The sequence below is a fragment of the Vibrio olivae genome, assembly GCF_042428525.1.
Taxonomy (GTDB): Bacteria; Pseudomonadota; Gammaproteobacteria; order Enterobacterales; family Vibrionaceae; genus Vibrio; species Vibrio olivae.
This window is the reverse complement of record NZ_JBHMEP010000015.1, coordinates 1-45,565: the sequence shown is the minus strand read 5'-3', so window position 1 is coordinate 45,565 and position 45,565 is coordinate 1. Positions and strand designations below refer to the sequence as shown.

The window sequence follows — 45,565 nt, the reverse complement described above, 5'->3', positions numbered from 1 at the left end:
GCCACATCAATATAATGGTGGGCTGACACCTAATGAGTCTGAACGACTGTATTGGGAAAACTCTAAAACCGTGGCCAATTTTAGTTGACCACTACATAAGAAGCTCTCCTGACAGTGACAGTACTTTCAGCTTTTTTTTATTAGTGACAGGCCTAGGCTTTAGCTCATTTACAATCTTATTATCTTTAGTTACCAAAAACGTGGAATTTACGATAAAGCCGTCAGTAGTTATTTCATAGCTTCCGTGCATCTGGGCTGTTTTGGTATGTTTATAAAGATGGAGATCACCTCGTATCCACATATAATGCCAGCCATCGTCATAACTATCTTTAGTAATTTCTGTAACGGCTAAATCATCCCCTCCACTAAATCGATTAAGCATTTTAACTGAGCCATCTGGGTATAGCTTTACATAGTCGTACTTAAAATCTCCTAGTTCGCCGATTTTAAACACACCATTAACCCTAGTTTCATGTATAGGTAGCAATGCACACGACGAAAGTATCAGAGTAAATAAAAGAAATAATGATTTTTTTATCATTTATACAACCTGCTATAAGTAATTATTAAAAAGACAATAACTAACCGCGTAATGCAAAACTTCTTAAAAAAAATGTACCTTGACAACTGTCAAAATCACTTATGAACCTTTATTCATACGATAGAATAATACTCATACTTTCCCTTTTGCCTAACACCCTTGTTAAGTGACTGCCAAACCAGTGAACTCGCCAAGACCACCTTAGACGCTATACCCAATCAAAACAAAATCGACGCTGGCTATTGGCAATAGCATCACAATTGACCTCCACTCTGAAAAAGCCACGCGAGCACGTTGAAAAAACTGAGCTAGCTTGCATACGTCTATTTTGCTCATTTTATTGCTAATCACGCAATAACCCGTATTTAATATCAGTATGTACTTGTTAGAGTAAATTCCAGGATTTCACAATAACAACAACACGGGAAAACGAAACCGTGATGTGAGTGAAATAGCGCCTCATTGCGAGGTTCTGAAGCGGATAAATATTTCTACACAGCGCCCTACTACCGTATGTTATTCATCAATTGAAACTGTGGTAGGGTTTAACTATGTTCTCACTCCATTATTAAAATTATGAATATTGGTGAATTAGCTAAAAAAACCGGCTTAGCTCCTTCTAAGATCCGGTTTTATGAAAAGATAGGTCTGTTAAAAACAGTCAAGCGTAAAGCGAACGGCTATCGTACCTATCCACCGGAAGCAGTAGCAGTATTAGAAATGATTACTACAGGGCAGCAAGCAGGGTTCAGCCTCGATGAATTAGGCTCATTGCTTCCTGCTGACTTTTCTCAATGGAATCACGATCACTTGCGAAAAACGCTAAAACAAAAGGTTGAAGATTTGGAACAGATAGAACGCAGAATTGCGAGCAATAAAGCTCGATTGCTAGAGGTTCTGAAAGAGATTGAAGCAAAACCAGAAAATATGGACTGTGCTACCAATGCGAAACGAGTCATGTCTCAATTTGGCTGGGACATTTTGCCTCATCAATCCTCTCCGAAAGAAGACCAGTAAGGATAAGCCACCGTCATACGAACGTGTATTGTTTAAAAGCCGCGCAATTTCTCATTGACCTTAAACCAAGCTTTAACCTTAGGATGTTCCATAGAGAAAAAGAGAAATGTTAGGAGAAGTAATCTATGCAAACAATACTGGGAGCCAACGGACAGATTGGTCGAGAGCTAGCTGTCAGCCTTAAACAAAACTATACCAGCGATATTCGCTTGGTCAGCCGTCGTCCGCAAAAAGTCAACGACACCGATGTGCTATTCCAGGCAGATCTTCTCGACCCACAGCAAACTTTAGATGCCGTACAAGGATCCGAAATAGTTTACCTAACGGCAGGGTTACCGATGGATACCAAGTTATGGGTTGAACAGTGGCCAACATTAATGCGAAATGTAATCGCGGCATGTGAAACACACGGTGCTAAGCTGGTCTATTTCGACAATACCTATATGTATCCACAAACCGATACGCCTCAATTAGAGAACGCGCCTTTTGCACCTAATGGAATTAAAGGACAAGTGCGTGCTCAGATCACTAGCATGTTACTTGATGCGATGAAGCAAGGTTCAGTCGAAGCTGTTATTTGTCGTGCGCCTGAATTTTATGGTCCGGGTAAGACGCAAAGCATTACGAACTCGACCATTATCGACGCTCTTATTACAGGTAAAAGTGCCAAAGTCTTTTTGCGTGATGATGTAAAACGTAGCCTCATTTACACGCCTGATGCTAGCCGAGCAATGGCTCTTATCGGTAACACTCCAGATACGCACGGACAGACCTGGCACTTGCCATGTGACGACAACAGGCTTAATTATCGTCAGTTTATCGAACTAGCCGCAGAGGTATTTCAAGTTCAACCCAAATATCGCGTGCTTAAACGCTGGCAATTATGGCTTGCCGGTAAAGTGAGTAAGACCGTTCGTGATGCGGCAGAACTACTTCCTCGCTATGAGACTGAAAATGTTTTTGTCTCTGACAAATTTAAGGCTCGTTTCCCAGAGTTTAAAGTCACAACCTTCAAAGAGGGACTGCAAGTCATTTGGAATGATAGGCAGCAACAGCAACCTATTAATTTTAAGTAAAACAATGATCACTCATTCAGTTTCCGGTTTGAAAAAACCAAGGTTAAATAAAGATTATTGTTGCTTAGAAATAAAATGTTTTTACTCTATTCAGGAAAATAGGAATCACTGTGATGGCACAAACAGAACAACTAGAAAAGCTAACTGATTGGATGATTAGGACCTGACGAAACGCAACGTGAAGAGACAAAAACGTATGTCTGGGGAGAAGCCACAAATGCAGACGGTATCGTTTTGTGACAACTAATAGCTACGACCTGACCGTTACAGGCTCGCTCGCCATTGCTGAACACCTATTAAATCTCATTCATCAGCGAGAGTATACATGCCATCAACATCGATGGGTGCGAGCTCTTTTGAATCCCCCATTAGAATTAGTGAGTCAAACCTTTTCCTAGAGGGCTAACCGCACAATTGGGCGAAAGTCATTTAGGGGGCAGAATTTTTCAGCCCGACTAGGCTGAAACGAAGATGGACAAAAGCGTGCCATTGGATATTCTAAATTAGCATTTAATGAATAAGTAAATGTATGAAAAAGTCGCTTAGCTTGATTGTTCGTATTAATGGTACAGACTAGGCAGTTTAGCGTTACATAACCATTCGTTTCTCTTCAACCATAATCTTTAATTATAAAACTGCCTTAACTTCCTTAGCTGGTACCAAAAGAAACAACAGCGATGAACTGATGAGTAAAAAACCACAGGCTATCCAATTAACTACTATTCCGTATTGTTCAGATACATAACCTAAGAGTAATGACGCTACGACTGAGCCGATTGTTACCATAGATGAACTGATAGATAACATAGTCGAGCGTCGCTCCTCATCCGTATTATCATTTAGTAACACCATTTCGGAATTATTCCCTGCAGTAAAAAGAAAGAAGAAAATCAAATAACAAATTATAAATGAATAAACAGTGTCAGATAGTGCAAGAAAAATGAAAAACACACCAGATAGAGAACGAGTAACAAACAGCAACTCTCGGTGCGAGTTTTTAAATAAACGAATTAGTGGTACTGATAAAAGAGATGAAGTCCCAGCCATTAAAAAGTATAAAGCTGAAATAAAACCAAAAATTATAACACCGTATGCCTTATTGTTTATTACTTCAGAAAGGTATGGTTGCCAGTAAGCTTCTACGCTACTTAGTACAAAGCCGAACACTAGTGTTGTCTGCATTATTCTTTTCAAAATAATATGAGAAAATGACACACGGATCGCATTAAGACTATGGTGAATTAATTGTTTAAATTGTAATTTTGATGGGTTATATCGTTCAACTTTTTCCTCAGAAATTAATACAAAGGAAATGAAGAATAAAGAAAAATTTGCTATACACATAAGAATGAGATTTAGATCATAAATACTGTTAAGGTTTATCGAGAGACTTACGACATAATCTGGTAGCCACCCTCCAATAAGAGAACCAATAGCCAAACCTATTGTGACCATCACATTAACTATTGAAATTGCTTTGTGGTAAGTCAACTCCCCCCTGATTGTATGAAAAGTGTCATAGAACCACGCATCCAAGGTTCCTGAATAAATTGCCCGTGAAGTTCCTAGAAAAAATGCAGCGGTTATAATCAATAAAAAAGAGTCTGAAGCAAAGTATAGGGTCAAACAACCAATTACATTCACAACTAATGATAATAAGTATATGTTTCTTCTGCCATATTTGTCAGCTATTCCACCTAAAGGAATTTCTAGTGCAGCGGTACTCCCAACCCATACAGCCATTACAACTCCGATGTCTTGAAAGTTTAACCCACGCGATTGAAATATTAGGACTAATACAGGAATAGCAATTCCAATAATTGACCAATGAAGACCTTGATGTACACAGTATCTTTTCAGTAATGCTTTCTTATTCAAAAAACAGTCCTTCCCTTCCAATTAAACCCCGCTCACAATTAGTGGTGACTTGTGAGCGATTTCATTTTCCTTTCGCACTACTATGTAGCATTGTGATACCAAATATCAATTATTTATATTTTAGTATCGCTTTATGATACTTTGATGTTCATATTTTGTTAGAAAGGAATGAGAATGGAAGATCGTTTGACTACAGAAGTGTGTAAGTTATTAAAGAATGAACTTAAGCGTTGTGGAGTGTCATACAAAGAATTGGCAAAAGCGCTTGGTATATCAGAGGTAAGTGTAAAGCGTCTTCTCAACCAAACTCAATCAATGTCTTTTCAACGATTAGCCTTAATTACATCACTTATAGAATGTCCACTATCAAAACTGATCTCAAAGGCAGAAGAAATCATTCATACTCTTCCTCTATTTAGCAAAGCTCAAGATTTAGCCTTTGTTGATAACCCTGCGTTGTTCACTTTTTGGAGTGAACTCGCGGTCAAACGTCTTAGTGTCACTGATATAGTTACACAGTACAATCTGAATCAAGCTTCCACATATCGTTATCTAAGGTTGTTGGAGTCAGCTAATCTCATTGAGTTAGGAGTAAACAATCAAATTAAGCTGTTGCTCCCTGGTCACACTGCTTTTGATAAAGGAGCTCGTTTTCCATCTTACTTTACTCAGAAAAGGCTTGAGTCTCTGCAGGATCGAGTATTACGTGTAACTTCAGAAGATAGTGAAGCTTTTCTAATATCACTCAAAGCAGAATTAACGGTCAAAGAATTTCAAGAACTTAATGCGAAACTTGTAGATTGGATGTTTACAATGTTAAAGCAAACGATGTCCGTATCAGAAAGAATAGAAAAAGATCGAAACGAATATACGTTTGGCTTTATGGCTGCCAAAGGTTCATTTGGTAGTGAACTCCCTCCGCTGAACAACTTCCTAGACTAGAAAGTTAACAGGTTTAATAACTCACAAAATGCACAGTACAAAGGCTCGCCGATTCATTGATTGATAGACAAAGCTCGCTGGTTAATCGATATACGGAGTGGATTATCAAACTTGGACACCTCGTTGGATCAAATCTGTATTGACTATGACCAGTGCAGCCACGCCTCAGGACAAAATTGCTATGGACCATTGGCGTTAATGCCATTCATTAGGATAAGAGCATGTATCGTGAAATCTTAAACATGTGTTAGCACATAGACTATCGCTGCTTCATAAATGCGACGGCTAGCCCTGAAGAAACGAATGTCATACCTGCCCCAATATTTAACCCTGACGCTAGCTTGGGCTTGTTTCTGAACCAGCCAGATAATTGAGACGAGAACAACCCCATTAAACTAAATCCAACGGCTGTTAATACTGCGAACCAAACGCCATAACCGATCATTTGAGTTGTGACCGAGCCTAAGCTTGGATTTACAAATTGAGGGATAAAAGCAAGAACAAACATACCAGGCTTCGGGTTCAGCGCAGCGGATAGAAAACCCGTTGAGAAGATAACTTTCAGAGACTGTTTTTTCGTGGGTTCTAATGAGAACAGATTTCTCGAACGAAGCACCTTTACACCTAACCAAATTAAGTAAGCCGCTCCTGCCAGTTTTACAGCGTAAAACGCGACTTCCGAAGTTTGAATTAAGAGAGTCAGACCAAAGGTCGCTGCAACAACATGAAATAAGATGCCTGCCCCAGAAGACATGCCAGACACCACAGCAGCCAACCGTCCTTGACTTAAACCGCGGCCTATCGCGAGCAAGTTATCAGGCCCCGGCGAGAGAACCAGTAATACACATGCCAATGTATAAGTAACGAATACTTCTAATGGAAACATAAAACCGCCTTGTTATATTGTGAGTGCCACAACCCGCTCAAGTACTAAAAAACGCGACCACTCGACATAAACCCTAAAATGAGTTCAAACCAAAATTGCCAAGCCTTGCGAAAACGGTCATAGACGTTTCGCATCCACTCTATTTACTACTAGACATTGACCTTATATGTCAGATCGTTAACGTCATCTCCAGTCATGCCACGAAAACCCCAACAGTGCGGCGCTTGCTCTTTGATGGTGATTTCGATGTCTACCGGGGAGATGCCTAAGCGAGATTCGATATTGGCGAAAAGTGCCTTTATAAGCGCTTTTTTCGTTTCAGCTTTTCGCCCTTCCATCATATTGATTTCAATAACGGTATAAGCATCCGTACGACCCTCAGGATAATAGAAGTCAGATTTATCAAGAGGCACAATTCTATGAGCGCGCTTACTCTCGGGCAAACTCAACACTTGTGTCATAGACGCCTGAATGACATCTGACAATTGAGCTTTTATTGGGTTCAAATACTCTTTAATTCCATATATTACGACCACTATTCCTCCTTAGAACACATACCTAGTTAAGGTGTAAGGCGAGCAATGAGACTAGGCCGCCGCCTCTCACGTTATTCGATAGTAACGTTAAGTTCCACCATCCACTGTTTCTTTATTGTAAAACCTTACGATTGATAAAATTCAATGGCATTACTCTTTTGAATTAGGCATTAAGGCTTAAATTTGAATACCGTTGTTGAGCAAAAGTCGACAACGGAAATGGTACAACGGGAAACAGTTTACAGGTAGGTACGTTCACCTTGACGAGCAATATGACGTGAGCGTTGAATATCATCTTAAATAGAGGGAAATAAAGCGGAACAGCGATTCTGACTATCTCAAGATTTCTGATAATCGTACGTTTGTGTTCTTTGGTTAAAAAAGAGATGCGCTTTTCAGTTGGATAGCCCTTTTTGAAGCGAAGAAGGGAAGTTGACGCGAGTATAGTAGACACTAGAAGGATGTTTAAACAGGTACATAGGTATCACCTTTATGTATCAGTGACTTTAGTACCGTAGAAAAGAAAAAAACTGTTGAAAAATCAACAGCTTAGTTCATGAAAATGGCGGAGAGATAGGGATTTGAACCCTAGATACGCTATTAACGTATGCCGGTTTTCAAGACCGGTGCTTTCAACCACTCAGCCATCTCTCCTTTGCGGACATAATGATAGAGAGAGCCCTCTACCTTGTAAAGCACAAAATGGGCTTTGGGCGTTTAAGTGGTGATTAACTAAACAGTGGGTTTCAAACACAAATTTCGATAAATTGCCTAAATTTTTTGCGTAATACCTCTAATTTTGAAAACTCTAATAAAATAATGTTTTATTAGCAACCGCATGAAAAATATAAGAATTATAGGTTTCAGATAACGCATGTACGCCCGAAAAACATTGCACATAACTGTGAACTGCTTCAAAATTAATGCATTACCTATCTGGGTTAAAACTATTTTCTGAGGTTTGTATGAAAGTTGCGGATCTTTTTAAACATCGTAATGAGTCTAACTCTCGTCATCAATCCGAGCTTATGCAGTGGATGTCTCCTGCTATGCGCCAATATTGGGACGAGTTCCTAAATAAGGCGAATCGACGCGAATTGTTTGACAAATTGCGTGGATTCCAGCTTCCGGCAGTTAATGAAGATACCGTGACGCCGGCAGCAGAGAAGCCAATTGAGCTAAAGCCCGAAGCTCAAGCTGTATATGATGAACTTCAAACCCAATTGGGTGAAGTCATTCATACTGGTGACTGGATGATGGTTGATCAACAACGTATCAACCAATTTGGTGAAGTCACTGAAGATATGCAATGGATCCACACTGATCCTGAGCGCGCAGAGCAAAATTCTCCGTTTAAAACCACCATTGCACATGGTTTTCTCACTTTAGCTTTGCTTCCTAAGTTGACTGACAGCGTCAATCCAGACAACTCTTTGTTCCCAACCGCGAAAATGGTCGTGAATATTGGTTTGAATAAAGTGCGATTTCCTTACCCAGTCAAGTCTGGTAGCCGAGTTCGCGCTGTAAGTACATTATCTAAAGTGACACCGATTAAAAAAGGTTTAGAAGTTGAACGTGAAATTCGTGTCGAAATCGAAGGTGTGCGTCGTCCGGGTGCTGTCGTCGTTTCTGTGATTCAATTGCACTTTTAAGTTTCTTTGTTCTTCAAATATAAAAAAGAGAGCCTCATGTGCTCTCTTTTTTGTTATTGGCTATTTTTTCTTGGTGACGTAACCGTACTCTTCAATACGTTGCCTTGCTTGTTCCGAGTGCAAAAAGCTCAAAAAGCCTTGGCTTGATGTCGTCACTTTATTCTGTAAGTAGAGGATCAAGAAAGGACGAGCTAATTGATACTCTCCATTTCGAATGTTGTCGCTACTTGGCTCAACCCCTTCAAATCGCATCGCTTTTACTGAGCGGTCAACCGACCCCATAGAAATGAAGCCTATCGCTTGTTTATTATGATTGACGATGGTTTTCACCATGCTATTACTGTTCACTACTAAGTTGCTCGGATTAATGTCCGAGACTTCACGATCATTCACCACTTTGATAAGGCCTAACAGGCTTTCAAAGCTATAGCGAGATCCCGATGATGCCTCACGAGTGACCACAGCGATTTTTTGGTCAGGCCCACCTAGCTGTTTCCAGTTAGTAATTTTGCCTTTATAGATATTATAAAGTTGTTCTCGGGTGATATTTTCAATGGGATTCGCTTGGTTGACAACCACGGCCAAACCGTCATAGGCGAGATTGAAACTTTTCAGCTCCTGACTCTGCTCTGCTTCGGTCAGATAACGCGAACTCATACCAATGTCTGCGACCCCTTTTTTCACCAGAGTAATACCTGCGGTCGATCCTACCCCTTGCACCGCAATATAGTCTTCTGAATGCAAAGCGTTATAGTCTTCAGCGAGTATATCCATAACCCGCGCGACAGATGTTGAACCAGATACATTGATCTCTTGAGCGCTCGCATAGTGTGTCGACAGCGCCAACAAAACCACAGCGAGCCACGCCGTTTTTAACATACCAATCTCCAATATTGTTGATATCTATTACTGATTTTTATCGGTTGATGATATGTCGACGACGTTACAGTTTTGTGAAAACTGTCTAGTATTGGTGGGCTTAAAATGTATTGATAAAAAAAAGCCAGCCCATAGGCTGGCTTTTTATTCATATATTATCAATTACTTAGCAGTTTCTTGCTCTGTATTTTCTGTCGGTTCGCTTTGTGCAGGCGCATCAGCAAACACTTGAGTAGGTTTGGCAAGTAAGCTTCGATTTTCTAAGCTCACGTCAGCAAGAACCACTTCAAGGGTATCGCCTAAGCGATAGACCACTTGTTTGTCGATCAGTATCTGACCATTGTCCCCATCACACTCAATACGTTGCTTGTTATCCAGGATCATTGATCCCGGGATGAACGCCGCAGCACCGTTCTCAAGTAGACGAATTCGCATACCCGCACGATTGATATCGAAAATTTCGCCAGTAAAGCGTGTCTCTTTTGCCGGCTCTTGCTCTAGCGTTCGTGCATATAACCAATCCGCTACGTTGCGCTCAGCAATCTTATGGTGTTTACGATGCAAAGCAAGCTCTTCACCCACCGTTTCGTCTGCGGTTTGTACTGGCTCTTTACCCAATACGTGCGCTTTAAGTAGGCGATGGTTAATCATATCGCCGTATTTACGAATGGGTGATGTCCACGTTGCGTAAATGTCCAAGCCCATGGCGTAATGTGGCAAAGGTTGATTACCAATCTCGCTGTATGCTTGGTACTTACGAATGCGGTTATCAAGGTAAGTCGTATCTTGCTCACCCAACCAACGACGCAAATCAGCAAAGCCTTCTAACGTCGCGATGGATTCCGCATTAAAACGTTCTTCACCCTGTGGATTCACCAGCTCAACCACATCGTTGATCTTCTCTGGTTTGAAACCTGCGTGAGTGTTAAATACACCATGACCGAATGTGTTACGTAGGGTACGCCCCGCACAGATATTCGCGGTGATCATCGCCTCTTCAACTAAACGGTTCGCACTACGGCGCATATCTGCGTGAATCGCGACAACATCATTATCTTCACTCAGTTCGAAGCGGTAGTCTGGTCGATCAGGGAAGACGACTGCATGCTTTTGACGCCAATCAGCGCGTGCAAGTGAGAAATCATAAAGATCACGAACAACCGTTTCAATTTGAGGAGAAGGTTGCCATTGCTCACTGCTACCGTTTTCTAAGAAATCAGAAACGTGGTCATAAACGAGGCGTGCATGAGATTGAATGTTCGCGGCAAAAAAGCGGATATCATCGTTAATAACGCCATCTTTTCCAACGGTTACAGTGCAACAAAGCGCAGGACGAACTTCTCCCTCATGCAAGGAGCACAGTTCATCGGCCAAATCGCGCGGTAGCATAGGAATGTTACGCCCCGGCATGTAAATCGTAAACCCACGTTCACGAGCAACTTTATCCATCGCGTCATCAGGCGTGATGTAGGCGGTAGGATCCGCAATGGCGATAGTGAGCTCAAAGTCGCCATTGTCATTCTTCTTGGCGTAAAGCGCATCGTCCATATCTTTGGTCGATTCACCATCAATCGTCACAAATGGCACATGAGTCATGTCGACACGCTCTAGAGATTCGTCGTCTTTAAGCGCCCAGTTATCAATGCCTTCTGGCTCTTTATTTGGCAGGTCGTTTTGTGCCAACGTCACCCACCATGGCGCGATCTTGTCGTCAGCGTCAGTGATTTTTTTGCTGATCTCAACAAAAAAGCCGTTATCGCCTTTCAACGGATGACGAATCAAATGCGCAACAACCCAGTCACCCTCAGCAAAATCGTCGGTTTTCAACCCTTTTTTTACTTTGGCTTTTAGCGATTGCTTCTTCAGTTGCGGATGATCAGGTGCAACATTCAATTTGCCTTTAAACATCTTCACTCGACCAATGAAACGCTCAAGTGAAGGTTCAAGTAGCTCTTGCGGCTCAGCCACTTCACGCTCTTTCTCAGTACGAATGATCGCCATGACTTTATCGCCGTGGAGGCACTTTTTCATGTATGGCGGCGGAATAAAGAAACTGGTCTTACTATCCACTTCCAGAAAACCAAAACCTTTGTCTGTGGCTTTGATGGTGCCTTCTTTCTTGGGTAGGTTCTCTTGAATTTGCTGCTTTAACTGAGCAAGTAACGGGTTATCTTGAAACATCTTAACTTTTCTAATCAACACAATTGGGCACACTATAACATTGCAGTATTGGATTACTACCCAAAAGCAACGATTAATCAGCCTTTGTGGTCAATGTCTAAAACAAGTTATTGATGCAAAAAGCACCATAAGTGGCGTCAATATGTACAGTTTTATAAAAATAAAGAAAAAATTGTGATGAAATTCAATTTTTCCTAGCTTTTTTTATGCTTTTAAGGAATAATCCGCCTCCCTTAGACGTCCCAAATAGCTTACAGCGATTTAACACTTATCCGCGACTGAACTGAACAGAAGCATACTCTGGATTGGTATTGGAATTGGTAGAGCTCATGGGACCTGTAATTTGAACTATGTAAGTAGGATCCCAATGCAAGATTCTGTAATCCAGTTTAGTGAACTATCACTAAACGACTCTGTTTTATCTGCTCTAAACTCAATGGGCTTTGTATCTCCAACACCAATTCAAGCGGCTGCGATTCCTTTCCTATTGGAAGGTCGTGATGCTCTGGGTAAAGCGCAAACAGGTACAGGTAAAACAGCTGCGTTCTCTCTGCCTCTTTTAAATAAAATCGAGCTTTCTCAACGCAAACCTCAAGCCATTATCATGGCACCAACTCGCGAACTCGCTATCCAAGTTGCTGCTGAAATCAAAAACTTAGGCCAAAACATCAATGGTCTTAAAGTTCTTGAAATCTACGGCGGTGCTTCTATCGTTGACCAAATGCGTGCACTGAAAAATGGTGCGCACATTGTTGTTGGTACGCCTGGACGTGTAAAAGATTTGATTTCTCGTGAACGTCTACACTTGGATGAAACCCACACATTCGTACTGGATGAAGCCGACGAAATGTTAAAAATGGGCTTCGTTGATGACGTAACATGGATCATGGAGCAAGCCCCTGAAACGGCGCAACGTGTTCTATTCTCAGCAACCATGCCGCCAATGGTTAAAACCATTGTTGACCGCTTCCTACGTGACCCTGCTCGTGTGGACGTGGCTGGTCAAAACCACACCGTGGAAAAAGTCGAGCAACAGTTCTGGGTTGTGAAAGGCGTTGAAAAAGATGAAGCGATGGCTCGTCTTCTTGAAACCGAAGAAACGGATGCATCTATCGTATTCGTACGTACTCGCCAAGATACCGAGCGCCTTGCGGACTGGTTGTCTGCTCGCGGCTTTAAAGTTGCTGCACTGCACGGTGATATTCCACAGTCGCTACGTGAGCGTACAGTTGACCATATCAAACAAGGTGTGATCGATATTCTTGTTGCTACTGACGTGGTCGCTCGTGGTCTTGATGTGCCGCGTATCACTCACGTATTTAACTACGATATTCCGTTTGACGTTGAATCTTACATTCACCGTATTGGTCGTACTGGCCGTGCTGGACGTAAAGGTAAGGCGATCCTATTGGTTCGTACTAACCAAATTCGTATGCTTCGCACTATTGAGCGTGTGACCAAATCAAGCATGGAAGAAATTCAACTTCCACACCGTGATAAAGTGGCTGAGTCTCGTTTGGTTAAACTCGGTGCTGAACTAGAAGCAGAGAAAGAACACAAATCTCTAGAAAAATTTGAAGAGCTTGTCGCCAAGCTTCAAGACTCTCTTGAACTTGATGCACCAACTCTGGCGGCAATTCTGCTAAAACGCCAACAAGGTAAGCGCCCGCTGTTCTATGTTGGCGAAGACCCAATGGTTGCAGCGATTGAACGTGATAAGCAACGTCGTAAAGAGCGTCGTGAAAATGGCGGACGTCGTGAGTTTAACAACCAAGAGTGGGATACGTACCAACTGCAGGTAGGTCGTGAGCAAGGCGTACAAGTTAAAGATATCGTTGGCGCACTTGCTAATGAGCTTGGCTTAACTAAAGGCTCTATCGGTGCAATCAAACTTGAGCGCGGCGAAACCTACGTACAGCTACCAAAAGCCATGTCTTCTAGCGTAGCGAGCAAACTGAGCAAGCTGCGTATTCGTCAGAAAGAAGCTGGTGCTGTCGTTGTTGACTTTAATGACTTCCGTGAGCCTCGTGGTCGTCGTGATGGTGGTGGCGGTCGTCGTGACAACCGTGGTAATAACGGCGGTAACCGTGACGGTAACTTCCGTGGCAAACGCCAAGGCAGCGGTAACGGTAATGGTGGCGAGCGTCGCTTCGATCGTAACCGTGGCGGTGATTCTCGTGGTAACTACCGTGGCGAACGTGGCCACAACCGTCGTCACGAAGATTAATCGACATTATCTTATTAAGAAAAACCCCGCTAATGCGGGGTTTTTTATTGCTTATAAAACCTGCACATGCTCACTGTGAATGTACTTTATTCGCCATGCTCTCACGCGAATGCTGCGAACGCATAAAGAGTATTAATAATCCTATCGCCGCCACCATCGGAATTAGGCAAGCCATGAGTGCCGCTTTGTAGCCAAAGTATTGAGATACGATCCCCATCATACTGGTTCCCGCCATCGTCCCTACCAGCATTGAATTGGTATAAAATGCCGAGACTTTGCCGACAATATTCGGCGCGTTGTCTTGCATCAAACTAATACCCAGTCCAACAAAGATCCCAAAAAAGGTACCATTTAGAATTTGCAGTAAAAATAGCCCTAATTGGCTGTCCACCACTTGTAAACCAATATAAAAACACAGCGCTAGGCCAAACCCGGCCATCACCACTTTCTCTTTTCCAAACGATTCAGACCAACGCGCGGCAAGCAACATGACCGGAATTTCAACCGCCGCTGTCATCCCAAGCAAGATTCCAGGGAACGCTTTCGGCCACGCCAATTGCTGAGTCAAATACAGCGGCATTGCATTGATATAAGCACTATTCGCCATATTGGCGCAAAAGGTCATAACTCCCAACAACCAGACCGAGGCTGGCACATCTTTTAGGTTGAGACCTTTACGAGCAACATGCTGGCTGATAACTGGTTTCGGCTCATGAATCGCGTAAATAGTAATCGAAAACACCACCGCAGCGACAGCTGCAGAGAGATAAAAGGTGCCTTGGAAACCAAAGCGATCAATGGCAAAAAAAGCGATCGGAGGACCAAGGATCCACAGCAAAGAAACCGATGATCGCATTTGTGAATTTAAACGCGTGCTGTTTTTTCCTGTCGATTCTGCATAACGGCGAATCATGCCCAATATAATGGGAATACTCGATGAGCCAAGCGACATCAAGCACACTCCCACCAGCAGCGCATGCCAAAACTGATTCGCCAATGAAAAGCCCGTTGCGGCCAAACACAACGCGCCTAATGCTATAAGCAAAAGACGTTTTGCGGACGCGCCGCGGTCAGTAAGCCCACCGAGCATTTGACTGATCACGATCGTCGCCATCGCGGTTAACGTTGTATAAACCCCGATAAGCCCAGGTTTGGCACCTAATCCATCTACTAAAAATAGGCTCATGATTGGCAGAATAAATGAGAACGATAACGCCGCTAAGCCGTTAATCAGAAAGTAAGCACCTGTTTGTCCTCGAAAAAATTGCAAGGCGTTAATAACCAGCCTCCTTGGGCATTGACCGTAAACGTAAAAAAAGCGACTGAAAAGTCGCTGTAAAACTATACGCTCAAGGCTTTTAACGAGCAATAAGATGCCTGTGCTGCACTGGCTTAAACGTCAATTCGCTTGTAATATTCGATGCAATCGACACTTTCACCACTGACTTCGGCATATTCGTTAAGCATACCGCCTCGTTCAAACCCGACTTTCTCTAACACTCGCTGTGACCCCATGTTATCAACGGAAGCCAGTGCATAAAAATGGCGAATTCCCCACTCCTGCGCTGATTGCATGGCTGCCTTAGCCGCATAACTGGCCACGCCTTGACGGGTATGCCGCTCACCAATTCGGTAACCCAATGTTGCTTGCTTACGCCGCACACTGATTTCAGTAACGTTGACACGACCTATAATGTCTTCGCCCTGCATGATCAAAAACGGTAGCATTCGCTTGGCTTTATATTCTCGAAGAAAGAATGCTATTTGGCCTTCCACGCCTCTTATCGAATAAAAGCAAGGTTCACGGGGCGGGATGTGTTGCTCAAACCAAGTTCGGTTTGTTTTTTCAAATTCAAATAATGCGGGCGCATCTGAGAGGCTCAGTAATTTCAAATGGCGGCAGGTCATGTCGCTCCCAATCAATTCCTATTAATGACACTTTTGTCAGGGTTATTACCATCATAAAACACCATGACTAAACTGTCATTGTAAACATACCTTTAAAGCGCATGTCTTAAAAACGTCGAGAAACCCTTTGCTTAACTAACCATTTTCAATCCAGCGATAATCCATCTGTTTGGCTGTGCGTACCGCCAAAGGTTTATCCGCCAGTTGCGTGACGAGAAACAAGCTCATATCGATACCAGCTGAAATACCCGCCGAAGTTGTCCACTTACCTTGCGCGACCCAGCGGCGATCTTCAAGCACCGTCAGTGCCGGATATTGTCTAAGCGCATCAACATCCTCCCAGTGAGTGGTGACCTCTAATCCATCAAGGAGCCCAGCTTGAGCCAAAAGAAATGCCCCTGTGCAAACCGAAGCTACCCTTGGCGTATTAGGAGCAACCTGTTGAAGCCATGAAATAACCGGTTGAGACACCACTTGCTGGCGATGATCGCCCCCGACCACAATCAGTAAATCAAGTGCTGGATGGTTATTAATCGTATAATGCGGCTGGATTGGGAATCCGCCTCTCGCCTGAACAAGCTCGGCATGTTCGGCGATTAAAAACACCTGCCAATCATGACTAGCAAGTCGCTTAGCGGTGCTGAACACTTCAAAAGGCCCTGCAAAATCCAAAACTTCAGCCTCTGGATATACGTAAATTCCAATATTCAAGGTCGCTCCTTAACGGTCTGCTGGGTGATTCACGCCATCATTGACCACGACTTCGCCAAGTGCATAAGGGTTGACGCCTTCAAGGCAAGCCACATTGTAGCCATATTCACGGGGATTAGAACGACGTTGATGATGTGTGTAGATGCCACAGTGGCGGCAAAAATAGTGCTTGGCGGTATGAGTATTGAATTGGTAAAGGGTTAAATCCGCTTCACCTCTGATAATCTTGATATCATCAAGATTCACCGAAGCAACGATCGCGCCTTTGCGACGACATATTGAGCAGTCGCAGCGCCTAGGATTAACGATGCCATTTGGCAGGTATAACTGAAGCTCGACCGAACCGCAGTGGCAGCTTGCTGTGTGGCGTGTTTGTATTTGAGTATCGCCAACTTTTTTAATCATCGTTACGTCCTTGTCCTGTTGTCTCTATGATTGAAGCATCCAATGCCTAAACTCTCTATACGGCTAAGCGTTAAGATTGCTGGAGCGATTGAACGAATACATTCGCACTTCATCACGCACAAACCAACCCAATCGTTCGTAAAACGCTTGTGCCGACACATTTTCATTGAGTACAAACAAGTGGGTTTTCGGGACGCCTTGGCGCTCAAGGGCTGCAGTACTCAAATCAACCAAGCTTTTCCCAACCCCCTGCCCACGGCTCTCTGTATGCACCGCTAAATGCTGCAGATAACCGCGCCGGCCATCCGTTCCTACCAGAACAGCGCCGACCAGCACGTCACCATCAAACGCAACGAAACTGAGCCCGGGGTTATGCTGCAAGTAACGATTGATGCTTTCTACCGAGTCTGCATCTCTTAAGCGCATTGACTCGGTGTTGAGCCACAATTCGATGACGTGGGTGTAATCATCAATATGCATTTCCCTATAGGTGATCATCTGATTTGTCCTTATTGATACCTTGTTACTGATGGATGGATAACTTCGGCCACCGCGCTAACCATCGCTTCTGCTCCATGCGCTGTTTGAAGACATGAGGCTCTCTTGCTGGGTTCGCCGTAATGTGGCCATTTAGCAACGAGTTGAGCCCAAAACCGCTGATCACTTCGATCTCCCCATGCGGGTTCAGCCGCGCACCAACCGCCGTTTCCTGTTCTGGCCAAAAGCTCATTGCATCTTGGCAACTGGTATAAGGGCGATCACCATTTCGTAGATGCATTCGCGCTTGATTACGTACTTGCCAATCGATAGTTGGTTGCTGCGCTTTAAGCTGCTGCTCTAAAGCCATGTCATCCTCAGCCTTTGCGTTGGGATCAAAATAGATGACATCTACATCATTGAACGGTGTTGAACTTAGCCCATGAAGCTTGTCCCACACCATATTACGAATAACGCCAGCCGCTATCATGCCCTGAGGTAACTCTAGGCTTTTTACCGATGTGAGTAATGCCATTCGCTCAACGTCTTGGCTTAACCACAAAGCAACCAATTGCTGTTGCTGAAAATCGTTAAGCATTTACTTGCCAAACCAGTGTAAGGCAATACACATGATAAGAGGCGGGATTCCACTAATCAGAAAACGAATCACTAACGCGTGATTGGCATCTTCTCTCAAGAACGTGTCTCGCACTTTTTCATTGGACACATCGGCCAATTTTTCAGCGTCCCCCAGAGGCTCTCCTGAATGCCCCACACCGATACCGGGTGGATACATGTAAAGCAGGGTCGCAATGCCCCATAAAATAAACAACACAAAAAACGCATAATCTTGCCAGTAACGTAGGCCAAAGAAAGCGGTCGTTCGTTCGACAAGGTACAGAGACGCGAAGGCTATCAGATTCGCAATCACGCAAAAACGGACCAGTTTATACACCATGTTTTTATTCCACACTCATCACTCGTTAACGGCGCAGTGTATCCAATACCGCGCCAACATTTCAGCAAACACCTCACCGTAAATGACGCCATCAAATTGACCACCGTTCGCTTCAATCACACGACGAGAAGCGACATTGTCTTCACTGGCGGTCAATAACACGCGTTCAATGCCAAGATTGGATGCTTTTTCTAATGCTAAGCTCAACATTATCGTTCCATACCTGCGGTGACGCTGGCTTGGCGCAACATCATAACCGATATGGCCGCACTCATTGGCGAGAAAGGGATCATCAATGCGGTGACGAAGCCGAATGGCGCCGTAGATAACTTGGCCATCAAATAGCCAATAGTAACTGCAAGGTACATAGCCTTGCGGTAAGTTGCGCCCGAGGTGATGCTCACTTAGCTGCTGGGTATAACGCAAAAAATCTTTAGCGCCGGGTGAGTAAAACTCGGCATTTTGTGGATCATTGGTGAGCATATCTTGATAGAAATGCTCAAAGGCAGCTTGATGGGTTGCTCCAAGAAATACTAAATGAAGATTTGGGTCAGCTTGCGGTGGTGAGCACATCACAGTCATCTCTATAAGCTATTGAACTAGCAGATAGATTTCTCATGTCGTGCTCAGAGTGTCAAGAAATTCTATACCACGATCGATTTCGCTTGGGCACGCAGTTGATGGTAGATCGCTTGTGAGCTTTGGAGGTTCCACTGCCTCACGATACGTTGAGCACAAAAAAGATGAGGAAGTTCGTAAAGAGTAAGCGCACAGACTAATAATAATGCGGAGCGAAAACCCAAAGCTAGGAGTACGATCGCAACGACCAGAATGCACAGCTCGATCGCAAACAATAGGTATTTACGAAGATAAAAATGATGAACGCCACCGAGAAACAGCCAATTCAACGCAGCGTATGTATCTGGGTCTTTGAGCTGCTTTGATTGCAGTTTAAAAAAATCTTTACGTTGGCTTTCTGGAAGCGTTTGCGCTTTGGCCCTAAGCAACTCTTCTTCCATCTCTATCCGTTCAATTGATTCAAACCACGCCATCATGGCACCTCATCCACTATTTTTTCTACTAAATCAGGTTGGTTGCAGCGGCGAATACGCTTGATTCCCATTGCCCAACCTCTCAGAGCACCGTATTTAGCGATGCACTGTTTGGTATACTCAGAGCAACTCGGCTCAAAGTTACACTCTAGGTTTAGCAGCTTTTTCGACCCACCACGTGACTGATAGTGGCGGATCGCGACTATCGATAACTGCTTAAACACATTAACGGCCTAATGTGACAATTACAGCTTCACGTTGCCAAAACAGAAGATAACGCTTCTTTTCTACAACTTGAAACACCACTTGCCAACCGTCTTGCGCATAGCCATTAAGTTCGGCTTCCATACGCTGAAGTGGAAGACCACTTGCACCAAGCAACAATGTACCACACCCACCTTCAACAATATGGACGACTTTGTATTCTTTATATTGGGACATACTGAATAACCTTTGAACTATTTTGTTTATGATTAAGAGAATAGAAGCGTATGCATAACATTTCTCAATTATGGCTGACAACCGATCGCTGTCCACGACACAAAAACGCGCTGTGATAAAGCACTCTCTGCGTGATGTCTTATTTATTGTGTATGCGTGTTGGTCATCATCGTCGGTGTGACACGTTTTCCATACACAACCGAGCCATCATTAAGATCTTCAACCCAGTAAAAAATGCGCACAAAATTCCCCTCTGGCTTGGTAATGTAATCCACTAGGTATTTGTGATCATTCACGAGCTGAATTTTTGATAGGAACAAATTAAAGTCAGGGTTTCCATCACGCCAAAGATATAGCGTTTGCTCACCTTCAGGCAATCTTATTGCGTTGGGAAATCCACTTAACCCTAATCTTAAGTATTTGATGCCTGATAGCTTCTGTCTATTCACTTTAGTGAAGTAAACGCTATGTGCACCATACACTACTGGGGAGTTATCTTCGACTTGGCCAATAGTTTTGACTTCATACTCTTCTTCCATTTCGCCTTGGACAAAAGCGGGCCCACACGAACAACCGGTCAGAAGAGCGCTTAATACGCCTATAAGTATCCATGTTTTCACAACAACCACCTAAACAACCATTTGTTTTCTTTATGTAATATCAGCGATGCCCTCCAACGGCATTCGCTAAAGCTAAAAGGCGACAGCTTAGGTTATGTGATTAAGTGGTCTGTTCTGTTGTCAGGAGTATTGATTGATATTTCTGTGCGCAATCCAACGGTTGCCTTTCATGGTAAAGGCCACCAATGCCAACACGGCAATAACTGGCATGACGACGAACCATAATGAAATTTGGCTACCCACCAGTAGATTGAGCAACCCGACAAGTAACCCGGCAGTCACACCGATAAAGGCAATCGCAGACACCACCATCGATTTCAGGTTCTTCTTGTTGGGCTTTCGAATACTGAGCGACGTTAAGCAGTTAGCACAACGAATTGAGCCTCCTTGATCCAACTTCATCATGGTTTGACTGTCGATATGTTGCTCATGTTGACACTCTGTACAAACAACGGAATATTCGTGATTCATCATTGCCTCACCTCGTTAATTACCAATGCCAATATGGCGTCAATTACAACAAAAGATGAATCATCACTAATGGGAAATGTCGAAATGTCCCAAAAAAAATCCAAAGTTTTCACTCAAATGTGATATTGCTTCGAGGAAAATAAGCAATAAAAGCGGCGGTTAATCTCTAATCTGAGACGCAACGACAGTCGGTTGTTTCTCAAACTCTTGCTGAAGCTGTTGCTTTTGCCGCTGTTTCACAGCCTGCCAGCTTTCATCCCCTTCAATCGCGGAAACACGCTGCTCATATTTTCGATAAGCGCGAGCAAACACTGATTCGATGGTAATTTTATTTTGATGCTGCAATGCATTCATAGCATTGAGATAGTTCCAAAGTATGTCCGCCAACTCATCTTCCAAAAAGCACCAGCGCTCTCTGGGCAGCTCCTCTTCAACTTCGTCGACTTCCTTTTTTATATCGTCGAGATAACGATGGGCTCCTCCCCATTTGTGCTGTTGATCGAATTGATATTTTCGCTCAACAATTGCCAATAACTGAGCAATATCTTGCAGAGTGCTTTCAATGGCCATTGGTCACGTCCTTTGCAATAACTGGGTTTAATCGACAATCTCAGTGGTCACCTTGGTCAATACCGAGTTGGCAATAAAGCAGTGCTCGTGCGCTAGGTGATGCAATTTTTCCAGTTGCTCTGTACTCGGTTGCTCGCCAGAAAATACCACTTTAGGCTTTAACACCACTTCAGTGACGGCTGTTTTGCCGTCACTGGCACGCGTTTCAAGCACCCCTTCTGCCGTATCGACATAAGAGTCGACCACATAACGACGCTTCGCCGCGATTCCTAAAAACACCAGCATATGACAACTTGATAGGGCAGCAATAAAGGCTTCTTCAGGGTCAACATTTGCCTCGACGGACAGAGGTAACGGAACCACATGCGGCGATGACGACGCCGGGACAATCACCCCGCCATCAAATTCCCACTCATGACCTCGGCTGTATTGATTATCGGAAAAGATTTCCTGTTCTTGGCGCTGCCAGCGCACCGTCGCGAAATATTGTGACATCGAAGATCCTTTTCTCTTTCCTTAAGGGAGGTCGTTAAGTTGAAAGTGGTTCGAGCCACTGATTCGCGGTACTGAACCATTCTTCTTTTAAGATGCCATATTTTACGGAATCATAATACTTTTGATTGTAGAACCGCACTTTACGCAGCCGCGCTTCTTGGCGCATTCCTAGTTTTTCGGCGCACCCCATCATCCGGTGATTCCCAGACCAGGTGGTTAACCCGACTCTGGCAATATCAAGATGGTCAAAAAGATAGGTTATCCACTGAGTTAAAGCACGAGGCGCAATCCCTCGATGCCAGAACGTTGAATCATAAATAATGACCCCCATTTCCAGCCAATGCGTGGCTTCACATTCCCAGTAATAGCTGACGGTACCAACTGGTTGACCTTCATAGGTAATAAGCTGAGCGCTCTCGCCTTCCCTTAGCCTGGCAAACAAGTCAAATCCAAACTCTTCGATACTCGGCGTTTGGTAAGGAAAGTAGGGACCATTGAAATCGGTCCAGTGTGGATCAGCGGTGATCAACTGGTATAAGCTTTGTAACTCATTTTCGCGCGCTGGACGCAGTGCGACTTTACTGTTTACTTCCATAAGCGACAACTTCATTGATTAAACGGTGAAGGTAAAAGGTGGGAAGGTTGTCGAATCTGAAATTGGCTGTGAGTGTGAAATTTTACGCCTGATTAGCGTGTAATCCTAGCGATAACTGCCAGAAGCCAACCGAGATCCATTGGTCAAATTTGTAACCGATTCGCGCCATTTCACCCACTTTATGAAAACCAAAGGATTCATGTAAGCCAACACTTGCTGGGTTTGGGAGTGCGATAACACCCAGAACTTGTTCAATGCCAAGTTGCTGAAGCGTATCCAGTAAATGCTGATAAAGTCGTTTACCCATTCCCAGCCCCATGGCTTCTTTGGCGAGATACACTGAAGGCTCGACAGAGAAACGATAAGCGCTGCGCTCTTTCCACTGAGCGGCATACGCATAGCCTTGGACGATGCCCTCTTCTTCAATAACCAACCATGGTAAATCGACACTCAGCACTTTATCGATACGCTGCTGCATATCCAAACTCGTCACTGGGTTTTCTTCAAATGAAACTGTCGTGTGTGTGATGTAGTGATTGTAGATTTCTGCGATGCGCGCAGCATCTGACTTAAGAACAGGCCGAATATTCATGTTCCCTCCTTGGGTAACCGGCTACATAGCCAGCGAATGGCTTATAATAACCACATTGCACACCAAAGTTCGAGCACTGTATTTCGTACTCTATTCGCCAAACATAAAACCAAAAACCCGCAGCACCAAACCGGCCGATCACGACAAAAAATGAAATAAAGATTGATTTCAGATAATCAGAAGTGAAATAAATGGCTGCAGCGCCGCCGCTGTAACGTGTCAGACGGGGAAATGATGTCACGTCCCTTGGGGTTGGTTAATATTTAAACAAATATAAAAATCAATAACTTACCACTTAACAAGCCACTAATACCGGAATAAATGTGACGCTCGTCACTCAAAATAGCAAACTAACGTTGCAGTTTTAACAGATGCGCAACGTCAATCTAACCTTTATTGTTAATTCATCGTTTATCAACACAACAATCAGAGGTGACGATGAAAGTACTAATTCAACTCGATCAAGCAGGTACCTACCGAGATAATCTTTGGGACGCACCCGTTATTCGTTCAAAAGGCGACGTTTACGCCGTTACGCCCGCTTATGCGGCGCATCTTATCAAGCAGCAGATTGCTCATCTTTACACCGATGAAAATCAGCAAGTGGTATTTGACGCTTAGCCATGCACAGACTGCTTATCTCATAATTTGGCCAGTGACTAAATTATGAGATCAGTCTTTTTGACATCAACTTTTTGCCCCTAGAACCTAGCTGTTATTCCTCTCTCTCATTTGCGCGTTTTTCGCCCTTTCTGAACGCTGACTTTGCAGCACCGTATACATATACCAAACGACAATGACGTTGATAACAAAAATGACGGTCGTCAACCAATTGAAATTAGTGGCCATTTCATAAAGTTCAAACGGAATATAGATAGCCCCACTAAGAAAAGCGAACCACTCGGTCCACACCATCCCGTGCCATAAACCGAACGCTTCAATAAATCGAATAGCGGTATAGGCGAATGCGCCAAATTCGACGAGTTTTAATTGGCTCGCGGTTAAATGTTGCGACTCTTCAATCAGCAAATGCGCGACGTAACCCGTTGGATTGAGATGCAGCTGCGCAATAACACTTCGTAACATCCATTGTACGTCTTCACCAACCAAATTATGCAGTGCAATAGCAACCATTAACGACAGCACGCCTTTCGATGCTTCTAACATCGCGACGGCACGAACGCCCCTTTTGGCTTTTGACACCCTTACCTCACTTATTTTTGATGACTAGCGGCAATTTACACTGTTAGTTTAGAAGTCGCCAATACGATATGGTTCCTTTGACCGCCCATTCATTTGAGCTTTATTTTATTTCTCTGCGCAGAAACAACAATGCCGCGCGACGATTCCAAGAGGGATCATCGCGCGGCATCATAAAAAGGCTTAACGAAGTTGTGAAAAGGTGTCACATTGGCTCATATCACCACTTTCAAAACCGCGTTTAAACCAAGCGATTCTTTGCTCTGACGAACCGTGAGTAAAGGCATCAGGATGAACAGCTTGGCCTGCCATTTGCTGCAAGCGATCATCACCCACTGCGTTGGCTGCTTGAATGCCTTCATCAATATCACCCGGCTCAAGCATGTCCATCTGTTGGTTCACTTCATGCCCCCAAATGCCCGCGTAGCAATCGGCTTGTAGCTCTAACATCACGCTCAGCTTATTGGCATCCGCCTGTGAACTTTGCTGCTGTAACTGGTGAACTTGGTCACTGGTACCCTGAAGTTTTTGTACGTGGTGGCCGACTTCATGAGCAATCACGTAAGCAAATGCAAAATCCCCTGGCGCACCCAATTTCTTGAGTTCATTCATAAAGCTCAGATCTAAGTAAATCTTTTGATCGGCAGGACAATAGAACGGCCCTGTCTGCGCTTGACCAACGCCACATCCGGTTTGCGTCATGCGATTGTATAACACCAGCGTCGGTTCTTGGTAGCCATCAAGCTTTTGCTGCCAAACGGTTTCCGTTGTCCCTAAAATAGCCGCAACGAATTGTCGGCTCTCATCATTCTGCCCTTCAGCCCCCGCTTCGCCGACCGCTTGCGAAGAGGTATTGGGCATACCGTTTTGCAGCATATTGCCGCCAGTAAAATACTGAAAGGCATAAAACGCAGCGCCCGCAATTAAAATAATGCGTCCGATTTTGGTTCTGAGAAGAAAAGGCAGTATCCGCAGTAGCCCCATTCCTCCCATGCCTGCTTGCATCGGCTCTTGGCCGCGTCGATCTTCAACGTTGTAACTTTGCTTTGAATTACGCCAGCGCATTACAGAATCCTATATGGTTATCAATAATGCGCTAAACATAGTCGAAACTCACCGCGCAAACGAGCTGCGAAAGTGCGACAAAGCAGGATTAAATCAGAATTGACACAACTCAGACAGTGGTCGCGAGGCTTTTCTGACAAAGTGACGCTGAGGCGTGAGCAAACGATTAACGTCCGTCAATCCACCAACTCTATTCCTAAGCTATCCAGCAGGGCCAGCGCCTCGTAACGGGAAAATTTGGCTTGGGCAATGACGTTTTCCAACACATCAATTTGAAAGTGGGTGGCATCCGTAAAATCGGCACTGTGAAGATTGGTTCTCATAAACAACGCATGCTGAAAATCACACTCGGTTAAGGAAGCACGAGCGAGGTCCGCTTCGCGAAAGTCGGCATCGTGTAATTTGCACGCTTCAAGATGCAATTCATTGAGTGTCAGCCCGAACCAAGAGCTGTCATTGAGAATGCAGCGCTTAAACCGCAGTTCATGATCAAGGTTAAAACTCGGCCAGTGTGCGTGAGTCCAGTCAATCCCGACCATTTTGCAGTCAACAAACGTCACATCAAATAAGCGTGTCTGCGGCAATTTGATTAAACTCAAGTTGCAACGCTGAAATTGGCAATTAACGAACTTACAGTTTTTCAGTCGCGCATTGGAAAAGTCACAATCATTAAAGTCACACTCTTCAAACTCAACACCGTACAACTCAATATCTTGCCATGCTTGCTTATCAAAGCACTGATCGAAATACGCTTGGTCGTTAGTCAGTTTCACTGGTCTGTTACCTTATCTATGAACCAAGCAAGTTCTTGGTACTAAAGTTCTTGGGATTTAGTGGGCGAGATACTTTAGCAAACTCAAACACCTCTATCTCACACTCAACTCACGCTTGAGAGAAAACTAACGACTCGATGGCCGAAGAGACATCGGTAAATATGATTTTCGTCAGACATACTTGCTGGCGATGAAACTCATGTTCACGAATCAATTGTGTGACCTCATCAAGTGTATACATGTGCTCGGGGTTTCCAAGGCTGTTGTGTTCCAGCCTCTGTAACCGAAACCCTTGGCCTATAGCGTCAATAAGCCAATCGTCATCACCAATAATTAAGCCGTCCACAACAGACGCAGCCAGTACGTCATGTGAAGCAATATAGAGAAGTTCATGATCACCTTCGAGTTTGATCATGGCGGGAAAGTGAATCATCGATTCTCCTTGGTTATGGCTTCGGAATGGATTTATTGCTTGGCTGGCAGCCATTTATTGCGCTCGGTCACGCAGTCATCAGACCCCATTTCAAATTCACGGCAGATCCAAGGGCGCTGCTCGTAAATCGTGCATAAATAAGTTTGGCGATCCATGGCCGAGCACCAGCCATCACTGAGGCGGCGCATCGTTTCGCCGCCCCAAGCATCAATCGCAATATGCTCTTCAGGCACGCCCGTATCCGTGATTAACATCACTTCTAAACGGCAGCAACACGCTTGGCAATTCGAACAGCTGACTGAGGAGTCATCGACTTCCGTTACCTCTATCTTCATCTGCGCGACCTTAATGTTGTAAAATTTGCCAAGATGATACGTGAAAGTCAGCGTAATTTCGAAGCCGTTTTCACTAGAGCGATAACTCGCTCTTTGCTGCTTGCTCCTCTTGCAAGGGCGTGTCGAGCACTTCTTTAAGCGCAAACATCGCGTTAAGTGCGCAAGGGAAGCCTGCGTAAACCGCCATCTGCAAAATCACTTCTTTCAATTCCTCAACCTCACACTCAACGTTTAACGCTGCATGAAGGTGAACCTTGAGCTGAGGCTGACAGTGACCCAGCGCCGTTAAAGCAGCGACCGTAGCAAGCTCTCTGGATTTGAGATCAAGCCCCGGACGGCTATAGATATCACCGAATGGAAACTCTATGGTGTATTTACCCAGGTCGGGACAAATATCCGCGAGGCTTTCAATCACCTGCTGGCCCGCTTTTCCGTCAATTCGGTCGAGTTGAGCGAGACCCCGTTGGTATCTTGATTGTGTCATGTTCATTCTCCTTTAGTGTTGAGAATGACAGCCTACAAGTTAGAGTGAACTCTAAGTCAACTAACTTTTTGGCTTTGATACAAATAAATTTTCTCTTCGAGGGCCTGTAGATGCGCTTGCTGGGTTTTAATATGTTCAATTAATTGATCACGATGCGCTTCCAACAGTGCTTGCCTTTGAGAGCAAGTGCTTTCCCCTTCGGCGCGGAGATCAGCATATTGCAAGATACCTTCAAGCGGCATGCCCGTTTCCTTTAGGCGTAAGATAAACGTTATCCACACCAACTCTTTCTCGCCGAATACACGGTGTCCGCTAGGGGCTCTGGGCACCTGTCTCAATAGCCCTATTTTTTCGTAATAACGCAGCGTATGTGCCGATACGCCTGTGCGCTGCGAAAATTCGGTCATATTCATACTTGGTCCCCAACTGTGCACCGGCCTGGCATTAAGCAAGAAATTGATAACGCGGATTAAAGCAGCAAATCTCCATCAATCGGAATAAACCGTGTGGCTTCATTCATCAAAGAGCGAGCAGTTAACGATTCCACCCCGTATACTTCGACCTTGTTGCCTTGGAGGCATAACCTTTGAGCAAGAATATCGAAATCGCCATCACCGGAGACTAAAATCACCGTTTCAGCCTGACGAGCATAATCCATTGCATCAATCGCAATCCCGACATCCCAATCACCTTTGGCTGAGCCATCCGCACGTTGAATGAATGGCTTGAGTTTTACTTCAAAGCCAATGGCTCGAAGAATGTTTTGAAATTCATATTGTTTTTGGTCGCCACGATCAATGGCATACGCGAAAGCTTTAACCACTTCCCGACCACCAGTGGCCAACGCCCAAAATTGGTTGTAATCAAAATTGCGTTTAAACGCTTGTCTGGTGGTGTAATACACATTTTGCACATCCACCAGCACGACGATTTTTTCCATGAAGCGATTCCATTAAGACGCCGCGATAAGCCGCGACTTTACTATTGATGTTTCAACGATGATAAATGGGATTAACAGCGTAAGCATTCATCTTAGCCTGTGATGATTGCATCGCAATCCAGCGCCCGAATTTTTACCCCAAAGCTACCAATATTGGATAAGGTGGCATTATGGTGCTGACGAATCTGCCCACCACTGGCATGGGGTTTATCGTGCGTGGTGTGGGCGTTGGCGGCCAAATCCACCGTATAACCTAATGCAGCGGCGCGGCGCACCGTGGTGTCAACACAGAACTCACTGGCATAGCCGCTGATGATCAGATGTTTGACGTCACGCTCTGCTAAGATTTCACTAAGATTCGTGCCTAAAAAAGAGTCTGGCGTGGTTTTACGCACGTAATGATCACGGCTGTCTAATATGAGTTGATGTTGAAGCGCCCATGCTGAAGTCTGATAGCCCATCTGCGCATCCTCGTGTTGGATAAAAATAACACAGTGCCCTTGTTGATGTGCCCACTGGGTCAAACGGTTGATTCGCTCTACGACCTCCTGCCCCTCATAAGGTGCAGGTTCAACCTCAAAGAGTGCGCTTTGTACATCGATAACCAAAAGTGCTGTGCTCATTACATATCCTTATTCTGATAGGCAAACATTACGACTTACCTAAATAATTGCTTAAAAACGGCATCACTTCATGTGCCAAAATGCCGACCTCAACTTCAATACCCGCTTGTCGTAGAAGCTCAATCCCACGTCCATTATTTCGAGGATCAGGATCAAGCATGGCCACGACGACATGCCGAATACCGGAATGCGCCAGTGTCATTGCGCAGGCTGGCGTTCGTCCAACAAATGAGCAAGGCTCAAGCGTAACGTAAGCAGTCACCCCATGAAGGTCGCCTTGGTACGCCTTCAACGCCTGGACCTCAGCGTGATCATGGCCTATCGCCTGAGTATAACCTTGGGCAACGATCGTCTCCCCTTTGACTAACACACAGCCGACCGGAGGGTTAGGCTGACACTCGGGCAAAGCACGCTGGGAAATCGCCAAAGCTTGGCGCATAAAGTATTGATGGTTCATATTCAATCGTTTCTGACTTTAAACTTAGTCGCTCGGCTGATTAAGCCAATCACTAAACGCATGCTGCGCCTCAGCGCTGTAGTCGAGTGCCGCTTGCGAGACCTCAGATAAACTGGGGACTTGCATGCCACATACGCTATCTTGTTGCTGTGAGTCTGGGCTTTCACCTAGGAGTGTCAAAAGCTCATTGGTGTCTTTGATGGTTTGGCAGCCTGCGTAAACATCCGCCGCAGTAACGGACAGAATCACACCAATTCCAAGGTAAGGCAATGACTCGCCCGCAATGGAGGTGACGTTCATAGCCACATTACGCGCCACGCGCTTAGAGATTTTACGCGATAAACCATGTGCCTTTGCCAACTTCACTTTTCGCAGTTTCGCCTTATGCTCGTAATTCCCCACTCGCTTTTTTAAACGCTGGTTCTCGGCATGAATGGCGCGAAGCTGAGTCGATTTACTGTTTGCCAACACACGCTGAGCGGGAATCAATGACAGCAAATTATGCATAAAATCATACACTTTAGCATTGGCTACCGTCATAACATTCGTCACCAAAAGTACGCACAAACTGCCAATCATCATCAAACTTTTTATGCGCTTAAGTATCGCCATCATGATTCTCCTTTGTGGGGTGATTGATTTTGCTAAAGCGCTTAACGCTCAAGCAGCGTCGTCACACACAAGACCACTAAGCCAAGATTGGCGAGAAAACCCAGCATAAAAAAGTAGCTTCGAGGGCTCGGGTTACGCTCTGTGGCTATCGCGTAATACAGCGCCATGTGAACGACTCTGGCGGCGACATACAGCCAAATCAGCCCCCCCAACCACAACGGATTCGCCCCAATCAAAAAAGCAATAAAAGCGGCAAGGAGCATTGCGGGTAAGTTTTCTAGCGTATTCATATAGGTGCGATGCGCTCTAAACACGAAAGAGTCGTGGCTGAGGTTTTCATCAATTTTACCGGGAACAGCGCCAGGTTGAGAGGCTTTGACGACAGTCGCCACCAACCACTGAGCGATCACCAAAATCACCAGACACACCATGCCCCACATCGGCATGTTATACACTGCACTTAACGCCATGTTGTCACTCCTTTCGCTTGTTGTGTTTAGCTTGAAGGCTCAACGTTTATCGCTTTAGGCTTCAAGCTACCAAGAATATTGATCAGCGCCCCTGCTACAATTAACGAACCGCCTATCCAAGTCCAAATTGCGGGTAACTCTCCAAACAACACTAACCCAAATAGGATCGAAAACACCACTTGAATGTAAGAAAATGCAGCGACTTTATTTGCGACCTCACTACGCATCGCTTTCGTTAAACCAATTTGTCCAATCTGAGTAAAGACACCGATAAACATCAGCATCACAAAAGCATCAAAGCTCGGCATAACGAAATCATCACCCAGTAATATCAGCGATAGCGGCAAGGCCAATAGGGGAAAGTAGAAGATAATCACTGAGCTGTCTTCACTGCTACTCAGACGTTTAACAATCACATAAGCCACTGCGCTACAAAACGCGCCTGTCATCGCAGCGCCGACACTCAGCAGAGGCAACTGGCCATGTGTGGTATCGAAAAGCCCGGGGCTTACCATGATCACGAGTCCGAGCAAACACAAAGCAATACACACCACAGTGGAAGATTGAATTCGCTCTTTAAGGAAAATGAGCGCCAATAGTGCAGTAAATACCGGATGTAGGTACTGCAAAATAGTGGCTTCCGCGAGCGGTAGAGTGGAAACCGAGTAGTAAACACAGATGAGTGCAATCGACCCCATGGTGCCACGCGCTAGCAGTAAGGGCTTATGATGACCCCAAATGGAAATCCGTTTGCGTTTAACATCAAGAAAACTGATCACAAAAGAGACCAGCGAACGCGCAGCGACAATTTCCATCAGTGGCATGTTGTAAACACTAACTAACTTGACGAATGCGGTCATCAATGAGAACCCAAGTGCAGACATCACAATATATCGAATTCCAACCGGAATTGAGGAGAACCAAGCGAGAGACATAATTTTCAGCTATCTAAACAAAGAAGTCGGCGATACCGCAGCGGCGGCACAAAAAACCGCCCCAACGTAGCACGTCAGGGCGGCAGACATCATAACCAATTTTCACGCGTAAGTTGATGAGATTTTATTAATTTGTTTATCATGCCAGCGGCTAAGTACCATCACGCTCACAATCGCACCAACCAATGCATAGGCCATATCCGATTGCGTGTCCCACACATAACCTTGAGTCCCTAAAAACGCTTGTGCATTATCACCGGTTGCTACCGCCACCCACCATTCAACCAGTTCATAAAACGCGCTAAATGCCAAGCAAAACGCAACACTAAATACATGCTGCCAGCCTCGGCCTCGAATAATGTCTCGGCGAATGACGATTTCACGCACAATGATCGCAGGGACAAACCCTTGAGCAAAGTGGCCGAGTTTATCGTAGTTATTACGCGCTAAATCAAACCACTGCTTGATATCGTCAAACAACGGAACTTTGGCATAGGTGTAATGACCACCGACCATCAAAATAATGCAATGCAGCAAAATCAAACTGTACAGCAGTGGTGTCAACGGAAAACGTGAATAAGTTATCGCAAGGATGAACACGCCAATCAACGCTGGGACAACTTCAAGAAACCACGTAAAGCGATCATAAGGGTCTATCGCTGACCAAACCAATACCGCACAAAAAATGGCAAGCCAGAGTATCGTCTGTTTCATACTTCTCCTATCGATTAAAATGTTTAAGGCTTTGCTTTTCCACACCGCCTTATAACCTGCTCTTGGTTAGCAATTGCCTTTTTTCGCTTGCCCTGGCGGACAAAACTTCCCGTTGTGTCCATCATCACCATTGGTGGTTGCTTTGACTTCAACGTCATCAATGGTGCCCTCAACACGGGTTAATTGACATCCACTCAATAGCAATATGCTAGTAGAAAGAATTAACAGTAACTTCATGACATCACTCGCTAAGTTATGGTTGATATACACATAAAGTTTAGCTCAAAGCGCGTGGCGTACGTCATTCTCAAGTCAGTATTGGTTCACTACGGGGTGATAACGGGTTAAAAATATCGATTCAAATAGACCAACATGCCATGGTCACATCGCATGTTGGTGAAGGGGCTTAAGCGTTTACCAACTTTGGACTTTCGCCATAACAGTTAGCGTCTTCGCCACCGTCTTTGACGAAAAAGTAAAGCAGAATCAGGCTGCCAATGATCGGAAGGAGCGGAATCAAAATCCACCATCCACTGCGGCCAATATCATGCAGTCGGCGTATTTGCACCGCAAGGGTTGGAATAAATAACACCAACATATACAGCACGGTTAAAAAGAAACTACCCAGCATCAAGTCAAACACCTGAACAACAATGGAAAACAAGATGTTGAACAGCACAAACATCCACAGCTCTTTGCGCCTAGCGCGGCCATTAAATACCGCGTATTTCTTTAATACTTCGAGATACCAGCTCACTATTATTTTCTCCAGCGACAGACAACATTCCCTTCTTTAATCGTTTAAATTTGGCTTAAAGAAGTCACAAATAAGCGTAGCCTTACCCTACCCTTACATTGAATGTCATGCGGTCTGAACATCGTCTTCGTTAATAGTGAAGAGAAAAATCATGCTCTAAAACCTGAGCCAGTGTTTGCCTTTACCAAGGGAGACTCCCCTGCTCTAAACTAACAAAGTCACGATGCTGTAATTGGTCGTGTTCTATCAGTTCAAGTAAATGAGCAGCACTTTGCTGTGGCGTCATATGCGCATCTGACGCGGCCATGCTGGTCACCATCCGCCCAGGATGCAGCGCGACACATCGAATACCCAACTCTTCTAAATCATCGGCTAGACATAACGTCAGCATATTTTGCGCCGCTTTGCTGATTCGGTATGAATACGAGCAGCCACTGCCTTTCGCTGCTAATTGAGACTGCAACGTGAGTGAGCCGCGACGTGAACTGATGTTAATCAACAGCGGACGAGTGGCGCGCGTCATCGCTTTCAGCGCGCCCTTGACCGTCGCAAAAGGGCCAATGCAGTTGGTTTCAAATTCTTTGCGTAAATAGGCACTTTCGGTATCCGCTAGCGTCGGGGCTTTGGTGCCTGAGCCTGCGTTATTGATCACAACATCCAAAACCTCTTCACCAAGCCAAGCCTCTAACCGCTGAGGATAGCCATCGTCGGTAATATCGCAGATTACAACCCTTGCCTCAGGAAATTGCTGTCTAAGGATATCGCACGCACTGTCACTTCTCACCACTAAATAGAGTGAATGTCCTTGCTGATAAGCAAGCTGTGCCAGCGCCAAACCAAAACCTCGATTGGCACCCGTAATTAAAATTCGTTTCATAACGTCCTTTGAATCAATACCAATGAGCGCATTACGCTGAGATAATGTCTTTTTTCATCACTAGCGTGATTAATATGATCAAAGCAACAGGAGGGACCATCGCCGACGCACCTGCAATTAATGCCGTGGTCAACGGGTTTTCGGTTTTACGCTTACCTAAGTAATACCCAAGCAAAAACATCACCACCGCTAAAGCAATCATGAATTGACTGATTACCGTCAAACTGAAATTCATCGTTCATTCCCTTTTTAGCGTACTTAAATGACTTCAAGTACCTGATTTCCATCTAAGTCAGAGAATGACACGATCTTAGGCTAGGAGGCAAGCACCATCACACCACGCCAGAGCATTATGAGTGACAGTGTCACCGAAGGTGAATATCAAGCGCTCTTTGCTTCGCCTCGCGGAAACTCGATACTAAGCTCACAACCCGAGTTGCGGATGATTTGAGAGGCCACTCCGAGAAATTTGTGACCATCTTGAGTCGGTTCATGCTTACAGATAAGTCGAATCTCAATGGTTTTATGCAGCGCAGCCGGGCATTGTTTATCCAGTTCGCCAGACTCAATAAACCGCATATAGGCATTGAGTTTATCTTGAAGTTTCAGCAGCTTCTTATTTTGCTTATCCCACTCCATATCATCAGAGATCACCAAAAAAATTTTCTGCTGTTGCTCGTGAATCATATCCACTTTGTCAGTCTGCTCAATTGACATTCCATGTGTTCCTTAATTGAATTTTTATCGTGTGCCAGACGCTAAATGACGCCCATAACAACCATCCAACTAAGTTAACGAGGTTTACCAGAACATGAGAAGACTTGAACCACGACAATCTTACGGTTTATTAAAAGTGAGATCGGGTTAACCGTGGTCAATTAGCCAGCTAATTGCTTGATTATACTCTTTAAATGAACGAACTTGGCCGCCAATAAACCAATCACCGAGTTTCGCGGCGAAACTTTGCCAATCGTGAGAGCCATAGAGGGCAATTTTGTCAAAATCCGAACCATGGGTGAAAGCAAATTTAACGTCGTCCCAAGCCGCACGAATTTCCCAGCCCTGAAACTCACTGGCATCAAATAACACATTAACACGAGGCTGGTTGACCTTGACAATGGCGGCATCCAATGCCGGAGCCAAAGCCAAATAATCTTGGTGTGTCAGTTTGCCTGTGGCTTTAATCACGATAAAGTAGTGCTCCGCGACTTCTGATAGCTCTATCGTCACACCATGCGCTTGTGAACTCATGTTTGCTTCCTCGCACTCGCTTTCAACACCAGTAAGTGTGAACGCTTGCGGGTAATGTGCCAAACTTGATCACCAACCTAAGCGCAAAGCTGTGATCACAGGTTCACTGAGTAGCAAGTGGCGACGATACGGTCGGTCGAGAAAACCAATCAGGTTGGGCGCGTCGTGTCCATTTCGCAAAGCGGGCTTTGTCACCAAGGTAAAACTGTCGATAAGCGGCTATCGGATCCCCTTCCACTTTGAATTCATCGGGCATGGCTTGAGCAAACGGCGTCAGTCCTTTACTCGGATAACGGTAATCCGCAATTTGTGCCAGAACCGCAATCGATTTGTGATCCTGCTGCTTGTTGTAGCGATAACGGTATTCTTGATTCAACGCCAGAGTCAAACGATATAACCACAAAAAGTTATCGTAAGACTCTTCGACCCAGAGGACACATGGATGCTTTAGATGGGTCGATTTATAAGGAGTCACGAATCCTTTCTTGTTCAGCGCCGTACAAAGTAATTGCACACTCTCTAGGATCATTTTGACCACATGCTGATCGCAGTGGTATTGGGCACATTTTTCAATATCTTGGTCAAGGACAAAAATATTCATCACATCTCACTCAATTAGTGAATAAACACATCAATGAGTGTTGTACGTTGTGATGAGTGATTTGGTTCGCTCATATACCTAAATTGACAAACGCCATCGAATGACGCGCTAAACCACACTCAATCAAGACTCTGAGCGAGATGAACGTGCGTTAGAACTCACCGTTCTTCGTGGTGTTTTCGCCATAAAAAAGCAGCACGCGGCTCGAGTCGCCAATGTCGGTTGCTCCCAAGCGCCGCAAAGATCTTTCTGATTATTAGCGGTGCGCGTAAACTGGCGACACTGCCCGCATCGGTTTTCCACATTCTCTCCTTGTCACTTCATTTGACCATCATCAGCCGGGGTTGAGGTCATAATCCAAACGTGATCGGCGTAATCATAACCTGGTGGTTTTATTTCACCCTCGAAACCCATGCCAAGACGTTTGGCGAGCTGAATAGAGCGCAGATTATTCGGATCAATCTGCGCAAAGACGTGACTTAGTTTAAGAGTTACAAACGCAAAATCCATGACTTGGCGCAATGCTTGATATGCCATCCCTTTTCCCCAAAACTCAGGCAATAGTCGATAACCGACTTCATAGCCCGATAAGTAAGGAGATTGCTTTAAGCTGCAATAGCCAATAACTTGCGTGGACGCCTTCAGCTCTATAACCCAGAGGTGCGCATTAATGTCATCCGAAAAGCGCGACAGCCAAGCATCAACTTGTTCACGGCTAAGCATACCTTCGCTGAAAGTCATCACCTGCGGGTTACTGAGTAAACGATAAAACAGCTCGGTATCTTCGAGCTGTATGTCGCGAAGGAGAATCTCATTCAAAGAGTGGTGATGAGACAGAGCCAAGCCCTCTTTAAGTTCGCGTTGTGGTGGATAAAATGGCGCCCGCGCCAATGAAAATCCCACCCGTCAGGCGGTTAAACAACTTAGCTCGGCCAGAAGCGAAAATCCAGCTTGACGATTTAGCACCGAGATAGGCATAAAACAATAGCCATGAAAGCTCGAGGCACATAAATGTACTGGCAAAAATACAGTATTGAGTCAGCAAGTTGGCATTAGGGTCGATAAATTGAGGAAATAATGCGGTAAAAAATAGAATCGCTTTAGGATTGCTGGCGCCAACAATAAAACCACTGAGATAATGATGACTAAAACCGCCGGTGGGCGCATCAAGCATATTGGCCTGTTGATAGTCCTGCTGTTTAGACATGAACGACTTAATCCCAAGATAGACCAAATACGCTGCGCCAATCCATTTCACCAAATTAAAAATCCATTCTGATGATGCAACAACAACGCCAAGCCCAGTGAACGACAGCGTCATAATCGCGGTAATCGCGGTTAAACTCCCCAGTGCCGTGTAGGCTCCCACTTTCCAGTTAAAGGTCACCCCTTTGGTCATACACAATAGGGAACTTGGCCCTGGCGAGGCGGTTAGAATTAACACCGCGAGAACATAATAAAACCAAATATCTATCGTCATATGGAAACTCCTTTTCCCACCCGTAAAGCACCCATTTGCTTAGTGGCTTTAAGTAATCTTAATCTATCGCAACCGACGAAATGAGTGAACCAAAAACTCACTCACTCGTGTTTTAACAATCATCCCATTTGGTAAAGGCGATCTGCGTATAACGTATCGCCAATTTGATAGGCATCAGCGATGGTTTGCAATAAAGTAAACCCGCACTTTTCTAACACACGCTCAGAGGCAATATTGCCCTCAGTAACAACCGCTTTAAATTGCTTAACCCCGAAATCTGACTTCGCCCAATCAATGACCGCTTGCAAGGACTCAGTCCCCACACCTTGACCATGTGCGCTGGCTCGGAGTAAATAACCAACTTCTGCCACGCCCTCTTTCAAGCAAAAACCTGTAATCCCAAGTACCTCGCCCGTTTTTCGCTCGGTAATGACTAAGCTCAGCCATTGCTGATGGTGACTCGACCAAGGCGCTAAGCGCGCTTTAAATTTCTCAAGCAGACTCGCCTTGTCAGGAGCATCAAAACACAGATCAATCACCGCTGGGTCAGTATGAAGCTCATAAAACAGTGGCCAATCATCTTGAGTAATTTGGCGCATGCTTAATCGCTGGGTAATAATATGAATGGCTTGGGATGACGGCATCTTTTGATATTTCCCTAAAAACGAAAGACAGAAGCTGGTAGTTTTAACACATGTTTACAGCTTACGCCCCAATCGCTTTTCGATTTGCCTTTTTTCCCATTTAGGTCCAAAAATATTGATCAATTCAAACGCATGTAAACCATGATTAACAATGCCTATTCCCCACCCTAACGCAGGCCATACCGCCCATATATATTCAGGGTGCGTAACCAGATTGATGACAAACAACAACAAATCACTAAAACATAACTTGTTAGGTAAGCATAAAAACCTTTAATGGCCCTAACTTGTTCGAACGCCTGCTGTTCTTCGGTTGAATAACCCGTTTCATCCCTCATCGTTGGCTCCTTTTGCAAATGTTGAATATCAGTTTCAAACACAGCAGCTAAGGATTTTAAAGACTCAAGCCCAGGTTTTTGTCCACGCTCAATACGTTGAATGGTACGAATACTTAGCCCACTTAACTGAGCCAACTGTTCCTGAGACCAACCTCGTTGCAAGCTGAGTTTTCTTACCATAATGATATTTCCTTTGAGCTGGTGTTAGCACCAACTTACGATAATTGTGTCTTAGCCTGTACGTCACCAAGGCGACAGTGATATGACAGTTATTATTTTTCAATGAGTTATCGTAGATTTATACTTATAAAAAAGCAAAGTACCACCATCTTTACTTTACTCATTTTATCCCAAACAAAGGCTTGGTTAAGTCCCGATTTATTGAGACAATAACCTCGTCACTCATTTGTAATTGGACAATCATGAAACTGCTAGTTCGCAACCTTGCTCGCACGTCAACAGAGCAAGATATTCGAGTACTCTTTTCGGCTTATGGCGATGTAAAAGAGTGCACATTGGTCTTAGATCAAGAGACCGGAGAATCCAAAGGGTTTGCCTTTGTTGAAATGCCGGAGCCTGAGCAAGCAAAAGAAGCCATGACTGCGTTACACTTAAGCAAATTTGCCAAGAGCAAAATTCGCGTTAAGCAAGCTCAGTAATCGCGAAAAAGCCAGCGTTCATCGCTGGCTTTTTTATGTTACGACATCACTTCATTGATAAATGTTTGGTTGCCAAACCTGCATAAAAGTTTGAGCTTGTTCTATTGGCTTAAATCCATATTGCGCATACAGGCCATGCGCATCACTGGTCGCGAGCATCATACGTCTTAAACCTTGAACATCAGGGTGCGAAACCACTGTTTCTATCAGAAATTTACTCAGACCACACCCTCGATATTGTTCAACAATAAACACATCTGAAAGGTAAGCAAAGGTTGCATAGTCAGTAATTAAACGAGCAAAGCCAACTTGTTGCTGCTCCGCATTAAATACCCCAAAACACAGTGAATGATCGAGTGCTTTTTGCATCGTGGATTTAGGTATGCCTTTCGCCCAATAACTTTGAGAAATGAATTGGTAAATAACGTCGAAGTCCAACTCGTTACGGTCTGTACTAATTCGAAATCCTTGCACGCAATCACCTTCATTGAAACCAACTAAGAGAAGTGGCGATTTATCCTCTGTGAAAACGGGAGACCAATTGCTTATACGTTTCCATGACAAAATGATAAAGCCCGACAGCGGGTTGAGCATTGCTATACTCTTCACTGGCATAGATAAAATCAGACTCAAATTTGTCTATCGCCTCATTGGGGTGAGAGGCATGAATCACATCCCCTTCAACTTCAAAGCCCCAAGCTAATAACTGCGCTTTTTGTTCGACGAATTGCTCGTCTTCCATATGTAAATAGGTAAAGTCGTTGCGCTGGTCGTTTGGCTTACAAAAAAATTGGTATTTAGACATAATCCATTCCCTTGATTTTTATGATGAATCCTAGTTTAAGCCAAACGTGCTGATTTTCTAAGCAATAATATTAATTATATTCAAGACTCCATACCAAATAAAAACGCAGTACTAACAAGCACTGCGTTTTTCAAATAGATGATATTATGCGTCAGCAATTAATTAATTTTGGTGGCTTCTGTCATTTGCTCATCTGTGGCATTTTCTAACAAAATGACTTTAAGACTATCGATATCTTGACCATTTTTGGCTTTCAACGTCCACATACCGCCAGTCGCAGGATCAACAATGATGGCACTAATAATCCCACTCGCCTTTTTCATATATTAATGAGTGACCATTTTTCTCGACTTTCAAAACGCCACGTTCTAGAACGCTGTAAATAAAGCGACCATTTTTAAATTCATACCCTAAGAATTGGCATGGAGTGACGCCATCTGCACACCATCGATGCAAGGTGTGTCCTTCAAGGGTAATCGTTTTTCCCGTTGTTTTTGAGCGACCGACATATATAACGTCATCGCAAGTAACGTTACCTTCCTGGCAATTAGGCTTAACGGTAACAACGTAATTTTTTGTTGTTAAAGTGGCACTACTGACAAGCTGGCTAAACATCATCAGTATGATCAGAGTTATGTATTTCAACATTGCTTTACACCCTTAGTAACGCTGATTTCTCTTTCGATAAGTATGATTTCGACACACCAGTGTGATCACGACCAAGCGCCATGAGTTAAGACCATGGCACCATCCTTTCTCAGTTCGGCTTTTTGTCAAACCTGATATATATTTTAAGCATCGATATGCAATTAGTGGCAAAATATGAATTTAATAAGATTGGTTTACGCAAGTACAGTATCAGAGCCCCTGAAACATTCGGATATCGAGCAAATTATTCATGCTGCTCAAACCCATAACGTTGAGCAAGGCATTACAGGGATGCTTTATTTCAATAATAATTACTTTCTCCAATGCCTAGAAGGAGATAGAGAAAAAGTCAATGCGTTGTACAATTCTATCGTCAAAGACGCACGTCATCATAATGTGGTGATTCTTAGCTACCAAGAAATTAACAGCCGAGATTTCCAAAACTGGTCGATGGGGTATATTCCCATTTCCAGTGCGACGAAACCATTAGCGTTAAAGTTCTCATCGAATCACGAGTTTGATCCATACCGAATTACAGGACATAGCGCTTATTTACTTCTCTTAGAGATGAAAAAGAACTTACCCACAGCTTGGTAACGCTGACCATCAGCATGATGCGCTTGCTGAACGACTAATTCGCAAACGCTGAAAAAGCGATGAATAAGATCTAAGCTGCAGCGTACTGTGCTAGGGTACTCAATTGAAACCTAACTCTCGAATGTCGATTAAGTCGACTTCTCGTGCCAATATTTTCTTATAGGCGACCAACTGCTGAATTGGCATCACGGGTAACCTAAGACCTAAATAGTCTATAGCGTTAGATTGCGAAAAGTTTATTTTGAGATCATGCCAAGAGCCGTCATTAGCTGACTGTATTTTGCTGTTTTCACTCAATCCAATTTCAATTTTCTGGTCATTATATATCAATTGGAAATAGTCAAGATCCCAGCCATATCCCACATAATGAGTTAAAGGTTTAGATATAAACGGGGCGACATGGGGCAAAATTTTATGTGCGTCATTGTTGTGAATATAGAGGTCTATATCGGCGATTTCCCGAAGACTACCGTGAATAGTCGCTGCTAGCCCACCAACAATTTGATACTCGACATGCTCACTATCAAGTATATTTTTCAACCAGACCAAGGCTGATTTGACTCTTTTACTCACTGGACGCTCTATTTACTTCTGCACAATGTTTCTAACATATCGAGTCATAAGCTTATTTAAACCAATTTTTTAAGCTCGCAAAGACAACATGCGCTGCCAGTGTTCATGACTCAAGGCACTTTTCGGAATATAAATATTACGTTTTTGCATGCTACCTTCAAAATACGACACCTTCACCGCCGCCCCTATTCCAAAGGGTAGGAAATTATTCTTCAGCAATACGTCACAAGCTAAACCTTTAAAAAATACCCCCTCGTTTGAGGTATAAAGTGCACTATTCCTAAGCTTACGCCATAACATAAACATCCGAATAGCGGTTCCAACGCACATAACCAGTACAAATAATTTCAGCCATTGATTATCACCGTGAGACAACAAGAGCAGAACAAGCCACAAACATCCGATATAAGTGAACTCCATCAGCGTATATTTGTACATATTCAATTTAATATCACTGTTCATCTTTTTCCCTACAACTTGGAGCGTTGTTCAGTCGTGAGCAAAGAACCACCAAACTTGGGCTATGCGTCTGCCATCACGACTCCGATCTTAACGCCAAAACCGCCAAGCGTTGAACGTGTTTCTTAAACGCTGTGTAATCAGCGATTTTTCCATGTGCACTAACGTCCATGGCTCACCATTTACAACCCGTGAACCTCGATCGAATGACACCACTTTAAAGCCTATATCTTGATAACACCGCTGAGCGACTTGATTTCTCTCAAAAACACCCAGACTAAGCTTTATTGTACCGAAATCTTCTACCGCTTTATTGATAACAAGATTTAACATCGTCTTGCTTAAGCCATTACCACGATATTCTTGTGCAATTAGCACTCTACATACTCGATAATGATGCTTGGTTATTTTATACAGTTCGACAAAACCGACGGGCTGTGAACCATTAAATAAGATAAATGGATTGACTTCAGGTTTTGAGCAATGCGCTTTAATCTGACTCACATTGAGCGGAAATGAGTAAGTAGGACCACTCCACAAATACATCTGCTCCTCACTGTGAATCCAACCGATAAGCAGATCATAATGCTGCTGTGAAAATCGCTCTAATTTCATCGTCATTTTATCTCTAAATGGCATACCGTCGTGTTAGCTGTCATTTTATTCTTAGTCTATGATTTATTTAATACTAGCGAGTGAGTGTTGGCAATTGAAAGTTCTTGTTATTGGCGGTAATGGCGGCATCGGAAAAGCAATTATCAATCATGTCTTATCGGCATTTCCTGACGCTAAAATATATGCGACTTACCAATCAACGTTACCGCAGGAAAACGGCGGTGATATAACATGGTTTAACGTCAATGCTTCACTCGACGAAGAGGTAAGGCAACTTGCCGATAAAATTTCAAGCCTCGACATACTCATTAATACCGCTGGCTTTCTTCATGACACAGCCCATCAACCTGAAAAATCTGTCAACGAATTTACCCCAGAGTTCTTTAATCAAAACTTGAGTTCAAATACCCTACCCACACTGTTATTGGCAAAGTATTTCTCAGCTCAGTTAAAGGCTGGACAGCAGACATATTTTATTTCACTGTCGGCTAGAATCGGGAGCATTGAAGATAACAAAATAGGGGGATGGGTTAGCTATCGTTGCTCTAAAGCCGCACTGAATATGGCAATAAAAACCATAAGTATTGAATGGAAGTTCAAGTTGCCGAACTGCTGCGTTTTCGCCTTCCACCCTGGCACAACAGACACGCCATTATCTCTGCCTTTTCAAAAGAACGTGCCAGCTAACAAGCTATTCTCCCCAGAGTATGTGAGCCAGCAATTGTTCAAGGTAATCAGTAACGCTCAACCTTCAGACACGGGTAAGTTCTACAGCTATAGTGGTGCAGAACTCCCTTGGTAACGATAAGTATCCCCCACACTGCTAAGTCATCAGACACAAAGCACAACAGCCGGTGTCCTACTCCCTAAAGACAAACCCACTGCAAACCAAAACCGCCCCGCGTTGTGAATCTTTTAGAGCTGTTTGTTAGCCGCTCATGCCAGCGAAAGTCCACCATCAACGACTAACGTATGGCCAACGATATAGCTGGCTTTATCAGATAATAAAAACTCTATCGCATTAACGATTTCATCGATTTCCCCAAAACGCTTGATTGGCACAACGTCTGAAACATCAGAGCGGATATTGGCGTTTTCAAGTTGCTTTTCTTCCCATCTGGGAGTCCACGTAACACCTGAAGCAACGGCATTAATCCGAATCCCAGACTGAATGCTTTCTAATGCAACAGACTTCGTTAGCCCTTCTAGAGCGTGTTTGGCAGCGCTATACATTGATGCATTGGGAGTCGGCCTAATACCATTAACAGAACTTACATTAACGATGGATGCACCAGCCTCCATTAATTTCAGTTCAGACCTTAAACATAAAGCTTGGCATAAAAAATCAACATGGAGCGTTTCTTTGAGCAGTGGTACCTCTACTTCAGGAAAATAACCTCGAGAAGCGAGAGCCGGAGACGCGTTATTTATTGCTATATCCAATTTTCCGTAGCGCTCTGTAATGTGAGTAAATAAACTCTCTAATTGTTGCTCATCAGAAATATCAACGGGTTGGTAATCAACCGCTTTTAATTCCGGATATTTTTTCGTCACATCCATCCAAGTATCCTTCGCTCGCGAACATGTAATAACGTTATATCCCTGAGTCACGAGCCTAAGGACCACCTGTAAACCGATACCTTTTGACCCACCAGTGACTAATGCAATTTTCAATTTAGAACTCCTTTCTATTTTTATGCTTTGACGATCATTGACGCCTTAAAGCATGGCGTGACGTAATGCGTGCCATACTGTGAGCGAAGCGAAACTGGCACGCGTTGCGGAATAGCTCTTGAATGCTTTGTTATACGAACATTTCTTCATACGTGCTAATTGCTTTTATTGCATCACTTAGGTCATTTTTACCATTAAAGTCATGCTTAACTGCGATGACATCACAACCACTAGATTTACCTGCGCGAATACCCGCTGTGGAATCTTCAAACACGATGGTTTGTTCTGGTGATACGTTCAACTTAGTAAGTGCGAGAGTATAGGCTTCAGGGTCTGGTTTGTGCTTAGTTACGTGCTCTTGAGTTATAACAAGGTCAAAAGCATTCTCTAGTTGCAGAGAAGATAGAATATTTTCAACCATCCAAGTTGCTGCTGAACTTACAACTCCGCATTTTTTACCCGCATTCTTCAATTGATCAATATACGCCTTAGCGCCGACATTGAGCTCTAGTTCGTTATTTAGCATCTTTTCATAGTGAGACCGAAAGTACCCATTAAACTCTGTTAAATCAGGTGAAATATTGGCATGAGTAAAGAAGTGTCCCGTCACAACTTGCCAACTTTCACCCATAACATCTTTATAGATATTGTGATCAACTTGAACACTATAATCTAAGCAAGCCATTGCTAACGCTCTGCCCTTTAAAGGCTCTGAATTTACTAATGTTCCGTCCATATCGAACAGGTAAACTTCGTATTCTTTCAATTCACGTTCCACCCTAAATTTTGCGAGTTCGTATAACGCCCTTTAAAGTAGTGAGGCACACTATGCAAATGCCTCTGCACTACTCCGTAAACACAAAACTCACTGCAAACCAAAACTGCCACGCGTGCCGAATCTGCTTGAACAGTTTGTTAGGTGTTAACTTCACAAGTCCATGCATTTCCTTTGCAATGTGGCAACAGCGCTCTAATTTCCCTGCTGTACATTGCGTTAAAATCACTCACTTTCATAGAAGCTTGACCTATCTTCGATGTATCTAGCTCCGCCTCTACGATTATACAGTCGTTGTCTACCTCAAAATTTAAATTCAACAACGCTGGCTCTAAGTTGCAATGAACTATGTAAGTATTTTGCGGATCCTCGAGCCAGCTTAAAACACCTAAAAACTGGAGTACTGAATTAGGTCCAACATCAGAAATTGAGAACGTAGACCAATTTTCATTCAGAGCTATGTGTAGCTCTAACCACCCATCACAAGGGAAACCAAATTTAATCATCGTAGCCCCCTGCTACTTATTTACACCTAACGCCGCGTTAAGGCGTGACGTGACGCGTGCCAAACTGTGAGCGAAGCGAAACTGGCACGCGTTGCGGAATCGCTCTTGAACGCCTTGTTATGCAATGGAACTCTCCATTGTTAAACAGTACTCAC

67 protein-coding genes, 1 tRNA gene and 1 pseudogene are annotated in these 45,565 nt (G+C 44.1%); 9 read left to right on the top strand and 60 right to left on the bottom strand.

Features of this window, described 5'->3' with window-relative positions:
• Positions 1-91: 91 nt before the first annotated feature.
• Positions 92-454, bottom strand: a complete 363-nt coding sequence (locus ACFFUV_RS22160; protein WP_390197669.1) for a hypothetical protein — start codon at positions 452-454, stop codon at positions 92-94.
• Between the two features lie 663 nt (positions 455-1,117).
• On the opposite strand from ACFFUV_RS22160, the gene ACFFUV_RS22155 reads away from it, so the two are divergent.
• Positions 1,118-1,558: a MerR family transcriptional regulator gene (locus ACFFUV_RS22155; protein WP_390197666.1), complete on the top strand. Its 441-nt coding sequence runs from the start codon at positions 1,118-1,120 to the stop codon at positions 1,556-1,558.
• A 125-nt stretch (positions 1,559-1,683) separates the two neighbouring features.
• Positions 1,684-2,634, top strand: a complete 951-nt coding sequence (locus ACFFUV_RS22150) for an SDR family oxidoreductase (protein ID WP_390197664.1) — start codon at positions 1,684-1,686, stop codon at positions 2,632-2,634.
• A gap of 627 nt (positions 2,635-3,261) precedes the next feature.
• Here the strand turns inward: ACFFUV_RS22150 and ACFFUV_RS22145 are convergent.
• Positions 3,262-4,512: an MFS transporter gene (locus tag ACFFUV_RS22145; protein ID WP_390197661.1), complete on the bottom strand. Its 1,251-nt coding sequence runs from the start codon at positions 4,510-4,512 to the stop codon at positions 3,262-3,264.
• 174 nt (positions 4,513-4,686) lie between these two features.
• Between ACFFUV_RS22145 and ACFFUV_RS22140 the strand changes: the two genes are divergently transcribed.
• Positions 4,687-5,454, top strand: a complete 768-nt coding sequence (locus tag ACFFUV_RS22140) for a helix-turn-helix domain-containing protein (protein ID WP_390197658.1) — start codon at positions 4,687-4,689, stop codon at positions 5,452-5,454.
• 259 nt (positions 5,455-5,713) lie between these two features.
• On the opposite strand, the gene ACFFUV_RS22135 is transcribed toward ACFFUV_RS22140, so the two are convergent.
• The 3 genes from ACFFUV_RS22135 to ACFFUV_RS22125 all read right to left on the bottom strand — a co-directional run bounded on the left by ACFFUV_RS22135 (position 5,714) and on the right by ACFFUV_RS22125 (position 7,530).
• Positions 5,714-6,340: a LysE family translocator gene (locus tag ACFFUV_RS22135; RefSeq protein ID WP_390197655.1), complete on the bottom strand. Its 627-nt coding sequence runs from the start codon at positions 6,338-6,340 to the stop codon at positions 5,714-5,716.
• Between the two features lie 149 nt (positions 6,341-6,489).
• A complete protein-coding gene (locus tag ACFFUV_RS22130) occupies positions 6,490-6,876 on the bottom strand; it encodes a tautomerase family protein (RefSeq protein WP_390197652.1) in 387 nt (128 codons plus the stop codon).
• A 563-nt stretch (positions 6,877-7,439) separates the two neighbouring features.
• A tRNA-Ser gene (locus tag ACFFUV_RS22125) sits at positions 7,440-7,530 on the bottom strand.
• 311 nt (positions 7,531-7,841) lie between these two features.
• On the opposite strand from ACFFUV_RS22125, the gene ACFFUV_RS22120 reads away from it, so the two are divergent.
• Entirely contained in the window at positions 7,842-8,528 is a 687-nt protein-coding gene (locus ACFFUV_RS22120; protein ID WP_390197648.1) for a MaoC family dehydratase, read from the top strand.
• 60 nt (positions 8,529-8,588) lie between these two features.
• Here the strand turns inward: ACFFUV_RS22120 and ACFFUV_RS22115 are convergent, their stop codons facing one another.
• Together ACFFUV_RS22115 and rnb are read right to left on the bottom strand one after the other, a co-directional pair.
• Positions 8,589-9,407, bottom strand: a complete 819-nt coding sequence (locus tag ACFFUV_RS22115) for a phosphate ABC transporter substrate-binding protein (protein ID WP_390197645.1) — start codon at positions 9,405-9,407, stop codon at positions 8,589-8,591.
• 162 nt (positions 9,408-9,569) lie between these two features.
• Positions 9,570-11,588 (bottom strand): exoribonuclease II, encoded by a 2,019-nt coding sequence (gene rnb, locus ACFFUV_RS22110; protein WP_390197643.1) that lies wholly within the window; start codon positions 11,586-11,588, stop codon positions 9,570-9,572.
• Positions 11,589-11,955: 367 nt separating this feature from the next.
• On the opposite strand from rnb, the gene ACFFUV_RS22105 reads away from it, so the two are divergent.
• Complete coding sequence (locus ACFFUV_RS22105) at positions 11,956-13,815, top strand: DEAD/DEAH box helicase (protein ID WP_390197640.1); 1,860 nt, start codon at positions 11,956-11,958, stop codon at positions 13,813-13,815.
• 70 nt (positions 13,816-13,885) lie between these two features.
• Here the strand turns inward: ACFFUV_RS22105 and ACFFUV_RS22100 are convergent, their stop codons facing one another.
• The 17 genes from ACFFUV_RS22100 to ACFFUV_RS22020 all read right to left on the bottom strand — a co-directional run bounded on the left by ACFFUV_RS22100 (position 13,886) and on the right by ACFFUV_RS22020 (position 23,110).
• Positions 13,886-15,085, bottom strand: coding sequence for a sugar efflux transporter (locus ACFFUV_RS22100; RefSeq protein WP_390197637.1), 1,200 nt, complete (start codon positions 15,083-15,085; stop codon positions 13,886-13,888).
• A gap of 122 nt (positions 15,086-15,207) precedes the next feature.
• Positions 15,208-15,723: a GNAT family N-acetyltransferase gene (locus ACFFUV_RS22095; protein ID WP_390197634.1), complete on the bottom strand. Its 516-nt coding sequence runs from the start codon at positions 15,721-15,723 to the stop codon at positions 15,208-15,210.
• A gap of 135 nt (positions 15,724-15,858) precedes the next feature.
• Entirely contained in the window at positions 15,859-16,434 is a 576-nt protein-coding gene (locus ACFFUV_RS22090; protein ID WP_390197632.1) for a DJ-1/PfpI family protein, read from the bottom strand.
• A 9-nt stretch (positions 16,435-16,443) separates the two neighbouring features.
• Entirely contained in the window at positions 16,444-16,839 is a 396-nt protein-coding gene (locus ACFFUV_RS22085) for a GFA family protein (RefSeq protein ID WP_390197630.1), read from the bottom strand.
• Between the two features lie 63 nt (positions 16,840-16,902).
• The gene (locus ACFFUV_RS22080; protein ID WP_390197627.1) at positions 16,903-17,337 is read right to left on the bottom strand and encodes a GNAT family N-acetyltransferase; all 435 of its coding nucleotides are present in this window, start codon (positions 17,335-17,337) and stop codon (positions 16,903-16,905) included.
• Positions 17,338-17,362: 25 nt separating this feature from the next.
• On the bottom strand, positions 17,363-17,914 hold the full coding sequence (locus ACFFUV_RS22075) for a nucleotidyltransferase family protein (protein ID WP_390197624.1): 552 nt from the start codon (positions 17,912-17,914) through the stop codon (positions 17,363-17,365).
• The gene (locus ACFFUV_RS22070; RefSeq protein WP_390197621.1) at positions 17,915-18,274 is read right to left on the bottom strand and encodes a hypothetical protein; all 360 of its coding nucleotides are present in this window, start codon (positions 18,272-18,274) and stop codon (positions 17,915-17,917) included.
• Between the two features lie 18 nt (positions 18,275-18,292).
• Positions 18,293-18,847: a GNAT family N-acetyltransferase gene (locus ACFFUV_RS22065; protein WP_390197678.1), complete on the bottom strand. Its 555-nt coding sequence runs from the start codon at positions 18,845-18,847 to the stop codon at positions 18,293-18,295.
• 71 nt (positions 18,848-18,918) lie between these two features.
• Positions 18,919-19,329 carry a hypothetical protein gene (locus tag ACFFUV_RS22060; RefSeq protein ID WP_390197618.1) on the bottom strand — a complete coding sequence of 137 codons (411 nt, stop codon included), beginning with the start codon at positions 19,327-19,329 and terminating at the stop codon, positions 18,919-18,921.
• Positions 19,326-19,550 carry a membrane protein insertion efficiency factor YidD gene (gene yidD / locus ACFFUV_RS22055; RefSeq protein ID WP_390197615.1) on the bottom strand — a complete coding sequence of 75 codons (225 nt, stop codon included), beginning with the start codon at positions 19,548-19,550 and terminating at the stop codon, positions 19,326-19,328. The genes ACFFUV_RS22060 and yidD overlap by 4 nt, the downstream gene beginning before the upstream one ends.
• Position 19,551: 1 nt before the next feature.
• Positions 19,552-19,767, bottom strand: coding sequence for a DUF4177 domain-containing protein (locus ACFFUV_RS22050; protein WP_390197613.1), 216 nt, complete (start codon positions 19,765-19,767; stop codon positions 19,552-19,554).
• A 143-nt stretch (positions 19,768-19,910) separates the two neighbouring features.
• Positions 19,911-20,387, bottom strand: a complete 477-nt coding sequence (locus ACFFUV_RS22045; protein WP_390197610.1) for a hypothetical protein — start codon at positions 20,385-20,387, stop codon at positions 19,911-19,913.
• 120 nt (positions 20,388-20,507) lie between these two features.
• Complete coding sequence (locus ACFFUV_RS22040; protein WP_390197607.1) at positions 20,508-20,861, bottom strand: hypothetical protein; 354 nt, start codon at positions 20,859-20,861, stop codon at positions 20,508-20,510.
• A gap of 156 nt (positions 20,862-21,017) precedes the next feature.
• Entirely contained in the window at positions 21,018-21,410 is a 393-nt protein-coding gene (locus ACFFUV_RS22035) for a MazG nucleotide pyrophosphohydrolase domain-containing protein (RefSeq protein ID WP_390197675.1), read from the bottom strand.
• Between the two features lie 45 nt (positions 21,411-21,455).
• Complete coding sequence (locus ACFFUV_RS22030) at positions 21,456-21,923, bottom strand: OsmC family protein (RefSeq protein ID WP_390197605.1); 468 nt, start codon at positions 21,921-21,923, stop codon at positions 21,456-21,458.
• Between the two features lie 34 nt (positions 21,924-21,957).
• On the bottom strand, positions 21,958-22,518 hold the full coding sequence (locus ACFFUV_RS22025) for a GNAT family N-acetyltransferase (protein WP_390197602.1): 561 nt from the start codon (positions 22,516-22,518) through the stop codon (positions 21,958-21,960).
• 82 nt (positions 22,519-22,600) lie between these two features.
• Positions 22,601-23,110, bottom strand: a complete 510-nt coding sequence (locus ACFFUV_RS22020; protein ID WP_390197599.1) for an arsinothricin resistance N-acetyltransferase ArsN1 family B — start codon at positions 23,108-23,110, stop codon at positions 22,601-22,603.
• A gap of 438 nt (positions 23,111-23,548) precedes the next feature.
• On the opposite strand from ACFFUV_RS22020, the gene ACFFUV_RS22015 reads away from it, so the two are divergent.
• On the top strand, positions 23,549-23,731 hold the full coding sequence (locus ACFFUV_RS22015; protein ID WP_390197597.1) for a hypothetical protein: 183 nt from the start codon (positions 23,549-23,551) through the stop codon (positions 23,729-23,731).
• Positions 23,732-23,818: 87 nt separating this feature from the next.
• Here ACFFUV_RS22015 and ACFFUV_RS22010 read toward each other — a convergent pair whose 3' ends face one another.
• The 26 genes and pseudogenes from ACFFUV_RS22010 to ACFFUV_RS21885 form a co-directional block, all read right to left on the bottom strand.
• Positions 23,819-24,313 carry a DUF2127 domain-containing protein gene (locus ACFFUV_RS22010; protein ID WP_390197594.1) on the bottom strand — a complete coding sequence of 165 codons (495 nt, stop codon included), beginning with the start codon at positions 24,311-24,313 and terminating at the stop codon, positions 23,819-23,821.
• A 180-nt stretch (positions 24,314-24,493) separates the two neighbouring features.
• Positions 24,494-25,375 carry a KPN_02809 family neutral zinc metallopeptidase gene (gene ypfJ, locus ACFFUV_RS22005; protein ID WP_390197591.1) on the bottom strand — a complete coding sequence of 294 codons (882 nt, stop codon included), beginning with the start codon at positions 25,373-25,375 and terminating at the stop codon, positions 24,494-24,496.
• Positions 25,376-25,551: 176 nt separating this feature from the next.
• Positions 25,552-26,142: a pentapeptide repeat-containing protein gene (locus ACFFUV_RS22000; RefSeq protein ID WP_390197672.1), complete on the bottom strand. Its 591-nt coding sequence runs from the start codon at positions 26,140-26,142 to the stop codon at positions 25,552-25,554.
• A 115-nt stretch (positions 26,143-26,257) separates the two neighbouring features.
• A complete protein-coding gene (locus ACFFUV_RS21995; protein ID WP_390197588.1) occupies positions 26,258-26,581 on the bottom strand; it encodes a DUF4144 family protein in 324 nt (107 codons plus the stop codon).
• Between the two features lie 32 nt (positions 26,582-26,613).
• A complete protein-coding gene (locus ACFFUV_RS21990; protein WP_390197585.1) occupies positions 26,614-26,916 on the bottom strand; it encodes a YkgJ family cysteine cluster protein in 303 nt (100 codons plus the stop codon).
• Between the two features lie 73 nt (positions 26,917-26,989).
• Complete coding sequence (locus ACFFUV_RS21985; RefSeq protein ID WP_390197582.1) at positions 26,990-27,400, bottom strand: carboxymuconolactone decarboxylase family protein; 411 nt, start codon at positions 27,398-27,400, stop codon at positions 26,990-26,992.
• Positions 27,401-27,456: 56 nt separating this feature from the next.
• Positions 27,457-27,813, bottom strand: coding sequence for a MerR family transcriptional regulator (locus ACFFUV_RS21980; RefSeq protein ID WP_390197578.1), 357 nt, complete (start codon positions 27,811-27,813; stop codon positions 27,457-27,459).
• 56 nt (positions 27,814-27,869) lie between these two features.
• Positions 27,870-28,340: a LabA-like NYN domain-containing protein gene (locus tag ACFFUV_RS21975; RefSeq protein WP_390197572.1), complete on the bottom strand. Its 471-nt coding sequence runs from the start codon at positions 28,338-28,340 to the stop codon at positions 27,870-27,872.
• A 92-nt stretch (positions 28,341-28,432) separates the two neighbouring features.
• Entirely contained in the window at positions 28,433-28,963 is a 531-nt protein-coding gene (locus ACFFUV_RS21970; protein WP_390197569.1) for an isochorismatase family protein, read from the bottom strand.
• Between the two features lie 28 nt (positions 28,964-28,991).
• The gene (locus tag ACFFUV_RS21965; RefSeq protein ID WP_390197566.1) at positions 28,992-29,420 is read right to left on the bottom strand and encodes a bifunctional diaminohydroxyphosphoribosylaminopyrimidine deaminase/5-amino-6-(5-phosphoribosylamino)uracil reductase RibD; all 429 of its coding nucleotides are present in this window, start codon (positions 29,418-29,420) and stop codon (positions 28,992-28,994) included.
• Positions 29,421-29,444: 24 nt separating this feature from the next.
• Positions 29,445-30,035 carry a hypothetical protein gene (locus ACFFUV_RS21960; protein WP_390197563.1) on the bottom strand — a complete coding sequence of 197 codons (591 nt, stop codon included), beginning with the start codon at positions 30,033-30,035 and terminating at the stop codon, positions 29,445-29,447.
• Between the two features lie 38 nt (positions 30,036-30,073).
• Entirely contained in the window at positions 30,074-30,502 is a 429-nt protein-coding gene (locus ACFFUV_RS21955; protein ID WP_390197560.1) for an MAPEG family protein, read from the bottom strand.
• A 26-nt stretch (positions 30,503-30,528) separates the two neighbouring features.
• The gene (locus tag ACFFUV_RS21950) at positions 30,529-31,437 is read right to left on the bottom strand and encodes a DMT family transporter (protein WP_390197557.1); all 909 of its coding nucleotides are present in this window, start codon (positions 31,435-31,437) and stop codon (positions 30,529-30,531) included.
• Between the two features lie 102 nt (positions 31,438-31,539).
• Positions 31,540-32,151 (bottom strand): DUF2238 domain-containing protein, encoded by a 612-nt coding sequence (locus ACFFUV_RS21945; RefSeq protein WP_390197555.1) that lies wholly within the window; start codon positions 32,149-32,151, stop codon positions 31,540-31,542.
• A 66-nt stretch (positions 32,152-32,217) separates the two neighbouring features.
• Positions 32,218-32,388 (bottom strand): hypothetical protein, encoded by a 171-nt coding sequence (locus ACFFUV_RS21940; protein WP_390197553.1) that lies wholly within the window; start codon positions 32,386-32,388, stop codon positions 32,218-32,220.
• 169 nt (positions 32,389-32,557) lie between these two features.
• Positions 32,558-32,908 (bottom strand): DUF805 domain-containing protein, encoded by a 351-nt coding sequence (locus ACFFUV_RS21935; RefSeq protein WP_390197551.1) that lies wholly within the window; start codon positions 32,906-32,908, stop codon positions 32,558-32,560.
• 181 nt (positions 32,909-33,089) lie between these two features.
• Complete coding sequence (locus ACFFUV_RS21930) at positions 33,090-33,785, bottom strand: SDR family oxidoreductase (protein WP_390197549.1); 696 nt, start codon at positions 33,783-33,785, stop codon at positions 33,090-33,092.
• Between the two features lie 31 nt (positions 33,786-33,816).
• A complete protein-coding gene (locus tag ACFFUV_RS21925; protein ID WP_390197546.1) occupies positions 33,817-34,020 on the bottom strand; it encodes a hypothetical protein in 204 nt (67 codons plus the stop codon).
• Positions 34,021-34,166: 146 nt separating this feature from the next.
• Entirely contained in the window at positions 34,167-34,502 is a 336-nt protein-coding gene (locus tag ACFFUV_RS21920) for a DUF6572 domain-containing protein (protein WP_390197543.1), read from the bottom strand.
• Positions 34,503-34,649: 147 nt separating this feature from the next.
• Entirely contained in the window at positions 34,650-35,036 is a 387-nt protein-coding gene (locus ACFFUV_RS21915) for a SpoIIAA family protein (protein WP_390197541.1), read from the bottom strand.
• 103 nt (positions 35,037-35,139) lie between these two features.
• Positions 35,140-35,637, bottom strand: coding sequence for a pyrimidine dimer DNA glycosylase/endonuclease V (locus ACFFUV_RS21910; protein WP_390197538.1), 498 nt, complete (start codon positions 35,635-35,637; stop codon positions 35,140-35,142).
• Positions 35,638-35,760: 123 nt separating this feature from the next.
• Entirely contained in the window at positions 35,761-35,940 is a 180-nt protein-coding gene (locus ACFFUV_RS21905; RefSeq protein ID WP_390197536.1) for a hypothetical protein, read from the bottom strand.
• A 12-nt stretch (positions 35,941-35,952) separates the two neighbouring features.
• Positions 35,953-36,480, bottom strand: a complete 528-nt coding sequence (locus tag ACFFUV_RS21900; protein WP_390197533.1) for a GNAT family N-acetyltransferase — start codon at positions 36,478-36,480, stop codon at positions 35,953-35,955.
• Positions 36,481-36,487: 7 nt separating this feature from the next.
• Positions 36,488-37,117 carry a LysE family translocator gene (locus ACFFUV_RS21895; RefSeq protein WP_390197531.1) on the bottom strand — a complete coding sequence of 210 codons (630 nt, stop codon included), beginning with the start codon at positions 37,115-37,117 and terminating at the stop codon, positions 36,488-36,490.
• Between the two features lie 119 nt (positions 37,118-37,236).
• Entirely contained in the window at positions 37,237-37,761 is a 525-nt protein-coding gene (locus tag ACFFUV_RS21890) for a GNAT family N-acetyltransferase (RefSeq protein ID WP_390197527.1), read from the bottom strand.
• 54 nt (positions 37,762-37,815) lie between these two features.
• A pseudogene (locus tag ACFFUV_RS21885) lies at positions 37,816-38,282 on the bottom strand (2TM domain-containing protein).
• Between the two features lie 239 nt (positions 38,283-38,521).
• On the opposite strand from ACFFUV_RS21885, the gene ACFFUV_RS21880 reads away from it, so the two are divergent.
• The gene (locus ACFFUV_RS21880; RefSeq protein WP_390197524.1) at positions 38,522-38,758 is read left to right on the top strand and encodes an RNA recognition motif domain-containing protein; all 237 of its coding nucleotides are present in this window, start codon (positions 38,522-38,524) and stop codon (positions 38,756-38,758) included.
• Between the two features lie 51 nt (positions 38,759-38,809).
• On the opposite strand, the gene ACFFUV_RS21875 is transcribed toward ACFFUV_RS21880, so the two are convergent.
• From ACFFUV_RS21875 to ACFFUV_RS21860, 4 genes are all read right to left on the bottom strand, one after another.
• Entirely contained in the window at positions 38,810-39,232 is a 423-nt protein-coding gene (locus ACFFUV_RS21875; protein ID WP_390197521.1) for a GNAT family N-acetyltransferase, read from the bottom strand.
• 40 nt (positions 39,233-39,272) lie between these two features.
• On the bottom strand, positions 39,273-39,563 hold the full coding sequence (locus tag ACFFUV_RS21870; RefSeq protein WP_390197518.1) for a hypothetical protein: 291 nt from the start codon (positions 39,561-39,563) through the stop codon (positions 39,273-39,275).
• A gap of 158 nt (positions 39,564-39,721) precedes the next feature.
• A complete protein-coding gene (locus ACFFUV_RS21865) occupies positions 39,722-39,886 on the bottom strand; it encodes a hypothetical protein (protein ID WP_390197516.1) in 165 nt (54 codons plus the stop codon).
• Positions 39,861-40,211, bottom strand: coding sequence for a hypothetical protein (locus tag ACFFUV_RS21860; protein WP_390197513.1), 351 nt, complete (start codon positions 40,209-40,211; stop codon positions 39,861-39,863). The genes ACFFUV_RS21865 and ACFFUV_RS21860 overlap by 26 nt, the downstream gene beginning before the upstream one ends.
• 174 nt (positions 40,212-40,385) lie before the next feature.
• On the opposite strand from ACFFUV_RS21860, the gene ACFFUV_RS21855 reads away from it, so the two are divergent.
• Positions 40,386-40,808 (top strand): BLUF domain-containing protein, encoded by a 423-nt coding sequence (locus tag ACFFUV_RS21855; RefSeq protein WP_390197510.1) that lies wholly within the window; start codon positions 40,386-40,388, stop codon positions 40,806-40,808.
• A gap of 99 nt (positions 40,809-40,907) precedes the next feature.
• On the opposite strand, the gene ACFFUV_RS21850 is transcribed toward ACFFUV_RS21855, so the two are convergent.
• The 3 genes from ACFFUV_RS21850 to ACFFUV_RS21840 form a co-directional block, all read right to left on the bottom strand.
• A complete protein-coding gene (locus ACFFUV_RS21850) occupies positions 40,908-41,381 on the bottom strand; it encodes a MazG-related protein (protein ID WP_390197508.1) in 474 nt (157 codons plus the stop codon).
• 69 nt (positions 41,382-41,450) lie between these two features.
• Positions 41,451-41,843 carry a hypothetical protein gene (locus tag ACFFUV_RS21845; protein WP_390197505.1) on the bottom strand — a complete coding sequence of 131 codons (393 nt, stop codon included), beginning with the start codon at positions 41,841-41,843 and terminating at the stop codon, positions 41,451-41,453.
• Positions 41,844-41,930: 87 nt separating this feature from the next.
• The gene (locus tag ACFFUV_RS21840) at positions 41,931-42,461 is read right to left on the bottom strand and encodes a GNAT family N-acetyltransferase (protein WP_390197502.1); all 531 of its coding nucleotides are present in this window, start codon (positions 42,459-42,461) and stop codon (positions 41,931-41,933) included.
• Between the two features lie 88 nt (positions 42,462-42,549).
• On the opposite strand from ACFFUV_RS21840, the gene ACFFUV_RS21835 reads away from it, so the two are divergent.
• On the top strand, positions 42,550-43,257 hold the full coding sequence (locus tag ACFFUV_RS21835; RefSeq protein ID WP_390197500.1) for an SDR family NAD(P)-dependent oxidoreductase: 708 nt from the start codon (positions 42,550-42,552) through the stop codon (positions 43,255-43,257).
• Between the two features lie 134 nt (positions 43,258-43,391).
• Here the strand turns inward: ACFFUV_RS21835 and ACFFUV_RS21830 are convergent, their stop codons facing one another.
• The 3 genes from ACFFUV_RS21830 to ACFFUV_RS21820 form a co-directional block, all read right to left on the bottom strand.
• Positions 43,392-44,129, bottom strand: coding sequence for an SDR family NAD(P)-dependent oxidoreductase (locus tag ACFFUV_RS21830; protein WP_390197498.1), 738 nt, complete (start codon positions 44,127-44,129; stop codon positions 43,392-43,394).
• A gap of 130 nt (positions 44,130-44,259) precedes the next feature.
• The gene (locus ACFFUV_RS21825) at positions 44,260-44,907 is read right to left on the bottom strand and encodes an HAD family hydrolase (RefSeq protein ID WP_390197496.1); all 648 of its coding nucleotides are present in this window, start codon (positions 44,905-44,907) and stop codon (positions 44,260-44,262) included.
• A gap of 137 nt (positions 44,908-45,044) precedes the next feature.
• Complete coding sequence (locus tag ACFFUV_RS21820) at positions 45,045-45,410, bottom strand: hypothetical protein (protein ID WP_390197493.1); 366 nt, start codon at positions 45,408-45,410, stop codon at positions 45,045-45,047.
• Positions 45,411-45,565: the final 155 nt, after the last annotated feature.

Bases quoted from the DNA above. Each gene is read 5' to 3' on its own strand.
- ACFFUV_RS21870 (WP_390197518.1), bottom strand. From the start codon at position 39,563: ATGTCTAAATACCAATTTTTTTGTAAGCCAAACGACCAGCGCAACGAC.
- ACFFUV_RS21975 (WP_390197572.1), bottom strand. From the start codon at position 28,340: ATGGAAAAAATCGTCGTGCTGGTGGATGTGCAAAATGTGTATTACACC.
- ACFFUV_RS22040 (WP_390197607.1), bottom strand. From the start codon at position 20,861: ATGATGAATCACGAATATTCCGTTGTTTGTACAGAGTGTCAACATGAG.
- ACFFUV_RS21965 (WP_390197566.1), bottom strand. From the start codon at position 29,420: ATGAACCATCAATACTTTATGCGCCAAGCTTTGGCGATTTCCCAGCGT.
- ACFFUV_RS21920 (WP_390197543.1), bottom strand. From the start codon at position 34,502: ATGTCAATTGAGCAGACTGACAAAGTGGATATGATTCACGAGCAACAG.
- ACFFUV_RS21845 (WP_390197505.1), bottom strand. From the start codon at position 41,843: ATGAACAGTGATATTAAATTGAATATGTACAAATATACGCTGATGGAG.
- ACFFUV_RS22080 (WP_390197627.1), bottom strand. From the start codon at position 17,337: ATGATCACCTATAGGGAAATGCATATTGATGATTACACCCACGTCATC.
- ACFFUV_RS22105 (WP_390197640.1), top strand. From the start codon at position 11,956: ATGCAAGATTCTGTAATCCAGTTTAGTGAACTATCACTAAACGACTCT.
- ACFFUV_RS22065 (WP_390197678.1), bottom strand. From the start codon at position 18,847: ATGTGCTCACCACCGCAAGCTGACCCAAATCTTCATTTAGTATTTCTT.
- ACFFUV_RS22115 (WP_390197645.1), bottom strand. From the start codon at position 9,407: ATGTTAAAAACGGCGTGGCTCGCTGTGGTTTTGTTGGCGCTGTCGACA.
- ACFFUV_RS22135 (WP_390197655.1), bottom strand. From the start codon at position 6,340: ATGTTTCCATTAGAAGTATTCGTTACTTATACATTGGCATGTGTATTA.
- ACFFUV_RS22025 (WP_390197602.1), bottom strand. From the start codon at position 22,518: ATGGAAGTAAACAGTAAAGTCGCACTGCGTCCAGCGCGCGAAAATGAG.
- ACFFUV_RS21925 (WP_390197546.1), bottom strand. From the start codon at position 34,020: ATGAATTTCAGTTTGACGGTAATCAGTCAATTCATGATTGCTTTAGCG.
- ACFFUV_RS21930 (WP_390197549.1), bottom strand. From the start codon at position 33,785: ATGAAACGAATTTTAATTACGGGTGCCAATCGAGGTTTTGGTTTGGCG.
- ACFFUV_RS21820 (WP_390197493.1), bottom strand. From the start codon at position 45,410: ATGATTAAATTTGGTTTCCCTTGTGATGGGTGGTTAGAGCTACACATA.
- ACFFUV_RS21890 (WP_390197527.1), bottom strand. From the start codon at position 37,761: ATGCCGTCATCCCAAGCCATTCATATTATTACCCAGCGATTAAGCATG.
- ypfJ (WP_390197591.1), bottom strand. From the start codon at position 25,375: ATGCGCTGGCGTAATTCAAAGCAAAGTTACAACGTTGAAGATCGACGC.
- ACFFUV_RS22015 (WP_390197597.1), top strand. From the start codon at position 23,549: ATGAAAGTACTAATTCAACTCGATCAAGCAGGTACCTACCGAGATAAT.
- ACFFUV_RS22150 (WP_390197664.1), top strand. From the start codon at position 1,684: ATGCAAACAATACTGGGAGCCAACGGACAGATTGGTCGAGAGCTAGCT.
- ACFFUV_RS21985 (WP_390197582.1), bottom strand. From the start codon at position 27,400: ATGACACAATCAAGATACCAACGGGGTCTCGCTCAACTCGACCGAATT.
- ACFFUV_RS21895 (WP_390197531.1), bottom strand. From the start codon at position 37,117: ATGACGATAGATATTTGGTTTTATTATGTTCTCGCGGTGTTAATTCTA.
- ACFFUV_RS21860 (WP_390197513.1), bottom strand. From the start codon at position 40,211: ATGTTGAAATACATAACTCTGATCATACTGATGATGTTTAGCCAGCTT.
- ACFFUV_RS22155 (WP_390197666.1), top strand. From the start codon at position 1,118: ATGAATATTGGTGAATTAGCTAAAAAAACCGGCTTAGCTCCTTCTAAG.
- ACFFUV_RS22120 (WP_390197648.1), top strand. From the start codon at position 7,842: ATGAAAGTTGCGGATCTTTTTAAACATCGTAATGAGTCTAACTCTCGT.
- ACFFUV_RS21840 (WP_390197502.1), bottom strand. From the start codon at position 42,461: ATGACGATGAAATTAGAGCGATTTTCACAGCAGCATTATGATCTGCTT.
- ACFFUV_RS22085 (WP_390197630.1), bottom strand. From the start codon at position 16,839: ATGATTAAAAAAGTTGGCGATACTCAAATACAAACACGCCACACAGCA.
- ACFFUV_RS21990 (WP_390197585.1), bottom strand. From the start codon at position 26,916: ATGAAGATAGAGGTAACGGAAGTCGATGACTCCTCAGTCAGCTGTTCG.
- rnb (WP_390197643.1), bottom strand. From the start codon at position 11,588: ATGTTTCAAGATAACCCGTTACTTGCTCAGTTAAAGCAGCAAATTCAA.
- ACFFUV_RS22030 (WP_390197605.1), bottom strand. From the start codon at position 21,923: ATGTCACAATATTTCGCGACGGTGCGCTGGCAGCGCCAAGAACAGGAA.
- ACFFUV_RS21880 (WP_390197524.1), top strand. From the start codon at position 38,522: ATGAAACTGCTAGTTCGCAACCTTGCTCGCACGTCAACAGAGCAAGAT.
- ACFFUV_RS21945 (WP_390197555.1), bottom strand. From the start codon at position 32,151: ATGAAACAGACGATACTCTGGCTTGCCATTTTTTGTGCGGTATTGGTT.
- ACFFUV_RS22095 (WP_390197634.1), bottom strand. From the start codon at position 15,723: ATGACCTGCCGCCATTTGAAATTACTGAGCCTCTCAGATGCGCCCGCA.
- ACFFUV_RS21955 (WP_390197560.1), bottom strand. From the start codon at position 30,502: ATGGCGTTAAGTGCAGTGTATAACATGCCGATGTGGGGCATGGTGTGT.
- ACFFUV_RS22060 (WP_390197618.1), bottom strand. From the start codon at position 19,329: ATGATGGCGTGGTTTGAATCAATTGAACGGATAGAGATGGAAGAAGAG.
- ACFFUV_RS21970 (WP_390197569.1), bottom strand. From the start codon at position 28,963: ATGAGCACAGCACTTTTGGTTATCGATGTACAAAGCGCACTCTTTGAG.
- ACFFUV_RS21910 (WP_390197538.1), bottom strand. From the start codon at position 35,637: ATGAATATTTTTGTCCTTGACCAAGATATTGAAAAATGTGCCCAATAC.
- ACFFUV_RS21855 (WP_390197510.1), top strand. From the start codon at position 40,386: ATGAATTTAATAAGATTGGTTTACGCAAGTACAGTATCAGAGCCCCTG.
- ACFFUV_RS21980 (WP_390197578.1), bottom strand. From the start codon at position 27,813: ATGAATATGACCGAATTTTCGCAGCGCACAGGCGTATCGGCACATACG.
- ACFFUV_RS22075 (WP_390197624.1), bottom strand. From the start codon at position 17,914: ATGCTTAACGATTTTCAGCAACAGCAATTGGTTGCTTTGTGGTTAAGC.
- ACFFUV_RS22020 (WP_390197599.1), bottom strand. From the start codon at position 23,110: ATGAATATTCGGCCTGTTCTTAAGTCAGATGCTGCGCGCATCGCAGAA.
- ACFFUV_RS21865 (WP_390197516.1), bottom strand. From the start codon at position 39,886: ATGAAAAAGGCGAGTGGGATTATTAGTGCCATCATTGTTGATCCTGCG.
- ACFFUV_RS21940 (WP_390197553.1), bottom strand. From the start codon at position 32,388: ATGAAGTTACTGTTAATTCTTTCTACTAGCATATTGCTATTGAGTGGA.
- ACFFUV_RS21995 (WP_390197588.1), bottom strand. From the start codon at position 26,581: ATGATTCACTTTCCCGCCATGATCAAACTCGAAGGTGATCATGAACTT.
- ACFFUV_RS22070 (WP_390197621.1), bottom strand. From the start codon at position 18,274: ATGGTGTATAAACTGGTCCGTTTTTGCGTGATTGCGAATCTGATAGCC.
- ACFFUV_RS22050 (WP_390197613.1), bottom strand. From the start codon at position 19,767: ATGTCCCAATATAAAGAATACAAAGTCGTCCATATTGTTGAAGGTGGG.
- ACFFUV_RS21950 (WP_390197557.1), bottom strand. From the start codon at position 31,437: ATGTCTCTCGCTTGGTTCTCCTCAATTCCGGTTGGAATTCGATATATT.
- ACFFUV_RS21960 (WP_390197563.1), bottom strand. From the start codon at position 30,035: ATGATGGCGATACTTAAGCGCATAAAAAGTTTGATGATGATTGGCAGT.
- ACFFUV_RS21915 (WP_390197541.1), bottom strand. From the start codon at position 35,036: ATGAGTTCACAAGCGCATGGTGTGACGATAGAGCTATCAGAAGTCGCG.
- ACFFUV_RS22140 (WP_390197658.1), top strand. From the start codon at position 4,687: ATGGAAGATCGTTTGACTACAGAAGTGTGTAAGTTATTAAAGAATGAA.